The organism is Hymenobacter sp. M1-2, assembly GCF_057808495.1.
In genome coordinates this window covers 1-44,904 of record NZ_JBTYZO010000029.1, presented here as the reverse complement: position 1 = coordinate 44,904, position 44,904 = coordinate 1, and the positions used below count along the sequence as shown (strand labels likewise).

Sequence of the window (44,904 nt, the reverse complement as noted above, 5' to 3'; positions counted from 1 at the left end):
TTCACCGGTGAAGGATGATGGGAAAGGGCTTGGGAGCCACCCTTCACCGGTGAAGGATGATGGGAAAGGGCTTGGGAGCCACCCTTCACCGGTGAAGAGCCCCCGAAAAGGCCTTGGTAAGCAGGCTTCACCGGTGAAGAGGCATGAGAAAGGGCTTGGGAGCCACTTTTCCACCGGTGGAGGCTAACAAGTTGGACCTACGCACAGCGGCCTACGGGAAGCCCCGGCGGGGCGGTATATCGATAGTAAAACACTGGCAATGATACCCAAGCCCCATCGGGGCGACACCACCCGTCCGACGATGGGTGTTGCCCCGATGGGGCTTGGTTTCTCTATGCTTCTCTATGCGTCGGCTCGTTGCTACCTATATGTTGCCCCGCTGGGGCTTCCCGTAGGCCATTGTGCGAAAGGCCTGCGTAAAACGAGAAGAAAGGACGCGGGTGAAGGGAGATTTTGAGCGGCATGGCGGCGTTGGGGGAAGCTCCTGCTACATTCGCGGTATGCGCAGATTTTTCAACTACTTCCTCAACGGCTTTCTCATCGTAGCGCCTATCGGCCTTACGATATACATTCTGTACGCCGCGTTTCGTTGGCTCAATGCCCTGTTCAACATCTACGATGTGCCGGGGTTGGGGCTGCTGGTGGCTGTGCTGGCGGTTACGGTGGTAGGCTTCGTGGCCAAGTCGTTTATGGTGCGGCCCTTCCTCGTTATCGCCGAGCGGCTGCTGCACCGCACGCCGCTGGTGAGCATCATCTACTCCAGCCTCAAAGACCTGTTCGACGCCTTCGTGGGCGACAACCAGAAGTTCAATTGCCCGGTGCTGGTGCGCCTCAACGCCGAGGACCAAGTGTACAAGATGGGCTTCATGACCCAGGAAAACATGACTCCCGCCCAGCGCGACGACCTAGTAGCCGTGTACTTTCCGCACTCCTACAATTTCTCCGGCGAGCTAGTGCTGGTGCCCGCCGCCAACGTAACCCACCTGGAGCTGCCCAGCAGTGAAGTCATGAAGTTCGTCGTGTCGGGAGGCGTGTCGCGGCTGGGGTGAGGGTGAATAAGGAATGGGGGAAGGTTCCGGTCTGCTGGCTTTTTCGCCAGCTGACCGGTCGCCGTTGTTTCGTTGTTTAACCGGCTCGTTCTTATATGGAGGCAGCGTAGCCGGCAACCGGGTGGCTAGTGAAAAGTCGCATGTCCGGTTCTACTCCAAGTTTTATCGGTAGATAATCTCCTACACAGCCAAGCCCTTGACGTATGATAAGAAGCGTCAAGGGCTTACTGTTTCAACAGGATGGGTCCGCTCCGGGGCCATCCTGCCAAATAATTACTTATTCCCTGACGAAGCAACGGCGACCGGTCAGCTGGCGAAAAGCCAGCAGACCGGAGCGACAAATCACCCATTCCTCATTCTCAATTCTTCATTCACCCTCATGCCTACCCGCTTACACTACCAAACCTACGGTTCCGGGCCGCGCGTGGTGTTGGCATTTCATGGCTACGGGCAGAGCGAAGGGCACTGGCGCTCCGTTGTCTCCGTGCTCGGCAACGAGTTGACGGTGTACGCCTTCGACCTGTTTTATCACGGCCGCAGCCGATTGGGGAAGGCCGACGCCCCGCTCAGCAAGCAGCGCCTGGGCGAAATTCTGGGCGAATTCCTGCGGGAGCAAGGTATCGATAAGTTCAGCTTGCTGGCCTTCAGCATGGGCGCGAAATTCGCTCTGACGGCCGCCGAGCAGTTTCCAGAACAGGTGGAGCAGATTTGGCTGATTGCGCCCGATGGCCTGCAACGCCAATTCTGGTACGCGCTGGCTACCTACCCGCCCTGGATGCGCGGGGTACTAGGCCGGGCCGTGCTGCGCCCGCAGCGGCTGTTGCGCTTTTTGGGCACCTTGGCGCAGCGCCGGCTCGTGCCCACCAACCTCGTGCGCTTTGCGGAGTGGCAGCTCGATAGCCGCGAAAAGCGCCTGCGCGTGTACCGCAGCTGGGTGGGTTTTCGCCACCTCACCTTTGAGTTGCGCCAGCTCGCGGCCCTGCTCAACCGTCGGCCCACGCCCGTCACGTTCTACCTCGGCCGTCACGACCTGGTAATTCCGCACGCCGGCCTCCAGCGCTTCATCGATTCCCTCCGCGATGCCCGCACCGTGCTGCTGGAAGCCGGCCACGCCGGCCTGCTCTACGACGTAGCCACCCACCTCCGCCGCCATCCCGACCTGCGGCTGTAGCGCGGAAATCCGTTCCGCGACGAGCTGCCGGCGAGTTCCAACGCGGTAGGGCCGTGGCGCGAAGCTCCGGCTTCACGCCTCGTTACACGAGTACAGCCGCGCCGTAGCAACGATTTCGTTCAACCTCAGCAACGATGCGCGAAGCGGGAGCTTCGCGCTACTGCTCCGGTGGGTTAGCGCAGCTGCTCTTCCAGCAGCCGGTAACCTTCCTCATCAAATGCCACGAACACCACCTCCCGCGGCAGCTCGTGCCGGCTCAGAAACGCGCGCACTTCGCGCACGGCAATAATGGCGGCTTCGCGCTTGGGGTAGCCGTAGATGCCGGTACTGATGCCGGGGAATGCCACGCTGGACAGAGTGTTTTCTTCCGCCAGGCGCAGGCTGTTGCGGTAGCAGTTGGCCAATAGTTCTGGCTCGTCCTTGTGCCCGCCATTCCACACCGGCCCCACGGTATGAATGACATGTCGCGCCGGCAGCCGGCCCGCCGTGGTGATGACGGCCTCGCCCGTGGGTAGCCCTCCGCCGTAGTGGCCGGCGCGCAGGCGGCGGCAGGCTTCGAGGATGTCGGGGCCGCCCGCGCGGTGAATGGCCCCATCGACGCCGCCCCCGCCGAGCAGGCTGGAATTGGCGGCATTCACAATGGCATCGGTATCGATGCGGGTGATGTCGCCGCGGTAGAGCAGGATGGAGCCGAACGATTGTGCTTCGGCGCGCCAGTTGACAGCAGCGGGGGAGGAGGGAGTAGCCATAGGGAAACAAGAATTTTGGGTAGGATAGCCTACGCAGGATGGTTGGCACAGGCTACGGTTCAGGAACGGTTTTCGATGCTTCATCCTCCTCGTTAGGAACCTGAGTAACCTTCATTTCAGGTTGGGCGCGGTTGAGGATAGGTTTGGGCATCAATCACCTCTAACACCTCCTGCACATGACACTCTCCGACCGTGACCCCCAACTCTGGCGCATGGCCAAGGCCCGCGCAAAGTTCAAGTCCCACCTGCTCGTCTACATTCTGGTAAACGCGCTGCTCTGGACTATCTGGGGCCTAACCGGGCACCAAGCAAATCCGCTGCCCTGGCCGGTATGGACCACTGCTTTCTGGGGCCTCGGCGTGCTCCTGAGCGGCATTTGTGCGTACGGCGGCTTTGGCCGCGCCGCCCAAACGGAGCGCGAATACGAGAAGCTGCTGCGCCGGCAGCATGAGGGTGACTAAACGAGCCAGGCGCCTGCGCTGTGCGCTGTTGCTCAGGCCTTGTTCCGATAGGCACGACTCCGGATGCGGCTCAATGTTTCGGAGCGCATACCCAGGTACGACGCAATATGGCCCAGCGACACGTGGCGTAGCAGGTGTGGCTGGCGCTTGAGCAACTCCTCGTAGCGGGCACGGGCCGGCTGCAACTGAAAGGACACGGACCGTTCGGCCACCGCGAGCAGCACCTTTTCCGTCATGAGCCGCCCGCACCGTTCCCAGGTGGCGCTGGACTTGTACAACTCCTGCACCTGCGCGTAAGAAATGGCGTAGGCCCGCACGTCGCTGGCCGCCACAATGTTGATATGGCTCGGCTGCCGCAACAGAAAGCTGCTCACCTCGGTCATGGGGTCGCCGGCAAACGAGAACCACGTGGTTGCCTCGCCATTGGGCGTGTGGGCAAAGTGCCGTCCAATGCCTTCGAGCAGAATGTAGAAATGGTCGCAACACTCGCCAGCAGCGCAAATAAGCTGGTTTTTGGGGAAGAAGCACTCTGCTACCCGCCCGAGTAGCGTCTCGTATTCTTCGGGGGTAGGCTGCACGTATTCTGATACGAATTGCAGCAGCAACGGAGGAAGCGTGCTTGGAAAGTGAGTGGACGAGGCAGACACGGTGGAATACACAGGGAAGAGCGAATAACGAATATAGCCAGAGGCAGGGAAAGCCGCCAACGGCAGTGCCGGCCCGGCACTGCCAGGGCTGTTATTGCCGTTACCAGCCAGCGGCTTTTGACTTTTGTCATGAAAACAGTCGAACCGCAACTCTACGGGTGAATCTTCGTGATAGAGCTTACCCTCACGCAAGCCCCGCCCTATGTTCACTGTTAAACGCGCCCGGAACTTATGCAATGTACGGTACGCCCTGTCGCTCACGCTGCTGTGCCTGCTCACTGCTTGTCTTCCGTACGTGGAAGACCCCGGCGAGCCCGGCGACCCGCCCGCCCCTACGAATACGCAGTTTGCCAACCCTTTGATAATGGCCGGGGCCGACCCCTTCGTCTTCCAAAAAGACGGCTATTACTACTACACGCAGTCAACGCAGCCCCCCAGCGCCCGCACCATCACCATTCGTAAAACGGCCAGGATGTCGGAGCTGGGCACGGCGCCTAGCGTCACGGTGTGGACCGCGCCGGCTACGGGTCCCAATTCGCAGAACGTGTGGGCGCCGGAGCTGTATTTCCTGGATGGCAAATGGTATCTGTACTACGCGGCCGGCAGCGGCACGGGCGGCATCGACCTGGGCAGCCAACGCACCTTCGTACTTGAAAACGCCAGTCCCGACCCCACCACGGGTACCTGGGTAGAAAAAGGCCGGCTGTTCATCCCGAACGCTGATTTTTATGCCATTGATGGCACGGTGCTGGAGCATCCCAACGGCAAACGCTACTTCCTGTGGGCCGGCCAGGATAGTACCACCTTTCTTAGCACGCAGCTCTACATAGCCGAAATGCAGAATCCGTGGACGCTGACCGGCCCACGGGTGCAGCTTTCCCGGCCGGAGCTTGCATGGGAGAAGATAGGGGCACCACTACCCATTATCAATGAAGGGCCGGAAGTGCTACTGCACGGCAACCAGATTTTTGTGGTGTACTCGGCCAGCGGCTGTTGGACCGACGATTACGCCCTGGGGCTGCTGTCGGCGGCGGCCACGGCCAACCCAATGGATGCCACGGCCTGGACCAAGTCCCGCACGCCAGTCTTCACCCGCAACGATGCCAACCGAGCTTATGGCCCCGGCCACAATGGCTTCTTTAAGTCGCGCAACGGGGCCGAAGACTGGCTTATCTACCACGCTAATTCCCGGCCGGGCCAAGGCTGCGACGACTCGCGCAACATTCGGATGCAGCCGTTCACGTGGAATCCTGATGGTACGCCTAATTTCGGTACGCCCGTGCCCATCAATACGCTGCTACCCAATCCGGCCGGGGAATAGGGTTCAGTTGGCGCAACTTTCAACGTCGCGGTCGGGTTCTAGGCGGTATGACCCTTCGCCGACTGCTCCCGTTTTTGTTGCTGGCTCCACTGGCCCTGGCTTCTTCCGCGCCGGGCCGCCCCGCCGTTGCTCCCGATGCCAACCTGAGCAAGATCAAGCTCCCCGCGGGCTTCACCATTGATTATTTCGCGCAGAACGTGAAAAGCGCCCGGGCCCTGGCCGTAGGGCCCGATGGCACCGTGTACGTGGGCACCCGCGACGACAAAGTGTACGCCCTGCCCGACCGTAACAAAGACGGCCGCGCCGATGAAGTCGTGACCATTGCTTCGGGTCTGAATGCTCCCAACGGCGTGGCCGTGCGCAACGGCGCGCTCTACGTAGCCGAAATCAACCGTATTCTGCGCTATGACAACATTGCGGCCCGGCTCAAGCAGAAGCCTAAGCCAGTTATCGTCTACAGCAAGCTTCCCGACAACGATTGGCATGGCTACCGCTACATCGCCTTCGGGCCCGATGGCAAGCTGTATGTGCCGGTAGGTGCGCCTTGTAACTCCTGCTTGCCCGAAAAGCCTGTTTTCGGCACCATCAATCGCCTCAATCCCGACGGTACGGGCTTCGAAGTGTTTGCCCAGGGCGTGCGCAACACCGTTGGTTTCGACTGGAGCCCGCAAGACAAGGCGCTCTGGTTCACCGATAACGGCCGCGACATGCTCGGCGACAACCTGCCCGCCGATGAGCTGAACCGTGCCACCAAGTCCGGCCAGCACTTTGGCTTTCCTTATTTTTTCGCCGGCGACGTGCCCGACCCGCAACTCAGCGCAGGCCGCTCCGCCGATACTTACGTGAAGCCGGCCCGCAAGCTGGGTGCTCACGTGGCGGCGCTAGGCATGAAATTCTACACTGGCAAGCAGTTTCCGGCGCAGTACCGCAATCAGGTTTTTATTCCGGAACACGGTTCCTGGAACCGGAGCAACAAAATCGGCTATCGTATCTCATTGGTGCGCCTCGATGCCAGCGGCAAGCAAGCCACCAGCTACGAAACCTTTGCCGAGGGTTGGCTGCAAGGCCAGACTCCCTGGGGCCGCCCCGTGTGCCTGCTCGTACTGCCCGATGGCTCCATGCTCGTCTCCGACGACCAAAACGACGCCGTATACCGCATCAGCTATAAAAGGTAGACCGGGGACATGAGACAGGGAGACATGGGAAATGAGACAGCTAAACAGGCGCCAGGACTACACTAGGCACACGCAAACACGTGGAAACTTGCGCCGGTGCTTCAGTGAGATTCGCTTCGCCTGTCTCATGTCTACTACTTACACTTATCTTGCCCCCATGAAAAAGCTGCGCCTACCAAAGCGGGTTGTTGGACGCCGGGAGCTGGTGGACTTTCCGCAGTTTCACCTCTGGGGGGTGGAAGCGAAGGTCGATACCGGAGCCTACACGAGTGCCATTCATTGCTCTAATATTCACGTCGAAACTGGGCCGGACGGACGGCAGATTTTGCGCGTACAGTTGCTTGATCCTTCGCACCCTAACTTCGATGGAAGCCCAATGGCATTCCCTGAATTTAGTTTGCGCGATATTAAAAGCTCCAATGGCGAAGTGCAGGAGCGTTACGTTATCCGGGCAGCATTGCGGATATTTGGCCAAGATTTCGATACCGAGTTCTCCTTATCCGACCGTTCTGACATGAAATATCCGGTGCTGCTCGGGCGCTTGCTGTTGCGCCACGGCCGTTTTGTGGTTGATGTGGCCCGGCGTAACGTATCGTATAAAACTCAAGTAGCCGCAAAACCTTTGCGGCATTAGCGCACTTTGCGTAATTCCTTTCTCCGAGGCTTCCGCTCTCATTCACTTCTCTGTCCCTGCCGATGAAACTGGCAATTCTATCGCGCGAGCCGAAGCTGTATTCCACCACGCGCCTCGTGGAAGCCGCCGCGTTGCGCGGCCACCAGGCCGTCGTGATTGACCATTTGCACTGCAACCTAGTGCTCGAAAAAGGCAAGCCAGGCATTATCTACGAAGGTCAGAAGCTGGAAGGCTTCGACGCCATCGTGCCTCGCATCGGTGCCTCTGTTACGTTTTACGGCTGCGCCGTGGTGCGGCAGTTTGAGATGATGAAGGTGCGCACCGCCGTCGAAAGCCAAGCTATTGTGCGCAGCCGCGACAAGCTCCGCTCCATGCAAATCCTGGCCCGTGCCGGGGTGGGCATGCCCAAAACCGCCTTCACCAACTACTCCAACGAAGTACCCGAGATGATAGACCAAGTGGGCGGCGCCCCGGTCATCATCAAGCTGCTCGAAGGCACGCAGGGCCTGGGCGTGGTGCTGGCCGAATCCGCCAAGGCGGCGCAGTCCGTGATTGAAGCCTTTCACAACCTCAAGGCGCGCATCATCGTGCAGGAGTTCATTGCCGAAAGCAAAGGCGCCGACCTGCGAGCTTTCGTGGTGAACGGCGAAGTGGTGGGCGCCATGAAGCGCCAGGGCAAGGAAGGCGAGTTTCGCTCCAACCTGCACCGTGGCGGCACCGGCAAGCTGGTGAAGCTCACGCGTGCCGAAAAAGCCGCCGCTTTGCTCGCCGCTAAAGCCTTAGGCTTGGGCATTGCGGGCGTCGACATGCTGCAAAGCAAGCGCGGTCCGCTGGTGCTAGAAGTAAATTCTTCGCCCGGCCTCGAAGGCATCGAAAAAGCCACCGGCCTCGACATTGCCGGCAAGATCATCGAGTACACGGCCGAAATAGCGCAACGGAAGAAACCCAAGGCCAAACCCATAGCCAAGGTTCCCGAACCACTACCCGACAACCAATCGGACACCCCGCAGTAGACTGCCGCCGCAACCTCTCAAGTGGGCCAATAGCTAATTTGCTTGCGGTGAGGCCGCACTTTTACTGTTCTTCAGTCTCGTACTTGCTGAAATGCCAGTCGTTGGAATACAAGGCGATGAGTCGGCCATCCTGCATAATCACGCTACAGCCGTGGCTCGCCCAGGTCGGCTCGAAGTCAATAGAGCCATAACGATGCTTGGCCTTGGGTTCTTCGGGAATACTGAGCCGGACTAGGTTGCTCTGGGCGTAGGCATCCTCGGCCGTGTAAATGCCGAACTCGCGCTGATTGACTTCCAGATAGGTTTCGTTTTCCGAGGGCGTGGGGCCGTAATCGATGGCCTCGAAGTCCTGGAGGCAGTCCTGCCACAGAAGCTGCCTGATGGTGGATAGGTCGGCCGGCACCAGGGCCAGGAAGTCATTGAGTACGGCCACCATTCGGTCGGTAATGACCCGGCCCGAATCAATATCCGGCAGAAACCGCACTTCGACGGTTCTCTCGAACATGCCGGAGTACACGTCGAGCGTGGCCATATCGAGGTCGTCCCATTGACAGGCTTGCAGAACTTCTTCTTTGGTCATGGCGTCAACTAGCGCAGTAATGTAAACACAGTTAAAACTAAGCAACTCTTCACAAGCATATCTTCTACTAAGCAGTTGCCTAGTAAATTTTCGGCTTTTCTTCAATCTGTTGTTATCCTATTCATCCATCTATCTGTTTTGCTAACAGCTAGCTATACAAGCAGGCCTTCTTGGCGTAATCCGAAACGGGGTGCAATTCCGTTAATTTTCTACATCCCCTGCGGTTATAGGCAACCATAAGGCGGTTGGCGCCGAGTCTATAGGTTTGTAGAGCAGATAGAAGGGGAAAGACTTTTCACAGCGTTCCAACACCACGTAGCTGGGAGTTCTAACTTCTGATTACGTCATGCTTTCGTAGCGGTGGAGGGATGCTGTATTCCTGCACAAAGTGCGAAACTGACGTTTCGTGCCGTAACTTGTTATTGCTTTGGTTCTCACTCCTGCCCCGTCCGACATAAGCCTCAATGGTCTCACCATCAAGCCAGGGGAGCGAGTCCTGACGCGGCTGGTGGTGTCGCGGCTGCCCTCCGGCACCGTTATCGACATTCCGGTGCACGTGTTTCGCTCCACGGTGCCCGGCCCCACGGTGCTGCTGATGGCGGGCATGCACGGCGACGAAGTGAACGGCATTGAAACCATCCGGCGCATGATTCGGCGGGAACTGCTCTACCCGTTGCGGGGCACTATCATCGCCATTCCCATTCTCAACATCTACGGCTTCCTGAATTTCTCGCGCGATGTGCCCGACGGCAAGGACGTCAACCGTTCTTTTCCCGGCAACCCGCGCGGCTCGTTGGCCAGCCGCGTGGCGCACCGCTTCATGCGTGAAATCATGCCGCTCATCGACTACGGCATCGACTTTCATACCGGCGGCGCGGCACGCTCCAACATGCCTCAGATTCGCTGCCTGCTCCACGAAGACCCCGAAACCGACGCGCTAGCCGCCGCTTTTGCCGCACCTTTTACACTGCATTCCGCCTTGCGAGCGGGCTCGTTGCGTGAGATAGCCATGCAGGAAGGACGGCGCATTATCGTGTACGAAACCGGCGAGTCGCTTCGGCTCGATGAGCCTGGCATCGACTTGGCCATTGCGGGCACGTACCGCGTACTGCACCACCTGGGTTTGGTAGCTGAAGCCTCGCGGCCGGAGCAGCCGAGTATCGTGTGTATGCGCCATACGTGGCTGCGGGCGAAGTTCGCGGGGCTGTTTCGCAGCCACGTCCGCAACGGCGACTATATCGAGAAGGGCCAGATCTACGGTTCCGTGGCCGATCCGTACGGCGAAAGAGCCGTGCGGCTGGAGTCGCCGGTGGCGGGTTACATTATTGGGCTCAACCACATGCCCGTCGTCAACCAAGGCGACGCGCTGGTTCACGTCGGCCGCACCGATGCCGCCCCTAGCCGCGTAGACCTCGCCCCGCCCTTCGAGGAAAAACCCATGAAGCCCCTGGAAACCGACCACGAAGACCCAGACGTGGACGAAACGGAAGCTTCGTAAGTAGCTGTTCGGCGCATTGTCGGCCGCTTGATGATCCATCGGTAGCCCAGAGCGTAAACTTTGGGCTACCGATGGATCATCGTTTATGCACACCAATATACTCGACAGACCTTCGTTTCTTTGAGCGCCGGATACCTATGGGGTCCGGCGTATGTGTCTCATCTTGTTTTTCCGAATGAAAAATTCTCTTCAACTGGCTATCAACGCCATTCTTCTTATTGCCGTGGCGGTGCTGTTCTACCTGCACTTTGCCAGCAAACCCGCTACTGCTCCCGTCAAGAAGGCCCCGGTAGCCGTACAAACAACCGATTCCACCGAAACCGCAACGGAAGCCGCCGCTGCCGAAAGTGACGATACCAACGTGTTGGCCGCTGCGGCCGATACCAACAAAGTCGCCTACATCGAGTCGGGCAAGCTGCTCGATGGGTACAAGGGCATGCAGGATGCTCGGAAGGCCTTCGAAGTCAAAGCCAAACGCTGGGAAGCACAGAACAAAACCATGGTGGAGAGCTTCCAGACGGCCGTGCAGCAATACCAGAAGCAGGGCGAAAGCATGACGGCTGAGCAGCGCGCCGCTACCGAGCAGAAGCTTGGCGCTCAGCAGCAGCAAGTAGCCATGAGCCAGCAGAAATTGCAGCAGCAGGCCCAGGAAGAAGAGGCGAAGATGACGCAGACCGTGCTCGAACGCCTCAACAAGCAGGTCGAGAAGTATGGCAAGGCCAACGGCTACCGCCTCATCCTAATTGCGGCGCCCAGCGGGACCATTGCTTACGGCCGCAAAGACATGGATATCACGCCCCAGGTGCTCAAGTATTTGAACAAGGAATACGCCAGCAAGAAGTAACTTTCATTGTTTGCTGATAAACGGCCCGCCTTTTGCGCATAAAAGGCGGGCCGTTCTATGTACCAGCCAACCATTTCAGTCTTGCAGGTATCGTTGGTGTGCTAGCACTACCTGCGGTCTGCTGTTGGGCTTCCGTCGAATACAAAACGAAAACAAACTTCCTATTTAACAAACGTTTATGCACTTGCTATTTCGCTCGCTCCTGGCTTCGGGAGCCGTGCTAACGGCCGCCGCTGCTCATGCGCAGCAGGCGCCCAGCAAAATCACTATTAGCGGGTACGTGCGCGACGGCGCCACCGGCGAGAACCTGATTGGCGTGGCCGTCGTGAACCCGGCCAGCGGCCAGGGCACGGCCACCAATACCTACGGCTTCTACTCGCTCACGCTGCCCGTTGCTGCCGATTCGGTGCAACTGCTGGTAAGCTACTTAGGCTACGAGCGCAGCCGCTGGGCCACCCCGGCTACCGCCAGCGCCACGCATACTTTTCGGCTGCGGGCCGTGAGCAGCGAGCTAGGCGAGGTAAAAGTAATTGGCTCCCAAGCCACGGAGGAGCGGATTGAGCGCACCACGCGCATGAGCACCATCAATGTGCCCATTGCCCAAATCAAGAGCCTGCCCAAGCTCTTCGGCGAAACCGACGTGCTGAAAGTGCTGCAACTGCTGCCCGGCGTGCAAAGCGGCGGCGAAGGCCAAACCGGCCTCTACGTGCGCGGCGGTTCCCCCGACCAAAACCTGATCCTGCTCGATGGGACGCCGGTCTATAACGCCTCCCACCTGTTCGGCTTCTTCTCGGTGTTCAATGCCGATGCCCTCAACAATGTGGAGTTGATTAAGGGCGGCTTCCCGGCGCGCTACGGCGGCCGGCTTTCTTCGGTGCTGGATATTTCGATGAAGGAAGGCAACATGCAGAAGTTTCACGGCGAAGGAGCCGTGGGCATCGTGGCCTCCAAAATCACGCTCGAAGGCCCCATCAAAAAAGATACTGCCTCATTCATCATCTCGGCCCGGCGCACTTACCTCGATATTTTGGCCCAGCCGTTTATCAAGGCGCAACTGTCGGCGGAAGGGAGCAAGGGGTCGGTGGGCTACTTTTTCCACGACCTGAACGCCAAGTTAAATTGGAAACTCAATAGCCGCGACCGACTTTACCTGAGCGCCTACACCGGCTACGATAAGTTCTATGCCCGCATCCGGGACTCAGAAAAAGGGGGCGACGACTATAGCAACAGCAAGGCCAGCCTGGGCTGGGGCAACCTGACGTCGGCGTTGCGCTGGAACCGCATCGTGAACAACCAGCTGTTCATGAACACCCATCTCACCTACAGCAAATATCAGTTCAACGTCGGGCAGGAGGAAGAGGAGCGCTACTCCGACCAGGGCGAGACGCGCACCGACAAATACTCGTTGCGCTACTTCTCCAACATCCGCGACTTCAGCCTCAAAACCGATTTCGACTACGTGCCCTCGCCCGACCACTACATTCGGTTTGGCGGGCAGTACATTCTGCACTCGTTCCGGCCGGGAGCGTTGCAGGAGAAAAACAACTTCACCGATCAGGACAACGAGCGGAGTTCGGGCGTGCAGACTCTGGCCAGCGAAGCCGCCCTTTACATCGAAGACGACTACCGCCTCACGGACCGGCTGAAAGTAAATGGGGGCCTGCGCCTGAACAGTTTCTTGGTGAAGGGCACGTTTTACCCCTCGGTGGAGCCGCGCGTGGCAGCCCGCTTCTTACTCACGGAAGACTGGGCTCTGAAAGCATCCTACGCGCGCACCACGCAGTACATTCACCTGCTTACCAACAGCGGCATTGGCCTGCCCACCGATTTGTGGGTGCCGGCCACGCCCCGCATCAAGCCGCAACGGGCCCAGCAGGTGAGCCTGGGTGCGGCTCGCACCGTGCGGTTCAAAGATGAAGACTACGAGCTGAGCTTCGAGACCTACTACAAGCCCATGCGCAACTTGGTGGAGTACCGCGAAGGCGCCAGTTTCCTGGGTACCGTTGATAGTGAATGGGAAAGCAAAGTGACCAGCGGCAAGGGTTGGGCTTACGGTGGGGAGATGTTCTTGCAGAAGAAAACGGGCCGTACCACGGGTTGGATCGGCTACACGCTGGCTTGGAGCAAGCGCCGGTTCCCCGACCTTAACCAAGGCCGCATCTTTCCCTACAAGTACGACCGGCGCCACGACATCTCCGTGGTAGCTATCCACAAGTTCAGCCCCACGCTCACGCTCTCCGGCACCTGGGTGTATGGCACCGGCAACGCGACTACGCTCTCGCAAGGACGGTTTTTGCTGGGCCCATACCAGGAGTTCGAGGATTATGGCGAGCGTAATTCTTACCGCATGCGCTCCTACCACCGCTTCGACCTGGACCTAAGCAAAACCAAGAAAAAGAAGTGGGGCGAAATCATCAACAGCTTTAGCATCTACAACGTCTATAGCCGCCGCAACCCCTACTACCTGTATTTCCAACGCGGCTACAGCAACAACGGCGTGGTGGAGCAGAAACCTAGCTACCGGCAGGTGTCGCTCTTTCCCATTATTCCCTCGTTCAGCAAAGCATTCCGGTTCTAACTGCTGCATGCCGTGCCTAATATGGATTTCTCTGTTTTCTGATGATAAGCCTTCTTTCTGGACTTGATATGAAAAAAATACTCGCGCTATTTTCCTTCGCTACGCTGGCCTTAGGCGGTTGCGAAACCATTGTGGAAGTAGACACGCCGCCGCACACGCCCCGCCTCGCGCTGACGTACACGCTTAGCAACCAACCTGCCACAGCCGACTACCGAGACTATTTCCAGGTGCGGAACTTGTTTGTGAGCAGCAGCCAGAGCGTGCTAAACACCAATAGATTAGTGGGCCGCGGCGATGCCACCGTGCAATTATTGGATGAGAGTGGCCAGGTAGTGGAGCAATTCCGCCCCCGAGGCCGCTATTACGGGTTCGACGGGCAGGATAGCATCTATGACCGCTACGTGCCTACTCGTAACCTAGTAGGGGAGCCCGGCCGCCGATATACGTTGCGGGCCTCGGCTCCTGGCCTTGAGACGGTAGAATCCACTCTCCAATTGCCTTCGTTGCCCGTTATCGAGTCGGCGGCGTACGTGGCGAGAACGGGGCAGTCGGGCAACTTCAATGAGAATGCGGGCCGCCTCACGCTGGCCGTGGCCGACAATGCCGCTACCACCGATTACTACCTGGCCTATGGGCGGGTACTAGACCGCAATGGCCGCTACTGGGGCACGGTGCGGCGCGATTATAATTCCGGCACCGTCGATGGGCCCGACATTAATCTGAACCAATTTCAGCTTTCCGACCCTTTTGACGCCGGCCTCTATGGGCAGTATCCTATCAGCGATGCCGGCAGCAACGGCCAGCGGCTTAGTTTCAGCGCCGATGTTTTTCTGCAATTCCAGGGCTCCTTCGACCCGCGAAATCCCGTCAGACCCGAGCCCGCCTATTTGGAGGTCATCGTCAGCAGCATCACTCCCGACACGTACCGTTTCTACCAGTCGTTGCGCCGCTACTACGACACCGACGGCAATCCATTCGCGGAGCCCGCGCCGTTGGTTTCCAACTTGCGCGGCGGCTACGGCCTGTTTGGCGGCGCCACCGACGTAACGTACCGTATTCCGCTGTAGGAGACTGAATACGGCACTCCCGTGCTTAAAACCTCGGTCGAAATTTTCCTTCGGCCGAGGTTCTTTTATTGGTATACAGACGTGCAGCAGAGAAACATTGGAGTAGGTGACGATTAAACCTGCGGCTTCTGCTGGCGTCTATAAAAAGCTAATCGGCTCATTACCGCCGGTAGCTATTCGTATGAAAAAGCTTTTGAAACTTCCGCTCCTTTTTGCTCTGCTTCTCGCCGGCACTTTGCTGACTGGTTGTGCTGCTTCTACGCAGGCAGTTGTCAGCACCGGCTCCGCCCGGCCCTATTACGACGCATACTACGGCCCGGTGTATCGACCTTATTACCGCCCATACTACCGTCCGTCTCGGGTTATTGTGCGGCCGGCTCCCGTCATTGTGCGCCCCCGCCCACTCATTGTGCAGCCGGGGCCACGCTACTACCGGCCCCATGCCGTGCCTTATCGGGGTGGCCGCCGTTGGCAGTAGGTTCCTCGACCACAAAGAAGCCCGTTCTGCTAGCAGAACGGGCTTCTTTGTGGTCGAGGAGAGCTGTTAGCCCGCCTCGTAAAATCCTCGTTTGGGCTTAGAAAGTAAAGCGTAGGCTGACAGCGGCATCGTTGTAGAAGCCGGTGTAGCCATCAAATACTTCAAAGAAAGGCTTGTAATCGACGCCAACCACGAAAGGCAGGTCCTGCATCTTGTATTCGAGGCCTAGAACCAGGTCGGCTCCAACTACCACGTAGTTTTTGTCATCGTCGTAATAGACGTTGTAGTAGCCTTTGTACTTACCGTTTCTGTAGAAGCGCTCCACGTAGTAGTAGCGGCCTTTGTAAGAGCCAATGTGGGCACCCGCACCGTAGTAAAATTGCAAGCCTTTGATGTCGGAAACCTGGTGGTGCTTTTCCAGCAGCACCGTGAGGCGGGCACCACGAGCTTTGTACTCGGTAGTGAGCAAAGCTTCCAGCGCCACGTTGTTTTTGCCGCTGATGAAATGTTTGAACGTAAGGCCCGAGGAATAACCTCCCCCGCGCAGTCCTAATCCGTTTTTGTAGCCACTACCGCCCCCGCCACCTTTTTTATTTTGGGCCGAAGCCAGGCTGAGGGCCCCCGAGAGCAACAACAGGAGCAGGCTGAAAAACAAACGCTTCATGTGCGAAAGAAAGAATGGGAAAAGTTGATGTTCCGGCGAAAGTACAACTTATTTCCTCAAGCACATGCGTAAATCTAGGCTATTGCTAGCTGAGCTATTTCATCGGAGAGGTGCACCTGAATGCCGGTGTCTTCATTCTCGGCGGCACGGAGCATAGCTTGGGCCACCGTAAGGGCTGGTATGGGCCGGTACTTACGCAGGGCTCCCACTAGCACGGGGCGTAGCATTCGGAGCCCTACTTCGCCTGCCCGTTCCCCCATGCGAGGCTCATTCCGCTCCCCGAGCAGCAGCGACGGACGAAACAGGTGAATGGCGCGGAACGGCGTTTGGCGTACAGCTTCTTCCATTTCACCCTTCACGCGGTTGTAGTAAACCCACGAACCGGCGTCGGCACCCATGGCGGATACCAGTAACAGCTGGACGGCAAAGTTGCCGGCAGTAAGGGCCGCCAGCTTCACCACATAGAGATAGTCGACTTTGTAAAAAGCCTCTCTGGAGCCTGCCTGCCGCATTGTGGTGCCCAAACAGCAGTACACATCATCGGCAATAAGAGCCATGCGGTGCTCCTCCAAATGGTCGAAGTCGAGGGTGCGCTGCTCCAGTTTTGGGTGCACTATCGGCACGGGCCGCCGCCCCACGGCTATCACTTTGGCGTAGCGGCCAGACGCGAGCAGCAGCGGCAGTAGGTGGCTGCCAACCAGGCCGCTGGCACCAGCAATAAGGGCAGTTTTCTGCATGAGGAAGAGCGAAAGAAGCGAAGGTGAAGTGGGGCAGAAGGGTGAAGCAGCAACTAATCGGAGCCGCGCGTAGCAGTCGGCAGCGACAATGGTATTGTGCGTGGTGCTACGGCAAAAGCAGCCAGCTGGCTAGCCGCGCACGAGAAAGATGCTGTTTCCGCTTCGCCCGTTGCTTGTCCTCAACTTTCTAAAATGCAGCCGCTGCTTTTCGATTGCAGGAAAAAGAAAAACGAAGAATAGTTACAAAATGATAGTATGCTACAACTCAGTGCTATGCTTTGATCTTATCTTCTACCAAGAGCCGCCTATCGGCAGACGAGCAGCCACAAAAAAGCCAGCTGAAGCGCGGGCTCCAACTGGCTTTCCTGTTGATACGCGCTATCGAAACGCGTCGGCAGAGCTATTCGCCCGCCACTAATTGAGTCTGCTCTGGAAACAGCTGCACCTGGCCGCGCTTGTAGAGCGTGCCCAGCGCTTTCTTGAATACTTTCTTACTCATGCCCAAGCGACGGTAAATATCGTCGGGCTCGCTCTTGTCGCCGAGCGGAATGGTCCCGTTGGGAGCTTTGCGCAGGGTTTCGAGGAGCGTATCAGCGGCGGCTAGCGCTTCGTCGTAGCCCAGGCGTTGGAGGCTCAAGTCGAGCTTGCCATCGGGCCGAATTTGGCGCACGTAGCCAGTGTGCACATCGCCGAGGCGCAGGGGCTTGAACACTTCGTTATGATAGAGCAGGCCTTGGTGGGTGCCATTCACAATGACCTTGTAGCCAAGGTCCGTTTCGTCGGCCACGAATAGCTCGGCAGCATCGCCGGGCTGGCCCGGAAAGGGCGCATCGCTCAGAAACCACTCCCACTTAGCCGAAGCCACAATCCGGTCCGAAGCTTCGTCGAGGTACACGAATACGGTTTCACGCTGACCGGGACGCAAGTTGCGGCGCTGGTTGCTGTAGGGGAGGAACAGGTCTTTTTCTAGGCCCCATTCCAAAAATGCACCCGTTGGCGTCACGTCGCGCACCGTAAGCGCCGCAAACTGCCCGACGCGAGCCAACGGGTCCAGCGTGGTGGCAATAAGCCGGTCTTCGGAGTCGCGGTATACGAACACGCGCAGCACGTCCCCGATTTGGGTGCCCGGTGGCACGTACTTGCTTGGCAGCAGCAGGTCGCCATCGTCGGAAGTTAGGTAGAGCCCAAAGTCGACGGCGCGGGCCACTTCCAGATCATTGTAATCACCGAGGTTCATGTTCGTCAATTGAGAATTAAGGAGGTAATTAGCAGTGCGATAGTAAGCTGTTGATATAAGATGCTTTACTATTCATCCAATATCTAACTACTTATCACCTACTACTTGAAAATGGCATTCACGGCGTGTGGGGAGTCTTTTTACGCGAAAAAGACGGCTGCCGCCATCTAGCCGATTCGCGCGTTTGGGCAAAGGTCCGCAGAACTTGCGCCCGGATGGCTTTTTAGATTTTCTTTCTCAAGCTTTCCTGGCTTTCCTACTCGTAGCGCGCAATGCTTGGCTGGCCGAAGCTGAAGTCGCTGAAGTCGTAGTAGGAGCGGGAGCTTTCGTAGATGCGGTAGCCATTGGGAGTGGCTAAGCCGCGCGGGTAGAAACCGAACAAAATCTGGAAGGTGCGGAGCGGCAGGTACTCGTTGCGGAAGCGCAACCCTACGCCAAATCCAGTGTAAGGCTTGTCCTTGAAAGGCAAGGCGCGGTTGGGCGTGGAGCCGTTCAGCCAGGCTGCGTCGGCGAAAAGCACGCCCGCCAGCCGGAAGCCTAGAAACGACACGGGCGTGTACACCGTCGTTTCGTAGTTGAGCACCACACGGCTCGTACCCCGCAGGTTAGTGGCCGGCTCGAAGCCGCGTAGGCCCCGGTCTCCCTCAATGGCCAGCAACTCCTCGCCCAGGCGGCGGTTGAAGCCGATGGCGTTGCGGTTCCAGAGAAAGTGCCGCCACTGATAGTTGCCCGTATGATAGAGGCGCGTGAAATACAGCACTTCCGTGCTCGCCAGCCCTTGCTGCCAGTGTTTGTCGGACTGGCGCACGAACGAGCCAAACTCGCCGCTCAGGTACAAATAGCCGCGCCGCGGACTATAGGTGGCCGTCGAGACTCGGGCTCCATAGTAATGGCGGTTGCTCTGGTCATTGACTTCGTAGCCCACCGTGGCGCTGAGCTGCGTACCCGTCGGAATGTCCTCGGTTCGGCCAAAGCCGAACAGGTATTTGTCTTTGTAGTAGCGGCGCAGGCTGTAGCCTACCGTCCCGAGCATGGTGCTAGAGCTGAAGTACTGCTCGTTGGGGCGGGCCGAATAGTTGGTGCGCAGCATGCGAGCCGCCAAAATTAACCGCGCAGGGTTGTCGTGGCCCAGGTCGTAGGAGGGTAGGGGCAGGGCACGTCCTAGCCAGACATCCTGCGTGCTGTAGCGCCGCGGCAAGTAGATGGGCGGCTTACCTTCGGCGGCAGTATCGGCGTAATAAAGCCCCTGATCATAGAAATTCAACGACAAAGAGCCCGCGTATTTGGTGTTGATGGAGTAGAAGCCGCGGCTGAACGTAATGCCGCCGTACCGGTTCTGATACTCGTTGTGGTAGCGCGCTTCGCCATTGATGAAACTACGGAAAGGCACGAGGTAGCTGCCCTCGTAACTCCAAGGCTGCGGCGAATTTGCGCCATACTCATACGAGTTGCGAAACTGATGGCCCTGCCCCAGAAAATTAAGGTCGCGCAATCCAATGATGCCGGCCCCCACATCGCGCAATTGAAACGAACCACTAAGACTGAATACATCTTTCGTCACGATTTCAATGTCCACGCTGTCGGCGGTGCTGGTGCGCTCATTCACGAACACGCGGGCATCTAGGATCTCCTGGGTCTGGCGCAGCAAACGTTCCGATTCGGCCAGCTCCTGCGGCTCCAGTTCCTCGCCCACCCGAAACATGAGCAACTGCCGCACCCGCGCCCGGGAAGTCTTAACGTGCAGAGCATTGCCGGTTTTCTCTAAGATATTGCGCGGGGTCCGTGTCGAGTCGCTGATGCTGTAGCCGAAAGACGTGAGCGTACGGATATTGATGCGCCGCACGATTTTATAGTTGTGCCGGTCGTATTGCCGGTCGAGCAGGGCGGCATCGAGGCCCGCTTGGTCTTCGCGGCGCGTCGTGAAATTAAACAAAGCCGCCGCCGCCTTTCCCGCAATGGTTTTGCGCCGGGTGTAGTTTTTCAAACCCATCAGCAACCGCTCTTCATTGAAACGGCGGCGCAAGGAATCGGGGCCAGTGGAGCTGGTGTTTCGGGCGGTATCGGGTGGTGTTATGGCCGTCGACTGGCCTGCGACCGGGCCAACTGCGCTCAGCCAGCCCAGCCATATCACCCAGAAAATACGCCCCCAGTTCTTCATGTATAAAATAAGCACGACCCAGCCACCTTCCTGCAAGATACGGCGGTCTACACGGATTTCGATGTTAGATTTTGAGTGCGAAACGCCGCTGGCATACGGATGGGTTCAGCTCCCTGCAACTTGCCAAAGCGGCCCGGTTTTCCACTTGCATTCTGGACTTCGAGCCCAGCTTACACGGATAAGGTGCGCCACTCGCTTCGAGAAGTAAAGCCATTAGCTAAAACTCCTGTTACTGCGCCGGTAAATACTGCCGATGGCTGGAACATTTCCAAAAAAATTAGCCTTACATATATTGCGTAAGTGCGCGCAAGCTTCTACTTTTAAGCCCAGATACCGCCCCGATGAACGAACAGCGCATCCAGGAAAAGCTAAGCATTTTGGCAGACGCCGCGAAGTACGATGTGTCGTGCTCTAGCAGCGGCGGCAAGCGTAAGAATGAGAATCGTGGTCTGGGCAACGCCGAAGGCATGGGCATCTGCCACAGCTACACCGAAGATGGTCGTTGCGTGAGTTTGCTCAAGATTTTGCTCACCAATCACTGCATTTTTGATTGCGCCTACTGCGTATCGCGCCGCTCCAACGACGTTAAGCGCGCCGCCTTTACGGTAGAGGAAGTTGTGGACCTAACCATGAACTTCTACCGCCGCAACTACATCGAAGGCCTGTTTTTGAGCAGCGGCATTTTTTCCTCGCCCGATTACACGATGGAGCGCCTCGTGCGCATCATCAAGAAGCTGCGTGCGGAGCACAATTTCAACGGCTACATCCACGTGAAGGCCATTCCTGGCGCTTCGGAAGAGCTAATTCAGGAAGCGGGCCTGTACGCCGACCGTCTGAGCGTGAACATCGAGCTGCCGTCGGAAATGAGTTTGACGAACTTGGCGCCGGAGAAAAACTACGAGGAGATTCTGACGCCGATGGCTCAGATTCGGGACGGAATTCAGCTGAACAAAGAAGAAAAGGCGCTTTTCAAGAAGGTGCCGCAGTTCGCCAGCGCCGGCCAGAGCACGCAACTCATCGTGGGGGCTTCTGAGGAAAACGATCTGCAAATCATCAACCTCAGCGATTCGCTTTACAAAGGCTACGGCCTGAAGCGGGTGTACTACTCCGGCTACATTCCCATCACCGACGACGCCCGCCTGCCACAGGTGACGCAACCCCCGCTCATCCGGGAGCACCGTCTCTACCAAACCGACTGGCTGATGCGCTTCTACGGCTTTCAGGCCGATGAAATTCTGGACCCTGCGCACCCCTTCCTCGACCTGGAAGTGGACCCCAAGCTAGCCTGGGCGCTGCGCAACCGGCACGTGTTTCCCGTAGATATCAATACCGCTGATTACGAGATGATTCTGCGTATTCCTGGTGTGGGTGCCCGTTCTGCCAAGCGCATTGTGGCCGCCCGTCGCTTCACGCCCATCACCTTAGACCATTTGCATAAGTTCGGGGTGGTGCTGAAGCGGGCCAAGTTCTTCCTCACCTGCCGCGGCCAAGCCCTTTCAACACGCGACTACGACGAGCAAACCATCCGCCGACAAATTCTATTCGGGGCCGGTTCTGTCCGCTCGGCCCTCGTTACGCAGCAACTCGACCTTTTCGCCCAAGCCAGTTGATGGTGTGATGTGCTGATAAAATAGTGTCAGCTTACACGAATCAAGCTCATCGTTTATTCGTCAACTGCAATGAAGAGCCTTCCGCCTGAATAACACTAGCACATAAGCACATCAACCAATCAGCACATCAATCCCATGACCATCTCACATCGCGCTACCGACGCGCCGGCCACCATCCTCGAAGCTCCCAAACCCGTGAAAGTGGCGCGCATGGCCTGCTGCTGCAAGCTTTCGGACCTGCTGCCAATGGTGCAGCAAATGCACCGCGAAGCCGCCCGCAGCAACGCCCAACGCTCAGAAGCCGCCTAATACCCTGGCGGCAGTCTTGAGCCGACGCAGTCGGCGCGACTGCCAGCCTCGAAAGCCGGGTCAGTCTTCAGACTGACAACCCATAAGAAGGCTACACCGTCTTTCCCACTTTCGCAAGTCTGAAGACTTGCCGGGCTTCGTGGCGGCCAGTCACGCCGACTGCGCCGGCTGAAGACTGCCCCCAGGCAGACTGCCTAGCCACAAAGCCGAGCAGGTTTTCAGACTTGCAGAAGTGGGGCGTTTGTATAGTGTCAGCCTGGAAACTGATTTAACCTCGTAGTTGGCTGTTATGCCGACTTCGTTGGTGTAAGACAGCTGCCAGCGGCATAAGCTTAACCACAACCTTCGGGCTCCCGGCTGGGTAGGGAGTTCATGGCTTTCGACATTGAACATCACTACATCCAGACGAATGGTATCACGCTGCACGTGGTGCAGTGTGGCCCGGCCCAGGGTCCTTTGGTAGTGCTACTGCACGGCTTTCCCGAGTTCTGGTATGGTTGGCGCCACCAGATTGAGATTCTCGCCGCCGCTGGCTACCGCGTGTGGGCACCTGACCAACGCGGCTACAACCTCAGCGACAAACCTCAGCGCGTAGCCGACTACCGCATCGAGCAGTTGGGAGCCGATATTATTGGTCTGCTAGATGCGGCGGGCCAGTCTACGGCCGCCATTGTTGGGCACGATTGGGGCGCGGCCGTGACGTGGTGGTTGGCGGCGCACCACCCGGAACGGCTGCGGCGGGTTGCTATTCTCAATGTGCCTCATCCGGCGGTGCTGGGGCGAGCGTTGCGCCAGGCGCCGCGCCAACTGCTGAAAAGTTGGTACATCTTTTTCTTTCAGCTGCCCTGGCTGCCCGAGAAGCTGTTTCGGCGGCACCATTACCGGTTTGGGCGCGGGTCGTTGCGCGGGACCAGTCGGCCAGGCACGTTTTCTTCCGATGACTTGCGCCGATACATCGAGACCTGGGCGCAGCCGGGCGCTTTGACGGCCATGATCAACTGGTACCGCGCTGCGTTTCGGAAGGCCCGGCGCGTGGGACGCATTGCAATACCTGTGCGAATACTGTGGGGGCGGCAAGATGCTTTCCTGGAACCCGAACTCGCCCAGCTTAGCCTCACCATGTGTGAGCAAGGCGAGTTGACGTATTTCGACCAAGCCACGCACTGGCTGCACCAAGAAGAGCCGGCCGCCGTGAATAAGTTGCTGCTGGAGTTTCTGGCGCGGCCGTAAAGACATCTCGGCATCTTGCGTAGCATCCTTTGCTATAGCTGAAACGTTAATTTGTACGCAATGAGTGGTGCTCTTAGACCTTATAACAGCAGGAAAACAGCCGCGGCAACTGACTCGGAAAAACCGCGCGTTGTAGCTCCGCAGTTCACCAATCCGCCGCTGGACTATGCATACGACGGCTCTTTTGAAGGGCTGTTGACAGTGCTGTTTCAGATCTACGACCGCAAAGCGGCGCCCAACAGCATACAGCCACTGACCACGGTGCAAGGCGGTCTGTTCGCACAACCCGTAGAAATTGACACCAACGAGACCACCGCAGCCCGCGTGTGGGACGGATTGTTGCGTTACATGGACAAGGAGGCCCGTACTCGCCTGTTCCATACTTTCCTTAGCGAGCAGCCCGACCGGGAGTTACTCATCCTCCGCTACGCCGACCTCGCCATGCGCGCTGGGCGCGACATCTCCGAAAATTACGCCGACGACAATGTGCGGCGCGTAGCCCGCCTGGCGCAACAGATGTACCGCGAAAAGCACCGCATGGAGGCCTTTGTGCGTTTTGAGAAAACCACCGACGGTCTATTCCACGCGACCATCGACCCAGATTTTGACGTGTTGCCCCTCATTGCGCCGCACTTCACTAAGCGCTACGCCGACCAGCGCTGGCTCATCTTCGATAAGCGCCGCCGCTACGGCCTCTACTACGACCTCACCCGCACCGACGTGGTACAGTTCGAGGCGCAGGCTCCGCAGCGCAGCTCCGCCGTTTCGGCCACGGTGCTCGACGAGCGGGAACCGCTGTATAAACTGCTCTGGCAGTCCTATTTCGACCACGTTAATATTCCAGAGCGCAAGAATATGAAGCTTCATCGCCGCCATATTCCCTTGCGCTACTGGCGCTACCTCAGCGAGAAGCAGCCGCGAGAGCAGCGTTTTGAGCCGATTAAAAACAAGCGGCCCATTCAGTAGTCTGCCCACGGGTGAGGCGAAAAGGCTAATTTGCGGCGTCAATAGAACGTAGTGGACTGGTGCGCTGCCCTTCTAGGAAGTGCACTTTTGGCTAAGTTTATCGAATTTCGAAACTAGCGTATTTCATGGGTAGCATACTCGTTTTTGGAGCCTCTGGGCAGTTAGGGCAGTGCTTGCAGCACGTGGCAAAGGAGCGTAACACCGCCGACCTCGTGTTTTTACCGGAAGCGGAGGCTAACATTCTCGATGTCGAAACGCTGCAAGACGTTTTTGCGCGCTACCAGCCAACTCACTGCATCAACTGCGCCGCCTACACGGCCGTGGACAAGGCCGAGGATGAAGTGGAAATAGCCCGCCGCGTGAACAAAGACGGCGCCGCTAATCTGGCCCGCTTATGCGGCGAATACGGCACCACGCTCATCCACATTTCCACCGATTTTGTCTTTGCCGGCACCGGCAACCAGCCGCTGCAAGAAACCGACGAAGCGGCACCAATCAGCGTGTATGGCCTCACCAAGTTAGAGGGCGAACAAGTCATTCCGGCGCACACGAACCGCTTTTTCATTCTCCGCACCAGTTGGCTATACTCCGAATACGCTGGCAACTTCGTGAAAACTATGCTGAAGTTGGGCCGGGAGCGGGACGAGCTGCGGGTCATCTGGGACCAAGTTGGCACGCCTACGTACGCCATTGACTTGGCCGGTTGCATCCTCACCATCATCGAAAGCCAGAACCAGCAGTTCGGCATCTACCACTACAGCAATGAAGGCGTCACGTCCTGGTACGACTTCGCCAAGGCTATTTTCGAGCTGAGTGACACGCCGGTCCGCACAATTCCTATCCGCACCGCCGAATACCCTACGAAAGCCACCCGTCCCGCTTATTCCGTGATGGACAAGACCAAAGCTAAAACGCAGCTACAGCTGACTATTCCGCACTGGCGCGACAGTTTGAAAGAATGCTTGAGCCGCCTGTAGTTAGGACTACATTATTCAAGGCAAAAAGGCCGCGCCAGGTAACCGGCGCGGCCTTTTTGATAAATCAGCACAAGACAAGCTCAGCCTGAACTGCTAGCCTATGCACTGCCGCTTGTACACGCCGGGGGTTACACCTTCGTATTGCTTGAATAGTTTCTGGAAGTAAGCCGTATTGTTGAAACCAGCCCGAAAGCATACGTCGGCCACCGTCACCAGCGGGTTGCGTAGGAGGCGTTTGGCTTCGGCCAGCCGCTCCTTAATAATGAACTCCACGGGCGTAAGGCCTAATTCGCGCTTGAACACCCGGAAGAAAGTGGCTTTGCTCATGCAAGCCAACTCACTAAGCTTCGAGATGGTAATCTGCTCCGTTAGGTGCTGCTTGATGTACTGCACCACGGCTGCGAAACGGTGGGTGGTGGCGTGCTTCTGGTAGTTGTTGAAAAGTAATTGCTGAGCCTGAGTTTGCATGAGGCGCACCAGCATTTCCTGGATGGTGAATGTGGCCAGCACATCCTTAACGCGGCCCGTGTCGCGGGAGAGCTGCACGAGGCGTTCCAGGGTGCTGGTGAGTTCGGGCGTGTTTTGGAAGTGCGCGAAGTTGGTGGTATCAAGCTGCCAGGGCAGGTGTTCTTCGGCGCGGGGCTGCTCTTCGTTGAGCAGGTCCACCGTTTGACGGATGGTGTCGGTGGGAATGGCCACGGCCAGGCACTGGGTGGGGTTTTCCGCGTCAGCTTCTGGGAAGTCGATGACCATCGTTTCTTGCTCGCCCACTACCACCGACTCGCCCGGCAGGTAGTCGAAGGCGGGGCGGCCGGCCAGGTGCATCACCTTCTTGCCCCGCAGCATGGTAGTCAGCACTACGTGGCCCATGCTCAGCGGCACCTGGTGCGCCGTACGGTGGGTTTCGAACACGTTCAGCTCAAAAGCTTCCATCGAATACACCGTACGGTTTTCAACCAGCGTGGCGAGCTGCTCGGGCTGGCGCAGGGCAATAGGGGCGGGCAGGTGAGACATGGGCAGGATGAAATGACGGAAACTTCTTCGTAACAGATGATAGGCGGAATTGTCAGCGTAACGCTGCACGGGTAGTTTTAGCCTGTCACGTCCAACATACTAGCTTGGTGAGTGAGTGGTCACAACTTGCGACTATCCGCCGCTAATCTGAGAGGATATTACAACTATTTCGGCAGAGATAGAAGCTAGCTTGGAGTATTCCAAACCAACCTCATTCTCACCCTGATGGAAACCCTCGAAAGAACCACCACGCTCGTCGCCCGGCCCCAATTCAAATCGCACTACGACAATTTTATTGGCGGTAAATGGGTGGCCCCGGTCAAAGGCCAGTACTTCGACAATCCCTCACCCATCGACGGACAGGCCTTTTGTAAAGTAGCCCGCAGCACCAAGGAAGATATTGAGCTGGCCCTGGATGCCGCCCACGAGGCTTTCAAAACCTGGAAAGACGCTTCGGCTACTACGCGCAGCAACATGCTGCTCAAGATTGCCGACATTATGGAGGCCAACCTGGAACATCTGGCCGCCGTGGAGTGCGTGGAAAACGGCAAGGCCATTCGCGAAACCATGGCTGCCGACTTGCCCCTCGCCATCGACCACTTTCGCTACTTCGCGGGCGTAATTCGGGCCGAAGAAGGCTCGGCTACGGAACTGGACAAGGACCGCGTTTCGCTGGTGATTCAGGAGCCGCTGGGCGTTATCGGGCAGATTATTCCGTGGAACTTCCCGCTGCTGATGGCCACCTGGAAAATCGCGCCCGCGCTGGCGGCTGGCAACTGCGTGGTGGTGAAACCCGCCGAGCAAACGCCCGCTTCCATTATGGTGCTCATGGAGTTGATTCAGGACGTGGTGCCCGCCGGGGTTTTGAACGTGGTAAACGGCTTCGGGCTGGAAGCCGGCAAGCCGCTGGCTTCGTCGCCGCGGGTGCAGAAAGTGGCCTTCACGGGCGAAACCACAACGGGCCGCCTGATTATGCAGTACGCTTCCGAAAACCTGATTCCGGTGACGATGGAGCTGGGCGGCAAGTCGCCGAACATCTTCTTTAAGAGCGTGATGGACGCCGACGACGATTTCCTCGACAAGGCCATTGAAGGCGGCGTGATGTTCGCCCTCAACCAGGGCGAAATCTGCACCTGCCCCTCGCGCATGCTGGTGCACGAAGACATTTACGACGAGTTCATCGAGCGCGTGATTGCGCGGGTAAAGGCCATCAAGCTCGGCAACCCGCTCGACAAGGAAACCATGATGGGCGCGCAAGCCAGCAACGACCAGTTCGAAAAAATCCTGAGCTACCTCGAAATCGGGAAGGCCGAAGGAGCCGAAGTGCTGGTGGGCGGCGAGGCGTACCAGCAGGAAGACGGCGCGCTGGCTGAAGGCTACTACATCCAGCCCACCATCTTCCGCGGCCACAACAAGATGCGCATCTTCCAGGAGGAAATCTTCGGCCCGGTGCTGTCCGTGACCACCTTCAAGACCACCGAAGAAGCCATTGCCATTGCCAACGATACGCTCTACGGCCTCGGGGCTGGCGTATGGACCCGCGACGCGCACGAGCTGTACCAAGTGCCCCGCGCCATTCAGGCCGGCCGCGTGTGGGTGAACTGCTACCACGACTATCCAGCTGGCGCGCCCTTCGGCGGCTATAAGGCGTCCGGTTTTGGCCGCGAGAATCACAAGATGATGCTCAACCACTATCGCCAAACCAAGAACATGCTCATTTCTTACAGCCAGCAGAAACTGGGTTTCTTCTAAGCTACAGTAAGATGTTGAAATAGAATCGTCCTCGTGAGTAGCTGATGTATCGAGCCCGCCAACAACTGGTGCTGCCGTGGCAACATGCATTGCAAACTCAGGAGGACGATTCTATTTTATATCTCGCTGTTCGTCACGCTGAAGCCGGCTTGTACAGCTCGACTTTCTGCAAATTATCAGTAAAGAATGCCGTAGAGTCGTTATGATTCAACTTGGCTGCTTGCGGCACCAACTGCTCCAAAACCTCCCATTCGTCTGCCTCAATGGCTTCACGGGCGGCTTCAATGACGGCCGGATTGTCGGTACCCCAGGCCAATGGACGAGGCTCGAAGCCAGTATACACCCCCTCATTGTCGCCACCAAATAAGGCTACGCACGGCACCCGCTCGCCTATCTGAATCGGGTGCAACGTGAGTTCAGGAATTGTTAGTTGCATCAGGCCCCACACGATGTTTCGTGGATTGGGGCCGTTACCGTTTTCCACGGCGGCGAGTATGGCTACGCGCAGTGGCGAGGTCGATGTGATAACTCCAGGAATGAGTAGACCGTTGGTATATGCATCACCAGTGAGCATTCGCCGAAAGCGCAACGCGAACAATCCTGCTGACATACCAATAATAAGCGCTATAAATCCAGCCCTGAGATGCCCTAAAGTAAAAAGCACGGCACTGATGCCAAGCAAACCTACACTCACAGCAAGCCCGATAAGTAAGTATTTCCGATAGCTGCGATGCGAAAGATCCAAGCGCCGGACTTTACGCATGTCGGGTTTAATATTGACGGCTCGGCTGGCCATAGAGGCGTTGAGAAACTCACCGGGGTCACCAATTTTTCGATCCATAGCTGACGTTAAAAAAGGATGGAGTATAAAACCAGCCTAAGTAAATACATTTTTTCGGCTCGTGTCCGAAACCTTCAAACTCATTATGCCCACCGAAACCACTCCCCGCGTCCTCGTAACGCCTGCCGCTGATAAAACCAAACCGGGACAGAAATGAAGAGTTGAATGCAACTTATCCAGTTCTTTATATTGAGCGTTCTGCTGCCTATACAAAGCAGCACGTAGTGAAAATCAAATGCCCTTCAACGTTCACATCCACACCGAGTATGACCGTACGCTAGGCGCACGCGTCCCGAAGACGGAAAATGCATACAAGGCAATGCGTGGGTTCCAAGCGTTGGGGTGCCACGTGGCGTTCTTCGACACACACGAAGAACTAGACTTGCAACTAAGCCGGGGGGATATAGTCGTAGGGTACATTAGCAACGCTGTGTACGCTTTCGACCGCTTAGAGGTAGAACAACCCGCCACCATAGATTATCCCCACGAATTAGAACCCTTCTACGGGCGACGTATTTGGCGTGGGAGGCTTTCAGAAGTCGCGGACCATCCGGAAACGTGGCCTGTTTTTGTCAAATCCCAAGCGCAGAAGGGCTTCACAGGAAAGGTCATCCGTACAGTCAAAGATTTACAGGGAACTGCTTATCAAAACTACGACCGCGACGTTATTATGTCCGAGGTTGTGGAGTTCGTGTCGGAGTGGCGCGGCTTTATTCGCCACGGGACAGTATACGACCTCAGAAGCTACACCGGACGCTGGGATGTATTTCCAGACCCCAAAGTAGTTCAAAGTGCCCTTGAGGCGTGGAAAACGTGCCCTGCGGGCTGCTCCATAGATTTCGGAGTTACCTCCGATGGGCGAACTTTAGTGATTGAGTGCAACGATGGTTTCGCCCTGGGCAGCTACGGTCTGAATCACTTGAAATACGCCAAGCTGATTAGTGCCCGCTGGCATGAAATCATGGGTCAACAAGACCCCTTCTTGTTTCTGAAATAGTGTTGACTTTTGACACAGCACGGGGATTAATAAAACTCTATATGCAGCAACTTGATACCTATATTATCGCAACTGTTGCTCTTAACTCACCAGCCAACGGAAGTTGGCGCTACCTGCCACCACCATGCCCACCGAAACCACTCCCCGCGTTCTAGTTACACCCGCCGCTGAGGCCACCATCGACCTACTCCGCGACGAGCACGGCCCGCTCATGTTTCACCAGAGTGGCGGCTGCTGCGATGGTTCCTCGCCCATGTGCTTCGCTAAAGGCGAGTTCCGGGTGGGAGCTAACGACGTATGGCTTGGCCAGATTCATGGCTGCGACTTCTTTATGAGCGCCAGCCAGTTTGAATACTGGAAACACACCCAGCTGACCGTGGACGTAACCAAAGGACGTGGCGCCAGCTTCTCGTTGGAAATTCCGCTCGGCGTACGATTTCTGATTCGCTCTCGTCTGTTCACAGAGGAGGAGTCCAAGAATATGGCGCCTATTTATGATGGAGAAGAATATCTCACTCGCCCGACAGAAAGCCTGTCTGGCTGAGTCAAAACTTTATTTTAAGGACGAGTATCTAGGTATTTATGCGGCGCCAAATCCGTATTAGGCCACGAGCAAATCCGTGTTTTCCAGTCGTTTTGAGAGGGTAGAAGGAGCGTATAGCCGTGCAGGCTGCTCCCTCTGGGAAGAGAGTAGTTCCACTGTTCTTTTCACCAATCACCATACCACCTCATGTTCTATCACGACAGAGAGCTCCAGTACAAAGTCCGGGTCGATAAGCCTAACCCTGCTTTTGCACGCATGTTGCAGCAAGCCATTGGCGGCATTGAAGGCGAAATCCGGGTGTGTTTGCAGTATTTATTTCAGGCCTGGGGTGCACGCGGACCGGAGAAATACCGCAACATGCTGCTCGAAACGGGCACGGAAGAAATAGCGCACATCGAAATGCTGGCAACGGCCGTGGCGCTCAATCTGGAAGGTGCTCCAACGAGCATGAAAGATGATTTTGCCAACGATAAAGTAATAGGAGCCGTGCTGGGCGGCATGGACCCCCGGCAGGTGCTTTCCTCTGGGCTGGCGGCTTTGGCTACGGATGCTAACGGAGTGCCTTTCAACGGCTCCTGGGTGGTAGGCAGCGGCAACATAGTGGCTGATATGTACAGCAACGTGGCCGCCGAGGCTACTGGCCGGACCTTGGCCACGCGCCTCTGGAACATGACTGACGACCCCGGCATGAAGGATTTCTTGTCGTTCCTGATTGCCCGCGACACTATGCACCAAAACCAGTGGCTGGCTGTAATCGAGGAAAATGGCGGCCTCAACGCGCTGCCCGTGCCCAACAGCTTCCCGCAGAGCGAAGAAGTACAAGGCTTCAACTATGCTTTCGTGAGCACCTACGTCGGCAACGACACCACCATCGGCGGCCGCTGGACAGAAGGTCCATCCATCGACGGCAAAGGCGAGTTCCACGTGAAGAAGGCCGCGCCACTGGGGGGCATCCCGGTACTGGCGCCCCCGAAGCCCGATGGCTTTGCTCAGAAAGAGCAAATGACCACCACGGACTCCATCATCGGAACCGTGAAAACCAAAATTGAAGGCGCGCTCAGCGGCAGCGGCGGCCACTCTAGCGAGTCGTAGTAGGCAACTGTAATAAGCATGAAAAAGCCCTGGCAAACACTTGCCAGGGCTTTTTGTATGAGGGAAGCCCAAGTGTATCGTTAATTACGGGCTTTTACGCCGAGGCCTTCTAGCTGCACGTAGCTGAGTTTCCAGGCGTTGTTTTTCTGTTTTTTCCAGAGCAGCAGAAAATTGCCTTCGCCTTCGCCGCGGGGCTCGTTGGGCCTTTCGGGCATTACTTCCGTCGAGAATTTGCCGGCTTCGTAGGCGATATTGGCGTCGATGCCGGAAGTGGTGGCGTAGGTTTTGAGGTTGGAAATGGTGCCCATGGTGGCGCGCACCCACTTATCGGATACTTCGGCCTTGCCATTGAAGCGCGTTTCGCCCTGGGCGTACTGCACGTCGTCGGCTAGCAAGGAGTCGAGTTGCACGGTGTTTTTGGCATTCCAAGCGCCAATAAACTGCTGGTTGAGACTCTGCACGTTGACAGCAGCGGCGGTTTCTTCCGACTTAGAGCCGGAGCAGGAGGCTAGCAAGACACTCCCGAGCAGGAGACCGAGAAAGGGTTTCATGAGAACAAAGGGTTTGGTGAAGGTGAGAGCAGAACGGGAAAACAAGCTGCGAAGGAACAGAAAACCCAGGTCCAAAGACCTGGGTTTTCGGCACGCTGCGAAGAAAAAGACTACCAGCTCTTGCGACGAACCTCAGAGTTCGGATAAGCTGCGGCGCTGGCGCTGTTGGTGTTGTTGGGCAAGTACACTACCCCGGAAGCTGAAGCAGCAGGCGTATATACCATGCTCGTATTGAGGTTGTATACATCGTCGGCGGAAAGGGCCTTGGTGGGAGCAGGCGCAGAAGAAGACTTGGCGGCCAAAGCTCTTTCTCTAGCTGCGCCAGCCCGGAAGGCAGCCTCGCGCTGGGCGGCGGCCCGATTGGCAGCGGCTACGCGGGCGGCTTCGGCTTTGCGCTTATTGTCGGTGTGCTTGCCAATGGCGTATCCTACGCCGGCACCGGCTACACCGCCTACAACACCACCCACGGCGCGGTTGCGCTTGTTGATGATAGCGCCAGCAGCGGCCCCACCTAGGCCGCCAATCACGGCGCCTTTAGCTTGGGGGCTCCACTTCTTTCTTTCCTGAGCTTGGGCGAAACCACTGAAAATTGTGGTGAAGAGAATCACAAGGGCGAAAATGAAACTGACCTTTTTCATGACTAAATGGTTGGAGTTGGGTGGGCTTGTTGCCCGGGTATGATGGGTAGATTACAAGCACCATGCCAGTACGAAAGGACCAAGTTTGAGGTTTGACTCGACACTAGCAGTAGAAGGTGAGAAAAGCGGCGGGCCGCGGGCCGCCAAAAAGTGGGTTAAATATACAGCAATTCAGCTTTTTGCGTACAGTTAGCCATGAAAGAAAAACTACTGTTGCGCGTAGCCGAAAGTTTTTCACTGACGGGCCTCGGAGTGTTGCTTTTTCCTGGTGAGCTATCCCCCGCGCTTGCCTCATTCGAGCTTCACATGGCCCTGGCTCTAACGCTGCGCTACCCCAACGGCACCGAAGAGCCAGCCGTGGGCAGCGTAGAAGAAGTAGCCCGCTCTGAAACTCCCAAAATTCGCGCGCTCCTGTTCACACACGAAGACGCAACCCCAGTCCCCGCTGGCACGGGAGTATGGTGGAACGGCGAGGAATCCGGCTGGTAGCTTGCTTGAGTGCTGATGTTGTGGACGCCTGCCCGTCTGCCCGCTTTTTTGGCGGGCTGACGGGTCGCCGCCTGCTCCTATCAAGCAAGTACAACAGGCTTAAAAGCTCTGTACACTGCAACCCAGGTTAAACACTCATAAGCAAACTAGCCCGACGACTCTACAAGTCGCCGGGCTAGGAAAGAACTAAGCCAGGACTTACGCCCGGCGGCGCTTGTTTAGCCCCGGAGGGGCGGTATATCGGTAGAAAAAAAGCCGCGCTATGGAACCAAGCCCCGTCGGGGCGACACCAATTGTTGAACGGGTGGTGTCGCCCCGACGGGGCTGTAGTGGTTTTTACCGGCTGATTTCTACCGACATACCGCCCCGCTGGGGCTTCCCACAGGCCGCCGGGCATAAGTCCTACAAGCATCAAAACCAGCTGCTACTGAAGCAAAGTGCCAACGGCTTTCTTGAGCGTGGCCGAACCGCTACCCCACTCTCGCAGCCGCGCCTGCACGGTTTCCGGTGTGGGCTGCTGGGTGCGGCTCGTAAGGTCGGCGTAGGTTTCGATGAGCTTGCGGGTGTTGCGCAGCGGAGCAGCGGGCAGTAGCGGCAGCAACGTGTTGAGGAGTTGGCGCAAAGCGTCGTCAATGGCAGGGCTGATGGCGCGGGCCTGGGCCAAGTTGTCGGTGAGGCGCTGCACGGGCGCGTACTCCCCAACCAGCAATTTGCCCAGCGCCGTACCCAAGGCTACCGGTTCGAGCCGGCGAGTTTCAATAGCTGACAGCAGCACTTCCAGCGCCAGCGCCCGGCAAACGGGCGCGCTGTGGGTGAGGCCGATGGCTAGTAGCGTCGCAATGGGTTCCTCGAAGCGCGGGCCGGCACCGAGCAGGGTAGGCAGGAACTTTTGCATGGCGTCGCGTCCTTCCGAGCCCATTTCGTTGGTGCGGCAGGCATTGCGGAGCAAGTGCCAGTACACTGGGCTAGGGTTGTTGGGTAGCACCGAGAGTAGGAACGGTAAATTGTTGGTCACCGACCAGAGGTGGTAGTAATTGCTGTAGCTCTCCTTTTCCTGCGGCTGCCGGACGTGCAGCGAGTAGAGCAGCAGGTGCGAGGGCAACGGCTGGCTTTCAGGCTCCGGACTCAGCTGTAGCTCCTGCCAGGTGTGCGTGACTTCAGGCTGTTCCTTGTTCCAGCTTTGCTTGTAGATAGTCGACTGCTGCTGGAAGTGCCAGGTGGGTTGCCAGGGCGTAGCTACGTTAGGGTAATCGGAGAGGCTGCGGAGTTCTTCCAGGGTTGCCTGCGGGTAGCGAGTCCGGGCGGCCATGGCCCACAGCCAGGGCAGCGCTTCCTGAAGCGAGGAAACGGGTTTGGGCCGGAATGGTATAAGCTTCGCCAGGCGCTTCGTGAAGTTTTTCACGGCCGACTTACCAGCTACCGCCGCGGCCGGAATGGGTAAGGGCTGTTCGGCAGCAGGAGCCAGGAACCAGTCGAGCAGTTCCCGCAGCTCATCGGACTGAAGCTGGGCCAACTGCTGACGGGCGGTGGCCATTTCGTCGGCGGCACTCACGGCCGTGCGGGCTAGTGCTATGGCCAGGTCGGCGGGGTTGGGCTCTTGGCCGGCAGCTTGGTAAACGAGCAGCTTTTGCACCAGCATCGAAGGCGCTACCCAATGCGGTGCGTGGCTGGGGGTGCTCAGCAGTGGTAGGGGCGAGGAGGTTTGCATCTGCTCCTCCACGGCCGCGAGCCGCTGTTGCTCTACCCGTAATAGAGGGTCGGGCCGGCTATACTGCTGGTTGGCGAGGGAAACTTCCGGCACCTTGAGGCGCACGAACCCCGTGAACCAGCTGATGAGCAAGGCCCAGATCAAATCATGCTCGCCAACGCGCCAGTCGGGGCGGTGCTCCAGCAGTATGGTGGTCGTTTCTGCCTCGGTCTTGTCTTTCAAGGCCCACGGCATAGCCTGGTGCATATAGGGCCGGAGCTGCTGCTCGTAGCCAGCCGGAAACTGCCCCCGCAGCCGCAGCAAGCCATCGAGCCAACGTTCTACGGCGGCTGGTTCTTTGTGCTGAATCACCTGCCCGGTCAGAAACAGCAGCTCGTGCCAGTCCCGCACCGGAGCAATGGCCGTGGCGGGAGATATGTCCGGGGCAAAGCCAGCGTGCGGCGCGTAGGTTTCGGCAGTTGCCGTCGCGGTTTGCTCGTTCGGGGCCGTCAGAAACGGCGCTACCACCTTGCGGGCGGGCGGGTTGAGCAAGTCGGCGTAAAGACTGATGGAGTCGGTGACTTCCCCTGCCTCATCGGAGGAGAGCAGGGGCTTTTTGGCGCTGAGGATGCTGGCTAGCACCTTGGCGGCGCGTTCCTGCACGCTGGCGTCGGCATTGGCTAAGGCCGAGGCGCTGAGGCGGGCCAGCGTGGGCGCCAGCGTGGGGTCGCGCTTGAGCAGCTTCTCGAACCCCCCAAACAAGGTGCGCAGGCCGGTTTTGAGGTCCTGGCGCGTGAGCAGGCCTTCGGCGTAGAGCAGCAGCGGAGCAGGCTCGAACACCGCATCCGCCCACAGGTCTTTGAGCTGGTCGAAGGCGAAATTGACGACCAGCGGCAGTGAGTGAGCCAGCAGCTCTACCAACTCAGCTTGCCGGGCCATACGCTCCTCGGCCGTGGGCCGCAAAGCCGTAAACAGGTTCTTGAACCACGTCAGCAGCGGGCGGCGGAAGTCGCGGCGGAGCGCCAGCAGGCAGCGCGTGAGGATGTCGGCCCGGTCGAGGTGGCCCGACTCAATCAGGGACGGAATCAGCGTGAGCCAGGAAACCAGCTCACGTTCCTTGCCGGTCCAGGTGCTACTAGAATCGGCATTCGTGTCGAAGTCGAACAAGAGCGGGATGTCGCGTTGCAGCAAGGTATCATCGGCGCGCAGGTCTTGCAGAATCGACTGGTCGTAGCCTTCAATATCACTGCCCTTTACGCTGTTGCGCCGCCAGTTGTAATGGTTCAGCATATGCGCTACTGATTGCGCAAACAGCCACGGCTCGTGCGGCAGCAGCTCCCGCTTCTCTAACGCGCGCAGCACCCGGTACTGCGGCGCCGACCACGGATTGGAGCGCGTCAGGCGAGTCAACCAATCGGCTAGCCAATCGGGCCGGGCGTGTTCGAGAACAGTGAGGAAAGCGGGCTGCTCTGCGGTCGGTTTGTTAAGATTGTCAACCTCGAACTCCAACCGCGTGTCGAACCCACGCGCCAGCGCCTCCTTGCGCGAGTACGTAGCCAGGCCCGCCAGAAACAGCATGTTGGTTTGCTCCGGCGTAATGAGACAGTTCCACTCAAATTTGCCCGGCTTCACTTCGCGCTGCTTGTATTCCTCTAGCTCCTTCTTGAGGCTTTTCGCCTTCTGCCGCACGGGCACAATGTTTTTCTTGTCCAGTTGCAGCAGAAAAGGCATTAGTTCATTGGTCTTCTGCTGGCGGATAATCTGCTCAAAGGTTTCAGCGGCGGAAACGTTGGACATACGGAAGGCTACTTGGTTTTATACAAAAGTGGAACGTAAGGGTGTAAGCCCGTTTCATGGGCAAATCGATATAGGCACTATTTACTCACTCCGAAGGAAGAGCGAACAAGCCGAGAGGGGTAATTACAGGAAAAACTACATTTCGTGGCTGTTCCGGCAACGGCTTCGTTGTTCGCCAAGCGCTTAGCTAGGATGTGCGAACAGTCAGTCGGAAAGACCGTCATGCAGAGGCGCAGCCGTAGGGGGTAAATCTTTTTTGACTATTACCCTGACATCAGCACGCGAGATGCTTCGGCTGCGCCTCTGCATGACTGTTCACCCAAGGAGAATAGATTCCGGCTGTTACGGCCATCACTCTCCAGGTGCGAACAACGAAAAACGAACAGCGAAAACCATTTTGCTAGGCGAAGCGCATCTGGGTGGCCAGAATGTGCTTGCAGGGGCCGCGCTGGCCCTGATGGTCGCTGAACCAGGTGCAGGTGCAGCGGGGCGGCTCGGCGCCGCCTACCAGCACGGTGTGCCACACGCCGGTGCCCCGCACGCGGGCTTCGGTACGGCCGCCGGCTCCCACGCCCACTAGCTGCACATCGTCGGCGGCTTCGAGCAGGGCGCGGGCGTTTTTCAGGCGCGGATTCAGACTCAGGATGCGACCCATCTTGAAGGGCAGGCGCCGGTAGAAATGCTGGTTATCGGCCAGGTCGAAACCGAGCAGGCCCATGGCCGAGAGGCTGGCGCAGAGCCGGTCCACGGTGTTGGGGGCAAGGTTGTTTTCGAGGGCGAAGAGGGTGGGATTGAAGGTTTCGTTGCCCCGGAACAGGCGGTTGGCGCCGGCCACCCACTCAGCGGGCAGCTCATCCATCAGTGTTTCGAGCTGGTTGCCTTCACCCGAAAACCCGCGCCACACATCCGCCGACAACGCCAGCAGAAACCGTTGCCCGCCCCCCAGCTCCAGCACGAAAGCCGCCGACTGGCCATCGGGCGTAGCAAATACGCGCACGGCCTCGCAGAGCGGGAGCAGGCCTTCGAGCAGGCGCAAGCGGTGCACGCCGCCCACGCGCACCGCGCCGGGGCTGGCTACCGGCGCGAAGCTAGGCCGTGGGCCGCGCAGCACTAGGAAGAAGTCGGTTTTGGTGGAACCGGCCGGCAGGCCCTGGATGAGCTGCACGGCTTGCACGCGAGTAAGGCGCAGCTTTTCCTCCATCAGCGCCAAGTAAGCTTGCACGCTTGTGAGGCCCTTGATCCAACGTTCCGGCAGGGTCACTTTGCGTTCCACCACCTTGCCCGCGGCCCGTTCCAGCACCACTTCCTTCTCGCCCACCGACAGAATAACGGGCTCGGTGCGGGCAATGCGGGCCAGGGCGTTTACCATCGGCTCGTTAAAATCGACGTTGGTGGTGCCGCTGCTCAGGAATTCACCATCGAGGGCCTCGGAGTTCAGATCGAGGCGGGCGTAGACGCCGTTGCAGGACGAAAACGCCTCGAACCGCAACTGTCCCGCGCCGGCCGTCACGATAGGGTCGCGGAGGGCAGCACTCTGGGGCACGAAACGCGAAGCCACCACTTTGGCCAGGGTGCTCAGGCCCCGCGCCGCCAGCCAGGAGTCGCGGAGGCGGCCCCAGAAGAAGCAGGAAGTATCGGTAGTGGCTTGCTCTTCGGCGAAGGCGGAAAGCAGCAGGGAATTGCCTTCCGGGCGAGCTTCAAGAGTGGAAGGACGGGCGTACGCGTAGGCAAAATCAGACATCGGCAGATAGATGAGTTTCAGGTACTAAGAAACCACAAAAAAGCCCCAAATACTAGTTATTTGGGGCTTTTTTGCTTTAAAAAATGATATCCAAAGATTGAGAAAACTATGCTGTCAAGCAGCGTATTTCGTGCATCAACTTGGGCTTACGTCGACAGCAACAACTACGGTGTCCCGAAGGCGCTGAGAGCGGTACCAAAGCTGCTATCTGCCACTAAACTCAGGGACAAGAAGAGTTAGAACAGAAGGATGCGTCATTCCTCTGTCCGCCTTTTACTAGGCCACCTCACAGGACTACAAGAAAAAGGATATTTGACTACTTGCAGGTGTTATACCCTGTTTTAAACAATCATATATTTAAAATATATTATGGTTTTTTTTTAAGTTAATGATTAGTTTTATTAACTTGTTGTTCAGCGCTACGGATCATTCATCATTACTCTACTTCCATATATACCCGTTACATGTAAGCAGTGCACAAACAGCTTCATTTAGGAAAATGTACTAGTTTATAGTACCTATTCTTGGCTCCGTTCCGTCGTAGATGCTTGACTTATTTTGGTTGGGGGTTACTGCTTATATGTTGCCTTACCTTGTTTAGCCCCTCACTTCTTCATATTGACTTTTCGCGCTTCTCCGCTTAAATGAGATGTCTACGTCTTTTCCTTCAAATCAATTTTTCATGATTTTACTCCTTTACTCTACGTACTATGAAAAAAACACGTTTCTGGCCCTTGCTGATCGGTTCACTTGGGGTCTCTCTCTCTTTGTTCGGTCAGTGTAAACTGGACTACTCCAATTACCAAGTTGTTTTTGAAGACAACTTCGATACTTATTCTAACGTCGGACAACTCAGCGCTAAATGGAGCATTGGGGATCCTTATGAAGGCTGGGGCAGCGAACATTACAGTTGGAGCCAAGTGTCTCTGCAGCCGGGTGGCATTGTGCGCTTAACAGCGACTCGTATTACTCCATTCTGGATTCCTGTTGCTCCTCCTAATAAGCCTCGTCAGATTAAATATCTCTCTGGAAGGCTAAAATCCAAATTGGTTTTAGACCCGAGTCCCTACCCTGCTCCGGATCCTGGAGGATTTACCTACGGTTTATTTGAAATTCGCTGTAAACTTCCCACAAACAATAACGGTGATTGGCCTGCTTTCTGGTTATATACAGGCTCCACGGAGATTGATGTCTTGGACAGTCAAGACAATGGTGCTGATAGAGTGCAATCAGGGGTCCTAGATTGGGCAAAAAGAAATACTTATTGCGCCGCTCATCCGGATGAGTGTGATAATTATCCAGGTCATGAATGGACCAGTGGTGGTATTTCGGTTAAAGATGGCCCAGATCTAAGCCAAGCGTTTCATACCTATTCGGTCATGTGGACGCCAACGCGGGTCACCTTCTTTTTTGACGGCCGCGAGACGTATACTATTGATTCCAGGCGAGTTCGAACGTATCCAGAGCCCGCTTTTATCTTAGCCAACTTGCAGATGACAACATACAGCGAAATTTCTGAAGCGCACATGGATATTGATTACATCCGGGTTTACAAACCCAGCGGCTATCAGGCTGGAGGGGTGAGTCCTGGAAATTACGACCTAGCTTACAAATCGAGTTCTGAATTCGTGAATTACTCGATCAACGCGGCCGTTTCCAATGCCCCCCTAGTAAGCTCAGCCGCGGGTTCGATTGCAACTAACCCTAACAACCCGAATGAGGTGTTCTATCGCGGTAATGACGACCGACTGTACCGGGCCCTGAAAGGCATTAACAATCAGTGGAGTGTTCAAGCGCTTCCCCACAACCAGAATAATTTCAATGATCGCGTTCATGGCGATGTTACCTTCAACGCGCAGTATGGTATTGTTACCTACCGGGGTTATGACAACCGCGTACAATACTTCGGCTTTTATCAAGGCTGGTACCATGCCGTTTTCGGGCAAACTTCTGCCTACTTAGCTAAGAATGCGCCCGGCAATTTGACGAACGCGGCCAATGGAGACATCTTCTATATCGGTCCAGACAACAAGGTGCATCGTATTATCGGTGGCACCTGGACTCATGAACTGTTACCTTACACGTACGAGAGTGCCAGCTTCGCTCTTGGCGATATTAATGTCGCCACTAATATGACCGTGTTTTACAAAGGAAATGATAACCGCTTGCAGGCCTTTTGGCGGGATGGAAACGGTACATACAATCATACCTGGATTGATGATGCCTGGAGCACGAGAGAATACGAAGTTTCTCCCAAACCATATTCAATTGCTCCAATAGCGAACAACGGAAGGGTTTACTACATTGGTACAGATGACAAAATTCATGAGTTCGCGTTTGTGGCTGGCGATTGGAAATCCACTTTACTCCCCCACGACTATGACAACGTAGGCGGCGTTGCGAACCGTGCGACCTACGCTAAGGGCAATATCATCTGGGATGAGGCCTCTCAACGCGTGGTGTACATAGGCTACGACGGCCGGATGCAAAATTTCTACCAAGCGAATAACACCTGGCAGCACTGGTGGGTTGACGACTATTGGAATACTACATTATTTAATTCCTTCACCAACGGTTCATCGAATCAGTATTCGTCACTCTCCGTGAATAGTGCAGCCGTATTCTACTGCGGCAAAGATAATCAGCTGCGCTATTTCCAGTATGGACCTTGTGAGAATTTGAATCCTAACGACGGCAGTACCATGCCGCTGTTGCGCGGAGCGGGCGTACTCTCCACGAAAAAGAACGAGTTAGGAGGACAATTGCAAGTATATCCTAATCCGACACAGGCGCACCTTGCCATTGAACTGCCACAAACGCTGAGCGCTCGGGAAAGCGGACAGTTCTTACTGTACGCCTCCACAGGCAATCTCCTGCAAACCGGAGTAGTCAAAGCGAAGCAGTTTCAAGTTGACGTATCCGGTTACCAGCCGGGTATCTACCTGCTAAAAGTAGTGATTGGTACCAGGACATTTACCCATAAAGTCATCAAGGAATAAGGTGCTATTAGCATGTCCGTGTTCAATACTCTTATTTCATCACTACCCTGGAATCCCTGCCTAAGCCAGATTTTGGGGTAGTGATGAGATAAGAGACTTTACAAAAGAAGTCCCGTCGGATCTTGTTCTCGTCCATGGCAAGTCAATCATACCATTGCTGTATGACCCACGAGCGATTGAATGAGCAGGGTTTATGAGTACACCACACCTTTGGCGAAAGTAATAGAGCTTCTAGACACGAATCTGCCTACTTGCTATAGGAAAATCACTCATAACGCCCGCAACGCCGCGATTCTGGCTCCTAGGCTGGCTGCGGCGTGGGGTGTTCACCTTCGCCAGGAGCGGCGGGGCCGCCGTGTTTCGCGTCGGGTTTGTAGTTGGCTTCCAGCTCGGCTAGCTTCTCTTTACCGTAGGCCATGCGCGTGATGAGCACGTAGAGCACCGGCACGATGAAGATGGCTAGGGAAGTGGCGGCCAGCATCCCGCCAAATACGGTCCAGCCGATGGTTTGGCGGCTTTGGGCCCCGGCGCCGGACGCGAATACCAGCGGCAGCACGCCCAGGATGAAGGCCAGCGAAGTCATCACGATGGGGCGCAGACGCAGGCGCACGGCTTCTAGGGTGGCTTCTACCAGCGGCTGGCCCCTATCTACCCGTTCCTTAGCGAATTCAATGATGAGGATGGCGTTTTTAGCCGACAAGCCAATGAGCGTAATCAGGCCAATTTGGGCGTAGACGTTGTTGGTGAGCTTGGGCAGGAAGGTGAGGGCCAGAATAGCCCCGAAAGCACCCACCGGCACGGCTAGCAGCACCGCAAACGGCACCGACCAACTTTCGTAAAGCGCCGCCAAAAACAGAAACACGAAGGCAATAGACAGCGCGAAGATGTACACCGTCTGGCCGCCGGCTATCAACTCTTCCCTAGTCAGGCCCGAAAACTCGAAGCCGTAGCCCTGCGGCAGCGCCTGCGCGGCGGTTTCCTGCAAAGCCTTGATGGCATCACCGGAGCTGTAGCCGGGAGCGGCGTTGCCGTTGATTTCGGCCGAGCGGAACAGGTTATAGTGCGAGATGAGCGGGGCGCTTTCCGTGCGCTGGTAGCTGGTGAGCGTGCTCAGAGGCACCATGCCGCCCGTGCTGTTGCGCACGTAGTACTGGCCCAGGTTGCTGATGTCGCCGCGGTACATGGAGTCGGCTTGGGTCACGACGCGGAAGTTGCGGCCGTAGACGGTGAAATCGTTGACGTAGGCGCTGCCCAGGTAGGTGCGTAGCGCCGTGCCCACGTCGGAAATCGAGACGCCTAGCTTCTTGGCTTTTTCCCGGTCGATGGTGAGCTGGTAACCGGGCGTGTTGGCGGTGAAGAACGAGAAGGGAGCCGCTACTTCGGGCCGCTTGCGCAACGCGCCGAGGAAGCTTTGGAGCGTGGCGTCGAAGTTGCGAATGTCGCCGCCGGCTTCGCGTTCCTGGAGCACGAAGGAGAAGCCGCCGGTGTTGCCAAGGCCCGGAATGGCGGGCGGCGAAATCACGACGATGTTGGCTTCTTTAAGGCGGCTCAGGCGTTTCTGCACGGTGGCTATCAGGCCCTGCAACTGTAGTTCCTTGTCTTCCCGCTCGTCCCAGGGCTGGAGTTGGCAAAACACCGTGCCGCTGTTCGATTTGGACGAGAAGTTCACGGCGTTCAGGCCCCCCAGGCCGGCGTAGTGCCGAATGCCTTTCACTTGGCTCAGCTCCTTCATAATCTCGTTGAGCGTGCTCACGGTGCGCGACGTAGAGGAAGCTTCCGGCAAGTTGAACGTCACGATGATGCGGCCTTCATCTTCGGTGGGAATGAAGCCTGAAGGCTTTTTCACAAACAGCAACACTGTGCCCACCACAATACACACCAGAATAACAACCACGAAACGCGCGTGCTTGATGCCGCTTTTCACGCCGTTGCCGTATCGGTTGGTCACCTTATCGAACCAGGTGTTGAACCGGAAGAACAGCTTGTTGAGGCCCTTCGATTGCTCGTCGCGCTTGCTGGGTTTGAGCAGCAGTACGCATAGAGCCGGTGTGAGCGAAAGCGCCACGAAGGCCGAAATCAGCACGGAAATGGCGATGGTGATGGCAAACTGCTGATAAAGCCGCCCCGTGATGCCAGGAATGAAACCCACCGGCACGAACACCGCCGCCAGAATGAGGGCAATGGCAATAACCGGCGCCGAGATTTCACGCATGGCTTGCAGCGTGGCATCCACCGCGCTCATGCCTTCCTCGTTCATGTTGTGTTCCACGGCTTCCACTACCACAATGGCGTCATCGACCACAATCCCGATGGCCAGCACGAAGCCGAACATGGTGAGCGTATTGATAGTGAAGCCCAGCGGAATGAAGAAAATAAACGTGCCCACGATGGACACCGGAATGGCCAGCACCGGAATGAGCGTGGAGCGCCAGCTTTGCAGGAAGACAAACACCACCACCGTCACCAGCAGCAGGGCCTCCACCAGCGTGTGCAGCACTTCCTCAATGGACACCCGCACTACCGTAGCGGATTCGAAAGGCACCACGTATTCGAGGTCGGCGGGGAACTGCTTTTTGAGCTGTTCCATGGTGGCATTCACGTTTTCAAACGTAGCCAGGGCGTTGGCGCCGGGGGCCTGATACACGAGCAGGTAGGCGGCGCGCTTGCCGTCCACGAAGGAGTTGTTGCTGTAGTTGAACTTGCCCAGTTCCAGGCGGGCCACATCCTTCAGATACACCACTGAGCCATCTTCGGGCCGGGTCTTGACGACGATGTTGCCGAATTCTTCGGTGGTGGTGAGGCGGCCTTTTACGAACACGATGTACTCGAAGGTCTGGCCCGTTTGCTGGGGCGGGGCGCCAATGGAGCCGGCCGCAATCTGGGCGTTCTGCTCCTGAATAGCGGCCGTCACTTCCTGGGCCGTTACGCCGAGCTGCGAGAGTTTATCGGTTTTGAGCCACACGCGCATGGAGAAGTCATCGGCCCGCGACACAATGTCGCCGACGCCCTTGGTGCGCAGCAGCGCGTCCTTGACGAACACGTTGGCGTAGTTGTCGAGGAAGGTGGTGTTATGGGAGCCTTTGGGGGCGTAGAGTGCCACCAGCATCAGAATGCTGGGGTTACGTTTGCGCACCGTGAGGCCCAGGCGCTGCACTTCCTGCGGCAATGTCGGCTGGGCAATACCCACGCGGTTTTGCACGTCGAGGGCCGCAATGTTGATGTCGGTGCCTACTTCGAAGTTCACCGTCATACTCATTTGCCCGTTGCTGGTGCTGTTGCTTTGCAGGTAGGTCATGCCCGGCGTGCCGTTCACCTGCACTTCCACGGGTGTGGCCACAGTTTGCTCCACAGTTTGGGCATCGGCGCCGGTATATATGCCACTCACCGACACGGTAGGCGGCGTGATTTCCGGGTACTGGCCGACCGGCAGATTCAGGATGGCCAGCGTCCCGACCAGCACTATCACCAGCGAGGTGACAATGGCCGTGACGGGACGCCGAATAAAGGTTTCTGCAATCATGGTGAGGCTGTTAGCTAGTGGCTACTGGGCTAGGGCTAGTTTTCAACTCCCCTCCTTTTTTCAAGGAGGGGTGGCCGCAGGCCGGGGTG

At 57.2% G+C, this 44,904-nt stretch carries 37 protein-coding genes; 23 read left to right on the top strand and 14 right to left on the bottom strand.

All coding sequences use genetic code 11. The annotated features are described in order from the left end of the window. The first annotated feature begins 500 nt into the window (after positions 1-500). Together ACYSMN_RS22320 and ACYSMN_RS22315 are read left to right on the top strand one after the other, a co-directional pair. Entirely contained in the window at positions 501-1,049 is a 549-nt protein-coding gene (locus ACYSMN_RS22320) for a DUF502 domain-containing protein (RefSeq protein ID WP_488926140.1), read from the top strand. Positions 1,050-1,428: 379 nt separating this feature from the next. Further along, positions 1,429-2,220: an alpha/beta fold hydrolase gene (locus ACYSMN_RS22315; protein WP_488926139.1), complete on the top strand. Its 792-nt coding sequence runs from the start codon at positions 1,429-1,431 to the stop codon at positions 2,218-2,220. Between the two features lie 173 nt (positions 2,221-2,393). Here ACYSMN_RS22315 and ACYSMN_RS22310 read toward each other — a convergent pair whose 3' ends face one another. Then, positions 2,394-2,969 (bottom strand): O-acetyl-ADP-ribose deacetylase, encoded by a 576-nt coding sequence (locus ACYSMN_RS22310; protein ID WP_488926138.1) that lies wholly within the window; start codon positions 2,967-2,969, stop codon positions 2,394-2,396. Between the two features lie 176 nt (positions 2,970-3,145). Here ACYSMN_RS22310 and ACYSMN_RS22305 point away from each other — a divergent pair, with 176 nt between their 5' ends. Further along, positions 3,146-3,430, top strand: coding sequence for a 2TM domain-containing protein (locus tag ACYSMN_RS22305; protein WP_488926137.1), 285 nt, complete (start codon positions 3,146-3,148; stop codon positions 3,428-3,430). Between the two features lie 32 nt (positions 3,431-3,462). On the opposite strand, the gene ACYSMN_RS22300 is transcribed toward ACYSMN_RS22305, so the two are convergent. Beyond that, complete coding sequence (locus ACYSMN_RS22300; RefSeq protein ID WP_488926136.1) at positions 3,463-4,077, bottom strand: Crp/Fnr family transcriptional regulator; 615 nt, start codon at positions 4,075-4,077, stop codon at positions 3,463-3,465. A 202-nt stretch (positions 4,078-4,279) separates the two neighbouring features. On the opposite strand from ACYSMN_RS22300, the gene ACYSMN_RS22295 reads away from it, so the two are divergent. The 4 genes from ACYSMN_RS22295 (at position 4,280) to rimK (ending at position 8,220) form a co-directional block, all read left to right on the top strand. Beyond that, entirely contained in the window at positions 4,280-5,398 is a 1,119-nt protein-coding gene (locus tag ACYSMN_RS22295; protein ID WP_488926135.1) for a glycoside hydrolase family 43 protein, read from the top strand. 47 nt (positions 5,399-5,445) lie between these two features. Next, positions 5,446-6,573 (top strand): PQQ-dependent sugar dehydrogenase, encoded by a 1,128-nt coding sequence (locus ACYSMN_RS22290; RefSeq protein ID WP_488926134.1) that lies wholly within the window; start codon positions 5,446-5,448, stop codon positions 6,571-6,573. A 157-nt stretch (positions 6,574-6,730) separates the two neighbouring features. Next, positions 6,731-7,207: an ATP-dependent zinc protease family protein gene (locus tag ACYSMN_RS22285; protein ID WP_488926133.1), complete on the top strand. Its 477-nt coding sequence runs from the start codon at positions 6,731-6,733 to the stop codon at positions 7,205-7,207. Between the two features lie 62 nt (positions 7,208-7,269). Further along, positions 7,270-8,220: a 30S ribosomal protein S6--L-glutamate ligase gene (gene rimK, locus ACYSMN_RS22280; protein ID WP_488926132.1), complete on the top strand. Its 951-nt coding sequence runs from the start codon at positions 7,270-7,272 to the stop codon at positions 8,218-8,220. A 61-nt stretch (positions 8,221-8,281) separates the two neighbouring features. Here the strand turns inward: rimK and ACYSMN_RS22275 are convergent, their stop codons facing one another. Beyond that, the gene (locus tag ACYSMN_RS22275) at positions 8,282-8,800 is read right to left on the bottom strand and encodes a DUF6985 domain-containing protein (RefSeq protein WP_488926131.1); all 519 of its coding nucleotides are present in this window, start codon (positions 8,798-8,800) and stop codon (positions 8,282-8,284) included. Between the two features lie 427 nt (positions 8,801-9,227). Between ACYSMN_RS22275 and ACYSMN_RS22270 the strand changes: the two genes are divergently transcribed. From ACYSMN_RS22270 to ACYSMN_RS22250, 5 genes are all read left to right on the top strand, one after another. Further along, on the top strand, positions 9,228-10,298 hold the full coding sequence (locus ACYSMN_RS22270; protein ID WP_488926130.1) for a succinylglutamate desuccinylase/aspartoacylase family protein: 1,071 nt from the start codon (positions 9,228-9,230) through the stop codon (positions 10,296-10,298). A 175-nt stretch (positions 10,299-10,473) separates the two neighbouring features. Then, positions 10,474-11,142 carry an OmpH/Skp family outer membrane protein gene (locus ACYSMN_RS22265; RefSeq protein ID WP_488926129.1) on the top strand — a complete coding sequence of 223 codons (669 nt, stop codon included), beginning with the start codon at positions 10,474-10,476 and terminating at the stop codon, positions 11,140-11,142. 178 nt (positions 11,143-11,320) lie between these two features. Then, entirely contained in the window at positions 11,321-13,720 is a 2,400-nt protein-coding gene (locus ACYSMN_RS22260; RefSeq protein ID WP_488926128.1) for a TonB-dependent receptor, read from the top strand. A gap of 68 nt (positions 13,721-13,788) precedes the next feature. Then, the gene (locus ACYSMN_RS22255; RefSeq protein WP_488926127.1) at positions 13,789-14,787 is read left to right on the top strand and encodes a DUF4249 domain-containing protein; all 999 of its coding nucleotides are present in this window, start codon (positions 13,789-13,791) and stop codon (positions 14,785-14,787) included. A gap of 181 nt (positions 14,788-14,968) precedes the next feature. Continuing rightward, entirely contained in the window at positions 14,969-15,265 is a 297-nt protein-coding gene (locus ACYSMN_RS22250) for a hypothetical protein (RefSeq protein WP_488926126.1), read from the top strand. A 97-nt stretch (positions 15,266-15,362) separates the two neighbouring features. Here the strand turns inward: ACYSMN_RS22250 and ACYSMN_RS22245 are convergent, their stop codons facing one another. The 4 genes from ACYSMN_RS22245 to ACYSMN_RS22230 all read right to left on the bottom strand — a co-directional run bounded on the left by ACYSMN_RS22245 (position 15,363) and on the right by ACYSMN_RS22230 (position 20,061). Continuing rightward, positions 15,363-15,929, bottom strand: a complete 567-nt coding sequence (locus tag ACYSMN_RS22245) for a hypothetical protein (protein ID WP_488926125.1) — start codon at positions 15,927-15,929, stop codon at positions 15,363-15,365. Positions 15,930-16,003: 74 nt separating this feature from the next. Then, positions 16,004-16,666, bottom strand: coding sequence for an NAD-dependent epimerase/dehydratase family protein (locus ACYSMN_RS22240; RefSeq protein WP_488926124.1), 663 nt, complete (start codon positions 16,664-16,666; stop codon positions 16,004-16,006). A 400-nt stretch (positions 16,667-17,066) separates the two neighbouring features. Continuing rightward, positions 17,067-17,903, bottom strand: coding sequence for a CvfB family protein (locus tag ACYSMN_RS22235; protein ID WP_488926123.1), 837 nt, complete (start codon positions 17,901-17,903; stop codon positions 17,067-17,069). Positions 17,904-18,159: 256 nt separating this feature from the next. Beyond that, complete coding sequence (locus ACYSMN_RS22230) at positions 18,160-20,061, bottom strand: BamA/TamA family outer membrane protein (protein WP_488926122.1); 1,902 nt, start codon at positions 20,059-20,061, stop codon at positions 18,160-18,162. Between the two features lie 341 nt (positions 20,062-20,402). Between ACYSMN_RS22230 and ACYSMN_RS22225 the strand changes: the two genes are divergently transcribed. The 5 genes from ACYSMN_RS22225 to rfbD all read left to right on the top strand — a co-directional run bounded on the left by ACYSMN_RS22225 (position 20,403) and on the right by rfbD (position 25,153). Beyond that, positions 20,403-21,671, top strand: coding sequence for a putative DNA modification/repair radical SAM protein (locus ACYSMN_RS22225; protein ID WP_488926121.1), 1,269 nt, complete (start codon positions 20,403-20,405; stop codon positions 21,669-21,671). A 135-nt stretch (positions 21,672-21,806) separates the two neighbouring features. Continuing rightward, a complete protein-coding gene (locus tag ACYSMN_RS22220; RefSeq protein WP_488926120.1) occupies positions 21,807-21,980 on the top strand; it encodes a hypothetical protein in 174 nt (57 codons plus the stop codon). 372 nt (positions 21,981-22,352) lie between these two features. After that, entirely contained in the window at positions 22,353-23,210 is an 858-nt protein-coding gene (locus ACYSMN_RS22215; protein ID WP_488926119.1) for an alpha/beta fold hydrolase, read from the top strand. A 60-nt stretch (positions 23,211-23,270) separates the two neighbouring features. After that, the gene (locus ACYSMN_RS22210; protein WP_488926118.1) at positions 23,271-24,176 is read left to right on the top strand and encodes a TIGR03915 family putative DNA repair protein; all 906 of its coding nucleotides are present in this window, start codon (positions 23,271-23,273) and stop codon (positions 24,174-24,176) included. A 125-nt stretch (positions 24,177-24,301) separates the two neighbouring features. Then, positions 24,302-25,153 carry a dTDP-4-dehydrorhamnose reductase gene (gene rfbD / locus ACYSMN_RS22205; RefSeq protein WP_488926117.1) on the top strand — a complete coding sequence of 284 codons (852 nt, stop codon included), beginning with the start codon at positions 24,302-24,304 and terminating at the stop codon, positions 25,151-25,153. A gap of 93 nt (positions 25,154-25,246) precedes the next feature. Here rfbD and ACYSMN_RS22200 read toward each other — a convergent pair whose 3' ends face one another. Continuing rightward, complete coding sequence (locus ACYSMN_RS22200) at positions 25,247-26,167, bottom strand: AraC family transcriptional regulator (RefSeq protein WP_488926116.1); 921 nt, start codon at positions 26,165-26,167, stop codon at positions 25,247-25,249. A 225-nt stretch (positions 26,168-26,392) separates the two neighbouring features. On the opposite strand from ACYSMN_RS22200, the gene ACYSMN_RS22195 reads away from it, so the two are divergent. After that, complete coding sequence (locus tag ACYSMN_RS22195; RefSeq protein WP_488926115.1) at positions 26,393-27,919, top strand: aldehyde dehydrogenase family protein; 1,527 nt, start codon at positions 26,393-26,395, stop codon at positions 27,917-27,919. 133 nt (positions 27,920-28,052) lie between these two features. Here ACYSMN_RS22195 and ACYSMN_RS22190 read toward each other — a convergent pair whose 3' ends face one another. Continuing rightward, positions 28,053-28,760, bottom strand: coding sequence for a DUF3239 domain-containing protein (locus ACYSMN_RS22190; protein WP_488926114.1), 708 nt, complete (start codon positions 28,758-28,760; stop codon positions 28,053-28,055). Between the two features lie 430 nt (positions 28,761-29,190). On the opposite strand from ACYSMN_RS22190, the gene ACYSMN_RS22185 reads away from it, so the two are divergent. The 3 genes from ACYSMN_RS22185 to ACYSMN_RS22175 all read left to right on the top strand — a co-directional run bounded on the left by ACYSMN_RS22185 (position 29,191) and on the right by ACYSMN_RS22175 (position 31,393). After that, the gene (locus ACYSMN_RS22185) at positions 29,191-29,757 is read left to right on the top strand and encodes an ATP-grasp domain-containing protein (RefSeq protein WP_488926113.1); all 567 of its coding nucleotides are present in this window, start codon (positions 29,191-29,193) and stop codon (positions 29,755-29,757) included. 124 nt (positions 29,758-29,881) lie between these two features. After that, positions 29,882-30,301 (top strand): DUF779 domain-containing protein, encoded by a 420-nt coding sequence (locus ACYSMN_RS22180; RefSeq protein ID WP_488926112.1) that lies wholly within the window; start codon positions 29,882-29,884, stop codon positions 30,299-30,301. Between the two features lie 186 nt (positions 30,302-30,487). Beyond that, positions 30,488-31,393, top strand: coding sequence for a manganese catalase family protein (locus ACYSMN_RS22175; protein WP_488926111.1), 906 nt, complete (start codon positions 30,488-30,490; stop codon positions 31,391-31,393). An 80-nt stretch (positions 31,394-31,473) separates the two neighbouring features. Here the strand turns inward: ACYSMN_RS22175 and ACYSMN_RS22170 are convergent, their stop codons facing one another. Both ACYSMN_RS22170 and ACYSMN_RS22165 read right to left on the bottom strand, forming a co-directional pair. Next, positions 31,474-31,944 (bottom strand): YybH family protein, encoded by a 471-nt coding sequence (locus tag ACYSMN_RS22170; protein WP_488926110.1) that lies wholly within the window; start codon positions 31,942-31,944, stop codon positions 31,474-31,476. Positions 31,945-32,054: 110 nt separating this feature from the next. Then, positions 32,055-32,582, bottom strand: a complete 528-nt coding sequence (locus tag ACYSMN_RS22165) for a YMGG-like glycine zipper-containing protein (RefSeq protein WP_488926109.1) — start codon at positions 32,580-32,582, stop codon at positions 32,055-32,057. A 195-nt stretch (positions 32,583-32,777) separates the two neighbouring features. On the opposite strand from ACYSMN_RS22165, the gene ACYSMN_RS22160 reads away from it, so the two are divergent. Next, entirely contained in the window at positions 32,778-33,071 is a 294-nt protein-coding gene (locus tag ACYSMN_RS22160) for a hypothetical protein (protein WP_488926108.1), read from the top strand. A gap of 424 nt (positions 33,072-33,495) precedes the next feature. On the opposite strand, the gene ACYSMN_RS22155 is transcribed toward ACYSMN_RS22160, so the two are convergent. Both ACYSMN_RS22155 and ACYSMN_RS22150 read right to left on the bottom strand, forming a co-directional pair. Then, positions 33,496-36,555, bottom strand: a complete 3,060-nt coding sequence (locus ACYSMN_RS22155) for a DUF6493 family protein (protein ID WP_488926107.1) — start codon at positions 36,553-36,555, stop codon at positions 33,496-33,498. A gap of 400 nt (positions 36,556-36,955) precedes the next feature. Then, on the bottom strand, positions 36,956-38,296 hold the full coding sequence (locus ACYSMN_RS22150; RefSeq protein WP_488926106.1) for an SWIM zinc finger family protein: 1,341 nt from the start codon (positions 38,294-38,296) through the stop codon (positions 36,956-36,958). Between the two features lie 710 nt (positions 38,297-39,006). Here ACYSMN_RS22150 and ACYSMN_RS22145 point away from each other — a divergent pair. Then, complete coding sequence (locus ACYSMN_RS22145; protein ID WP_488926105.1) at positions 39,007-41,295, top strand: family 16 glycosylhydrolase; 2,289 nt, start codon at positions 39,007-39,009, stop codon at positions 41,293-41,295. Between the two features lie 301 nt (positions 41,296-41,596). On the opposite strand, the gene ACYSMN_RS22140 is transcribed toward ACYSMN_RS22145, so the two are convergent. Next, complete coding sequence (locus ACYSMN_RS22140) at positions 41,597-44,815, bottom strand: efflux RND transporter permease subunit (protein ID WP_488926104.1); 3,219 nt, start codon at positions 44,813-44,815, stop codon at positions 41,597-41,599. Between the last annotated feature and the right edge of the window lie 89 nt (positions 44,816-44,904).

What these genes read in the sequence shown, in the direction of transcription:
- ACYSMN_RS22235 (WP_488926123.1), bottom strand. Translation starts at nt 17,903, where the DNA reads ATGAACCTCGGTGATTACAATGATCTGGAAGTGGCCCGCGCCGTCGAC.
- ACYSMN_RS22155 (WP_488926107.1), bottom strand. Translation starts at nt 36,555, where the DNA reads ATGTCCAACGTTTCCGCCGCTGAAACCTTTGAGCAGATTATCCGCCAG.
- ACYSMN_RS22145 (WP_488926105.1), top strand. Translation starts at nt 39,007, where the DNA reads ATGAAAAAAACACGTTTCTGGCCCTTGCTGATCGGTTCACTTGGGGTC.
- ACYSMN_RS22265 (WP_488926129.1), top strand. Translation starts at nt 10,474, where the DNA reads ATGAAAAATTCTCTTCAACTGGCTATCAACGCCATTCTTCTTATTGCC.
- ACYSMN_RS22215 (WP_488926119.1), top strand. Translation starts at nt 22,353, where the DNA reads ATGGCTTTCGACATTGAACATCACTACATCCAGACGAATGGTATCACG.
- ACYSMN_RS22250 (WP_488926126.1), top strand. Translation starts at nt 14,969, where the DNA reads ATGAAAAAGCTTTTGAAACTTCCGCTCCTTTTTGCTCTGCTTCTCGCC.
- ACYSMN_RS22200 (WP_488926116.1), bottom strand. Translation starts at nt 26,167, where the DNA reads ATGTCTCACCTGCCCGCCCCTATTGCCCTGCGCCAGCCCGAGCAGCTC.
- ACYSMN_RS22320 (WP_488926140.1), top strand. Translation starts at nt 501, where the DNA reads ATGCGCAGATTTTTCAACTACTTCCTCAACGGCTTTCTCATCGTAGCG.
- ACYSMN_RS22260 (WP_488926128.1), top strand. Translation starts at nt 11,321, where the DNA reads ATGCACTTGCTATTTCGCTCGCTCCTGGCTTCGGGAGCCGTGCTAACG.
- rfbD (WP_488926117.1), top strand. Translation starts at nt 24,302, where the DNA reads ATGGGTAGCATACTCGTTTTTGGAGCCTCTGGGCAGTTAGGGCAGTGC.
- ACYSMN_RS22285 (WP_488926133.1), top strand. Translation starts at nt 6,731, where the DNA reads ATGAAAAAGCTGCGCCTACCAAAGCGGGTTGTTGGACGCCGGGAGCTG.
- ACYSMN_RS22290 (WP_488926134.1), top strand. Translation starts at nt 5,446, where the DNA reads ATGACCCTTCGCCGACTGCTCCCGTTTTTGTTGCTGGCTCCACTGGCC.
- ACYSMN_RS22170 (WP_488926110.1), bottom strand. Translation starts at nt 31,944, where the DNA reads ATGAAACCCTTTCTCGGTCTCCTGCTCGGGAGTGTCTTGCTAGCCTCC.
- ACYSMN_RS22255 (WP_488926127.1), top strand. Translation starts at nt 13,789, where the DNA reads ATGAAAAAAATACTCGCGCTATTTTCCTTCGCTACGCTGGCCTTAGGC.
- ACYSMN_RS22165 (WP_488926109.1), bottom strand. Translation starts at nt 32,582, where the DNA reads ATGAAAAAGGTCAGTTTCATTTTCGCCCTTGTGATTCTCTTCACCACA.
- ACYSMN_RS22315 (WP_488926139.1), top strand. Translation starts at nt 1,429, where the DNA reads ATGCCTACCCGCTTACACTACCAAACCTACGGTTCCGGGCCGCGCGTG.
- ACYSMN_RS22160 (WP_488926108.1), top strand. Translation starts at nt 32,778, where the DNA reads ATGAAAGAAAAACTACTGTTGCGCGTAGCCGAAAGTTTTTCACTGACG.
- ACYSMN_RS22230 (WP_488926122.1), bottom strand. Translation starts at nt 20,061, where the DNA reads ATGAAGAACTGGGGGCGTATTTTCTGGGTGATATGGCTGGGCTGGCTG.
- ACYSMN_RS22150 (WP_488926106.1), bottom strand. Translation starts at nt 38,296, where the DNA reads ATGTCTGATTTTGCCTACGCGTACGCCCGTCCTTCCACTCTTGAAGCT.
- ACYSMN_RS22180 (WP_488926112.1), top strand. Translation starts at nt 29,882, where the DNA reads ATGCCCACCGAAACCACTCCCCGCGTTCTAGTTACACCCGCCGCTGAG.
- rimK (WP_488926132.1), top strand. Translation starts at nt 7,270, where the DNA reads ATGAAACTGGCAATTCTATCGCGCGAGCCGAAGCTGTATTCCACCACG.
- ACYSMN_RS22310 (WP_488926138.1), bottom strand. Translation starts at nt 2,969, where the DNA reads ATGGCTACTCCCTCCTCCCCCGCTGCTGTCAACTGGCGCGCCGAAGCA.
- ACYSMN_RS22220 (WP_488926120.1), top strand. Translation starts at nt 21,807, where the DNA reads ATGACCATCTCACATCGCGCTACCGACGCGCCGGCCACCATCCTCGAA.
- ACYSMN_RS22240 (WP_488926124.1), bottom strand. Translation starts at nt 16,666, where the DNA reads ATGCAGAAAACTGCCCTTATTGCTGGTGCCAGCGGCCTGGTTGGCAGC.
- ACYSMN_RS22275 (WP_488926131.1), bottom strand. Translation starts at nt 8,800, where the DNA reads ATGACCAAAGAAGAAGTTCTGCAAGCCTGTCAATGGGACGACCTCGAT.
- ACYSMN_RS22225 (WP_488926121.1), top strand. Translation starts at nt 20,403, where the DNA reads ATGAACGAACAGCGCATCCAGGAAAAGCTAAGCATTTTGGCAGACGCC.
- ACYSMN_RS22195 (WP_488926115.1), top strand. Translation starts at nt 26,393, where the DNA reads ATGGAAACCCTCGAAAGAACCACCACGCTCGTCGCCCGGCCCCAATTC.
- ACYSMN_RS22210 (WP_488926118.1), top strand. Translation starts at nt 23,271, where the DNA reads ATGAGTGGTGCTCTTAGACCTTATAACAGCAGGAAAACAGCCGCGGCA.
- ACYSMN_RS22245 (WP_488926125.1), bottom strand. Translation starts at nt 15,929, where the DNA reads ATGAAGCGTTTGTTTTTCAGCCTGCTCCTGTTGTTGCTCTCGGGGGCC.
- ACYSMN_RS22305 (WP_488926137.1), top strand. Translation starts at nt 3,146, where the DNA reads ATGACACTCTCCGACCGTGACCCCCAACTCTGGCGCATGGCCAAGGCC.
- ACYSMN_RS22295 (WP_488926135.1), top strand. Translation starts at nt 4,280, where the DNA reads ATGTTCACTGTTAAACGCGCCCGGAACTTATGCAATGTACGGTACGCC.
- ACYSMN_RS22140 (WP_488926104.1), bottom strand. Translation starts at nt 44,815, where the DNA reads ATGATTGCAGAAACCTTTATTCGGCGTCCCGTCACGGCCATTGTCACC.
- ACYSMN_RS22190 (WP_488926114.1), bottom strand. Translation starts at nt 28,760, where the DNA reads ATGGATCGAAAAATTGGTGACCCCGGTGAGTTTCTCAACGCCTCTATG.
- ACYSMN_RS22175 (WP_488926111.1), top strand. Translation starts at nt 30,488, where the DNA reads ATGTTCTATCACGACAGAGAGCTCCAGTACAAAGTCCGGGTCGATAAG.